Genomic DNA, 57,671 nt, shown 5'->3' with positions numbered 1-57,671 from the left:
GCGGCCCTATCCGCGCGTGTGCTGCTGCGCTTATCATGCAGCGGTTGTACACGTCGATTCCGTATCAGAAAGCGTTTCCTGCCCAACCGCTCTGAGACAAACGCTCGCCATGCAAAATATTCTCCACTACCCGGCCCGCCTGTTCATCATCTCCCTGGTGCTGATGTGGCTGTCGGCGCGTCTCGGCGCCACACTCCTGCGGCGCTTCAGAAAAATCGAGGACGAAGCCCGCGAGGACTTCAGCGTGATTCAGGCCGCTACGCTGACACTGCTTGCGCTGATCATCGGTTTCACGTTTTCGATGGCGGTGGGACGCTACGACCAGCGCAAGAACTATGAGGAAGAGGAGGCGAACGCGATCGGCACCGAATACATTCGCGCCGAACTGCTGCCCGCCGCCGATGCGGCCATGGTGCGCGGCCTGCTGAAAGCCTATATCGAGGAGCGCGTGCTGTTCTACACCACGCGCGACGAGCAGGAGTTGGCGAAGGTCAACGCGGAAACCGAGCGTCTGCAGGACGCCATGTGGTCTACTGTAAAACAGGCGGCCACCGAGCAGCCCACGCCGATCGTCGCACTGGCTGTTTCGGGAATGAACGATGTGCTCAATGCGCAAGGTTATACCCAGGCCGCGTGGTGGAATCGCATTCCTGCCGCAGCGTGGGTGCTCATGATGCTAATAGCGATGGGGGCCAATCTGCTGGTCGGCTACGGCGCGCGCGGATTGAAAGCGGGGGCGGGATTGCTGCTGATCGTGCCACTGTTGGTGTCGCTATCGTTCACGTTGATCGCGGATATCGACAGTCCGCGCGGCGGCATGATACGCGTGAAGCCACTCAATCTGCATGCGCTTGCGGATTCCATGCGCCCGCATTGAACGACGGCCGGGCGGCGCTGAGTCGCTCATTCAAAGGAAACTCATGCTCGATATCGCAAAGACCATCGCCAGCTTTAACACAGGTCGTGATCCCGAGCGGCTTGCGATGAAATACAAGGCGATGCGCACTTCACCGTTCGTGTTTTTGCGCGGCACGTGCCACCTCTTTTACGAACGCCTGCCGCGCGACAAGGCGCTCGACGACGCACCGCCGGTGTGGATCTGCGGCGACATGCATCTGGAAAATTTCGGCAGCTACAAGGCCGACAATCGTCTGATCTACTTCGACAACAACGATTTCGATGAAGCGTGTCTCGCGCCGAATCTCTACGAGCTGGTGCGGTTGCTGACGAGCGTGCTGGTCGGCGCGAGCGATCTGAAACTGAGCCGCGCGCAGGCGCTGGCGCTGTGCCACACCGCCGTGGAAGCGTACGGCGCGGCGCTCGCGGACGGCAAATCGCGCTGGATCGAAGAGGAAACCGCGACGGGGATGGTGCGCGATCTGTTCGTCGCGCTCGCCAGCCGTACGCGGGTTGCGCATCTGGACCGGCGCACCACGCTCAAAGGCAAAACCCGCGCGCTGAAAGTGGACGGCAAGAAAGCGCTGGCGGTGAGCGATACCCAGCGGGTCGCGGTTACGCAGTTCATGCAAAAATTCGCCGCGACCGAGCCCAATCCCAACTTCTTCCGCATTCTCGACGTCGCGCGGCGCATTGCCGGCACGGGGAGTCTCGGTGTGGATCGTTACGTGATCCTCGTCGAAGGAAAAGGCTCGCCGGACGGCAGTTATCTGATCGATCTGAAAGAGGCGCTGCCTTCTTCGGTCACGCCACACATCAAGACGCCGCAACCGGCCTGGCAGACGGAAGCGCAGCGGGTGGTGGAAATTCAACGGCGCAATCAGGCGGTCTCGCAGGCATTCCTGCATGCGGTTGAATTCAATCAGCGATCCTATGTGTTGCGTAGTCTTCAGCCTTCGGAAGACCGCGTGGCGTTGAGCGATTGGGACGGCAAGCTGCCGCGTCTCGAAGAGGTGGTGAAGAACATGGCCCAATTGAGCGCGTGGGCACATCTGCGCAGCGGCGGGCGTCAAAAGTCGTCGATCGCCGACGAGTTGATCGCGTTCGGCAATCGGCAGGATTGGCAGGTGCCGTTGGTGAACGTCGCGATGCAGTGCGAAGCGCAGGTGGCTGCGGATTGGAAAGCGTATTGCGACGCTTACGATAGTGGCGCGTTCAACCTGACTGCCGGGCACTGAGCTTCGATACGTTGGGCGCGTTATATCGCGCCTTGTGCGCTTCCGGCGTGGTCGGTGCGCCGCTTGCAAGCGTCTCTCAATGCGCGGCGCATCATGCCGTCGCGCGTGCCAGAACCGCTCCAGACAAACCCTGATTGCTGCGTTGAATCGGCCGCTGATATCGTTCGCTGGTCGTGTGGAAGCGCTTCCACTTTGGGCTTCTGAGTGGATGAGCGTGGACGTTCGCTGTGCCGCCGTTTCATGGCCTCAGCGCGGTAATTGCTATGTATGGAGACCCCGTGGCAAACGACGCTTCTGCTGTATCCGACGCTCTCTCCCCCCATTCCCAATCGCCAGCCGATCCTTTCACCCCGCCAGCGGACTCGTCGCTATGGCGCAAGAATTTTCTGCTGGGCGCGGCCACGGCTTCCTATCAGATCGAAGGCGCGGTGAACGAAGACGGCCGCCTGCCATCCATCTGGGACACGTTCTCGGCGACGCCCGGTAAGGTTCTCGCCGGCGACACCGGCGCCGTGGCCTGCGATCACTATCATCGCTGGGAAGCGGACGTGGACATGCTGGCCGGGCTCGGCCTCGAAGGCTACCGGCTCTCCATCGCCTGGCCGCGCGTGATGGACGCGGCCGGCGCGCCGAACCGCAAAGGCATCGAGTTCTATAAACGGCTCCTCGCGCGGCTCAAGGAGAAGGGCGTCACGACCTTCGTCACGCTGTATCACTGGGACTTGCCGCAGCATCTGGAAGATCGCGGCGGCTGGCTCAATCGCGATACCGCGTACCGTTTCGCCGACTACGCCGACCTGATGAGCCGCGAGCTGGCCGGTAGCGTGGACGGCTGGATGACGCTGAACGAACCCTGGTGCTCCGCGTACCTCGGCTACGGCAACGGCCACCACGCGCCGGGGCTCGCAGACGGACGCTATGCCACGCAGGCCATGCATCATCTGCTGCTCGCGCACGGTCTCGCGGTGCCGGTCTTGAGCGCCAACGATCCGGCTTCGCAAAAGGGCATCGTCGCCAATGTCGGACGCGGCACGGCCAACAGCGGGAGCGCGGCCGATCAGCGCGCGGCGCATCTGTTCGAGGTGCAGCACAACGCGTGGATTCTCGATCCGCTATTGGAGGGCCGCTACCCGCGGGATCTGTTCGAACTGTGGCCGGGCACCGAGCCGCTGGTGCTCGACGGCGATATGCAAACCATCGCCGCGCCGCTGGACTTCCTCGGCATCAACTATTATTTCCGCACCAATGTCGCGAGCGACGGCGCGCACGGTTTCAGGGAAGTGCCGCTCCAAGGCGTGGAGCGCACGCAGATGGGCTGGGAAGTGTATCCGGACGGCTTGCGCGATCTGCTGACCGGCTTCAAGGCCACATATGCGAACCTGCCGCCGATCTACATCACCGAAAACGGCATGGCTTCGGACGACAAGGTGATCGACGGCCACGTGGAGGATACCCAGCGCATCTCGTTCCTCAAGCGCCATCTCGCCGCGGTCGATCAGGCCATCAAGGCCGGCGTGGAGATTCGCGGCTATTTTCTCTGGTCGCTGATGGACAACTTCGAGTGGGCGTTCGGGTACGAGCGTCGCTTTGGTGTCGTGCATGTCGATTACGCTACCCAGCAACGCACGATCAAACGCAGTGCCGAACTGGTGTCGAAATTCCTGAAGGAGCGCAAAGCACGCAGCGAATAGCGGGCGGGTGCTGGTTTGTATGTCGACCTGAAACACCGACAAAGGAGACGGAATGGACAGCAGAAAATGGGTCTTGCGAGGCGTGGTTGGGGCACTGACGTTATATGGCGTCGTCGCGCATGCGGAGCCTTTGAAGGCCAACGTGATTCACTGGTGGACCTCCGGCGGCGAGTCAGCCGCGATTCGCCAGTTTGCCGACGCGTATAACAAGGCCGGCGGCCAATGGGTCGACAACGCGGTGGCGGGCGCGGATCAGGCGCGCTCCACGGCGATCAACCGGATCGTCGGCGGCGATCCACCCACCGCCGCGCAGTTCAATACGTCCAGGCAGTTTCACGACCTGATCGATCAGGGCCTGCTGAACAATGTCGACGACGTCGCCGCGAAAGAGAACTGGAACGGCGTATTTCCGCAGTCGATTCTCGACAGCATCAAGGTGAAGGGACACTACTACGCCGCGCCTGTCGATATCCACATGCCCGCCTGGTTCTTCTATTCGAAGCCGGTGTTCCAGAAAGCGGGCATTACCGCCGAGCCGAAGAGCTACGACGAGTTCGTCGCCGATCTCGGCAAGCTGAAAGCCGCGGGCGTGATTCCGCTTGCGCTCGGCGGTCAGCCCTGGCAGGAGAAAATCACCTTCGACGCAGTGTTGGCTGACGTGGGCGGTGCCGATCTGTATCTGAAGGTGTACCGCGACCGCGACATGAATGCCGTGAAGTCGGATGCCTTCAAGAAGGTGCTGGCGTCGTTCAAGCGTCTGCACGATTTCGTCGATGCCGGTTCGCCCGGCCGCAACTGGAACGACGCCACCGCGCTGGTGATCTCCGGCAAAGCGGGCGTGCAGATCATGGGCGACTGGGCCAAGGGCGAATTCTCGGCGGCGAATCAGAGCGCGGGTAAAGACTTCGGCTGCTTCCCCGGTTTCGGGCCGCACTCGCCGTATCTGGTCGCGGGCGACGTGTTCGTGTTCCCGAAAACGGACAATCCCACTGCGATCAAGGCGCAAAATCTGCTTGCCACGGTGATGACCTCGCCGTCCGCGCAAGTCGCATTCAGCGCGAAAAAAGGCTCGATTCCGATTCGTCCCGACGTGGACGCCAGCAGTCTCGACATCTGCGCGAAGGAGGGCATTGCGATCATGAAGGACAAGTCGCGTCAGTTGCCGAATCCGGAAATGCTGCTCTCGCCTGACACGCAGGGCGCGTTGATCGACGTCGTCACCAACTTCTGGAACAAGAACCAGTCGGTTGACGACGCGCAGAAGGCATTTGCCAGTGCGCTGAAGAGCTAGGTGCGCGGCATGCACGCGCTCAAGTTGCCGGCAGCCGGGTCGAAGGCGCAAAAAGCGCGGCTGAAGAAGCCGCTCAAAAAGCGTTTTCCGTTCGCGGTGTGGCTCGCATTGCTGCCAATGGTTCTGACCGTGGTGTTCGCGTATCTCGGCACGATGGTCTGGACCGCGCGCGTGTCGCTCAGCAATTCGCGCACGTTTCCTTCCGGCGACTTCGCGGGCTTCACGCAATACGCGCGGCTGTTCAATAACGACCGCTGGCTGCTGTCGCTGCAAAACATCCTGATTTACGGCGCGTGCTTTATCGTGGCGTGCATGGTGATCGGCTTGCTGCTGGCGATTTTCATCGATCAGCGCGTGGTCGCTGAAGGCGCGTTGCGCACGGTGTTTCTCTATCCGTATGCAATGTCGTTCGTGGCGACGGGGCTCGTGTGGCAATGGATCCTGAACCCGGAACTCGGCGCGCAGGCCGTGCTGCACAAACTCGGTTTCGCGCACGCGCGCTTCGACTGGATCGTCGATCAGGACCGAGTGATCTACACCATCGTGATCGCCACGGTGTGGCAGGCCTCGGGTCTCGTGATGGCGTTGTTGCTCGCGGGCCTGCGCGGCATCGACGACGAATTGTGGAAGGCGGCGCGCATCGACGGCATTCCGCGCTGGCGGGTGTATGCGAGCATTGTCGTGCCGATGCTCGGACCGTCGTTCTCCACCGCTTTCGTGCTGCTGTTCGTGATGGTGGTGAAGCTCTACGACGCTGTGGTCGCGATGACGCAAGGCGGCCCCGGCACGGCGAGCGAAGTGCCGGCGAAGTTCATCATGGACTATCTATTCGGCCGCGCCAATATCGGGCTTGCTTCGGCGGCGTCGATCGTTTTGCTGGCGACGGTGCTGGCGATCCTCGCGCCGTTCTTCTATGCGCGCAGCCGCGCCGCCAGGCACGAGGAGAGGTGATGAACACGCTCAGTCCGCCGCTCAAAGACGGTACGCCGCGCCGCGCTCCGCAGCGCCGCCGCCGCGCGATATTCACCCCCGCGCGTCTGGGCGTCTACGCGTTTTTACTGACGGCGGCGCTATTCTTCCTGCTGCCCTTGTACGTAATGCTCGTCACCTCGGTCAAACCGATGAGCGAGATTCGTCTGGGCAATCTGCTGGCGTTCCCCGCACATTTCACGCTCAACGCGTGGGGCGCTGCGTGGCAGTCCGCGTGTACCGGGCTCGATTGCAACGGCATTCAGGTCGGTTTCTGGAACTCGGTGCGCATTGTCGTGCCGAGCACGGTTCTGTCGATCGCGATCGGCGCGGTGAACGGCTATGCACTGTCGTTCTGGCGTCCGCGCGGCGCGGGCCTGCTGTTCGGCGTACTGCTGATGGGCGCTTTCATCCCCGTGCAGGTGATGGTCTATCCGCTCGTGCGGGTGCTGGCGAGCGTGCACCTGTTCAGTTCACTGCCGGGTATCGTGGTGATTCATACCATCTTCGGCATGCCGGTGATGACCTTGCTTTTCCGTAACTACTACGTGTCGATTCCGCAGGAACTGTTCAAGGCGGCGCGCATCGACGGCGGCGGTTTCTGGCGTATCTTCGTGCAACTGATGATGCCCATGTCCGTGCCGATCATCGTGGTGGCGGTCATCATGCAGGTCACGGGCATCTGGAACGACTTCATTCTCGGCCTCGTGTTCGCCGGCACCAGGAATCTGCCGATGACGGTGCAACTGAACAACATCATCAATACGACGACCGGCGAGCGCCTCTATAACGTCAATATGGCGGCGACCATTCTGACCTCCATGGTGCCGCTCGCGGTGTACTTCGTTTCGGGCCGCTGGTTCGTGCGCGGGATCGCCTCCGGCGCCGTCAAGGGATAGGGCAATGACAAACGTGGCTAATCCGGCAAACGCGCTGGTCAATCCGGTCGCAAGCGAGGCCGACGTGGCGGGCGTGGCGACCCGTCCCGAGGCGGCGGACGCGGCGGGTCTCGCGACACCGGCCAACGTGGCCGTGCGCAATCTGACCATCCGGCTGGGCGCGAACACGGTGATCGAGAACCTCGATCTCGACGTGCGGGCCGGCGAATTCGTCGTACTGCTCGGGCCGTCGGGCTGCGGCAAATCTACCTTGCTGCACAGCATCGCCGGATTGATCGACGTGAGTGACGGCAGCATCGAGATTGCCGGCGAAGACATGACCTGGGCCGACCCGAAAGACCGGCGCATTGCACTGGTGTTCCAGTCGTACGCGCTCTATCCGACCATGAGCGTGGAGCGCAATCTGTCGTTTGCCTTGCGCATCAACGGCACGCCGAAGGCGGAGATTGCGCGGCGCGTGGCGCGGGCCTCCGAGATGTTGCAACTCGGGCCGCTGCTCAAGCGCAAACCGGCGCAGCTTTCAGGTGGCCAACGGCAGCGGGTGGCGATTGGCCGGGCGATCGTGCGCGAAGCCGACGTATTCCTGTTCGACGAACCGCTCTCGAACCTCGACGCCAAATTGCGCACCGAACTGCGCCGCGAACTCAAGCAACTGCATCAACGTCTGGGCGCGACGATGATCTACGTCACGCACGATCAGGTCGAGGCGATGACGCTCGCGACCCGCATGGCGGTGATGCGCGGCGGCGTGATCCAGCAGTTCGGCACGCCCGCCGAAGTCTACGCGCGCCCCGACAACCTGTTCGTCGCCACGTTTCTCGGCACGCCCGCGATGAACCTGCTCAAGGGCACGCTCGAAACACACGACGGCAGCGTCCACTTCTCTTCTGAGCATGGGCGGCTCGACGTCTCTGCGTACCCGTTCAAGTCCACGCCGGCGAATGCATTGCCGTGCGTGCTTGGCGTGCGGGCCGAAGACGTGAGCGTGGGCGAGGGCGCGAGCGAACGCGCAAAAGTTTCGCTGGTGGAGCCGATGGGCAACCACCGCGTCATCTGGCTCGACTATCATGGAGTTCAGGTCGCGTCGATCGACCAGACGAAGACGCCGGTCGCGGTGGGGGACACCGTGGCGTTCTCGTTCTGCGGCACACATGTCTCTCTGTTCGACGAAGCGGGCGGCGCGCGTTTGTAGCGCCGGCACGCGGCGTCGCTCCAAATACAACATGCTTGACGGAGAACCGCGTGGCAACACTCAAAGATGTCGCGGCACTGGCCGGCGTGGGCATGTCGACTGCCTCGCGCGCCATTTCCGGTAAAGGGCCGATTTCGGCGGATGCCGCCGCTCGCGTGAAAGCGGCCATCGAGCAGCTGAACTTTCGGCCGTCCTCCATCGGCCGCGCCATGGCTACGCAGTCGCTCGGCATGGTCGGCCTTTTCGTGCCGACTTTCTTCGGCTCCTACTACGGCACGATCCTCAAGCAGACCGACACCGAACTGCGCGCGGTACGCCGTCACGTGGTGGTGGCGACCGGCTGCGGAGAAGTGTCGCCGCGTGAACAGGCCATCGAGGCGGTGCGTTTTCTGATCGGCCGGGATTGCGACGGCGTGGTGGTGATCAGTCACGATCTGCACGACGAGGATCTGATCATGCTGCACCGCATGCATCCGAAAATGGTGTTCCTGAACCGCGCGTTCGATCAGTTGCCGGAGGCGTCGTTTTGCGCCGACCACCACCGTGGCGGCGAGCTGGCGGCGAGCACGCTGCTCGATCATGGGCACCGTGACATCGCGGTGATTTCGGGGCCTTTTACCGCGTCCGACAACCTGACCCGTCTGGAAGGCTTCTTTGCCGAACTGGCGCGCGAGGGCATTGCGCGCGACGACGTCACGCTGATCGAATCGGATTTCTCACCGGAAGGCGGCTACGCGGCCGCGCAAAAATTGCTCGACGCGAAACGCCGCTTCACGGGCGTGTTCTGCGCGAACGATACGATGGCCGTGAGCGCGTTGGCGCGTTTTCACCAGGCGGGCATTGCCGTTCCCGACGAGGTCTCGGTGATCGGCTACGACGACGATTACTCGGCTGCGTACGCCGCGCCCGGGCTGACCTCGGTGCATATTCCAACGGCCGAGCTGACGCAGAACGCCGTGCGCTGGTTGGTCAACCAGTGCTACCGGACCACGTGGGAGATTTTCCGCGAGTTTCCGGTGACGGTGACGATGCGCGAATCGGTGGGGCCGGCGCCGGGTGTAGCGGCCGGTGCCATCGACGCTGCACATTTGGGCCGTACGCGGTAGCCGGGTACGGCAGCGGCGAACTGCTGCGCGCCGGTGCTGCTAAGCGCTACTGCCGCTACGTGCCGCTCCATGCCGCTGCCGTTGGCGGCACACACTCAGGTGCCGCTGCGCAGCGACTGCTCGTAGCGCAGGCGCGCTTCTTCGTCGAGCCGCGTATCTTCGAGTTCCTGGAGCACGGCTTCGAGATCGATCGGCGTGGTGTCCGCTTCGACGCGGCCGGTCAATGCGGCGTCGACATGCAACGCGCCCGCTTCATAGAGCGCCCAGATTTCCTTGCCGTAGCGCGTCTCGAGCAGCCCCGGCGCGAAGCGGCCGAAATACGTGGCGAGGTTGTTGACGTCGCGCTCGAGCATGGCGGGCGCTTCCAGATTACCGGCGGCGTCCACCGCTTGCGGCAGGTCGATGATGACCGGGCCGTCGGCGGCAAGCAGAATGTTGTACTCGGACAGGTCGCCGTGAATCATGCCGGCGCACAGCATGCGCACCACCTGGTTCAACAGCAGCGCGTGCAATTCGAGCGCGCGTTCCTCGCTCATCTCGACGTCGTTCAGTCGCGGTGCAACATTGCCGTCGGCGTCGGTCACCAGCTCCATCAGCAGCACGCCGTCGGTGCAGATAAAAGGCTGCGGCACACGTACGCCCGCATTGGCGAGTTGGAACAGGGCGTCGACCTCGGCGTTCTGCCAGGCCTGTTCCTGCACTTCGCGGCCATAGCGGCTGCCTTTTTCCATGGCGCGCTGCTGGCGGCTGTTCTTGACCTTGCGGCCTTCGCGATAGGAGGCGGCCTGGCGGAAGCTGCGCTGTTTGGCGTCCTTGTAGACCTTCGCGCAGCGCGTGGCGTCGCCGCTGCGCACCACGTAGACGGTGGCTTCCTTACCGCTCATCAGCTGGGAGATGACTTCGTCGATCAGGCCTTCTTCGACCAGCGGGAGCAGACGTTTCGGAGTTTTCATGCGACCGCCGAAGGGTGGCGGGCAGCGCGGCGGCGAGCAGCGGCCGGTTGCGAGGGCGGATGGTGCGGGATTCGGTTCATGCCGGATTATACGGGGAGACCGCAAAAAGCATGGGCGCGGTACCGACCTGGGCGCGAACCCGATCGCATCACTCCCGAAAGTCTCCAACGCGTGTTCGCCGTAATAGCTTGTAGAAGCGTCCGTCTAATTGCGAGGTGTCGCCACGGAAAAGCGGATCTGACAGTGTCGAACGGGGAGAAATGCGCAAGCGTTTGCGTATCGAAACGTCTCGTGCAACATACGGTTTCCCGCGCTTTATGCCGCATTTTCTGCCGATATTTTCGCCGCGCGCGAAAGCGGACACTCAAGAGATTGTTGTAATTGCCGATACACTGATTTGCCGTTTTCCCTCATTCAATTCGCAGGCCAATCACGTAGACTTGCCGGTAACATTTTGTTACGGGGTGTGAGATGTTGGCCGTGTTCTTCATTGCCTGCCCGATCGGCATCGCCGCGTTAATTGGTTTCGCGCGGCACGTCGATCCGGTGACGGGACAATTCAAGCGTTGAATCCGCTGGTCGGATGTTTCCTGCGGCACCGCTGAGCAGCGTGCTGGGGAGTGCGGTTTTGTTGAGCCGATCTCGCGACAAGTCTTGCCTTTGAGTGCCGAGTCGCGGCACGATGCGCGATAACCCAAGATTAGGGCAGTATCGCGTATGCGAGATTTTCTGGCGAATGTCACGGCGCGCGTTAGCGTGCTGAAGGGCGTCCTTCCCCTGAACCGTGCTGCGGCGGCGCGCGATGCGCTCGCCGGTGTGCAGCTTGCGTCGATGGATATTCCGCAAGTGCTGGGCTACGCGCGCATTGCCGGCATGCCGGCCGTGACGGGCCTCTACACGGTCTTTCTGCCACTCATCGCCTTTGCCTTCTTCGGCGCCTCGCGGCACCTCGTCGTGGCCGCCGACTCCGCCACCGCCACCATTTTCGCGAGCCGGCTTTCCACCATGGCGCCGCCCTCCAGCGCCGACTATGCCGCGCTTGCCGCGATGGTTGCCTTGCTGACCGCGGCTTTGCTGTTCGTCGCGCGCATTTTCAAACTGGGCTTTCTGGCTGACTTCCTGTCGCGCACCGTGCTGGTGGGGTTTCTCGCCGGAGTGGGTGTGCAGGTCGGTATCAGCATGCTGGGCGACATGTCCGGCGTGCCTGGCCGCGCCTCGCGCAGCGTCGATCAGTTGATGCTGGTGGTGCACGGAGCAGCGCAAATCCATCCACCGACACTCGCCATTTCGCTGCTGGTGGTCGGCGCCATTCTGACGTTCAAGCGCATTCAGCCACGCGTGCCGGTGCCGTTGATCGCGGTGGTGGCGGGTATCGCCGCAAGCAATCTCTACGGTTTTTCGGCTCACGGTATCGCCGTACTCGGCCCGGTGGCGGGTGGGCTGCCGGCGCTGCGCATGCCGTCGGTGACATGGCAGCAGGCGCTCGATCTTCTGCCCGTCGCGGCGTCCTGCTTCGTGATGATCGTCGCGCAAAGCGCTGCCGCGAGTCGCGTGTTCGCCGAGCGCTACCACGAATCGGTCGATACGAATGCCGATCTGCTGGGCATCGCCGCGGCCAACGCGGCGGCGGCGTTTTCAGGCGCGTTCGTGGTGAACGGCAGCCCCACGCAAACCGCCATGGCGGATCTCGCCGGCACGCGCAGCCAGTTCGCGCAGCTCGTGTTCGCGGCGGTGGTGGTCGCGGTGCTGCTGTTTTTCAGCCGATTCCTGCAGTATCTGCCGCACTGCATTCTCGCCAGCATCGTGTTTACGATCGCCATCGGTCTGATCAATCTGAAGACCTTGTTCGCCATTCGCCGCGAAAGCCCGGGCGAATTCGCGCTGGCCGTGTTCACCGCGGCGGCGGTGGTGCTGATCGGCGTCGAGCACGGTATCCTGGTCGCGGTGGCGCTCTCGCTGCTTCGTCACGTGCGGCACAGCTACCGTCCGCATACGATGATTCTCGTTCCCGGCGACAACGGCGTCTGGGTTCCGGAGCCTGCCGTGCCCGGCATGCAGACCGCGACGGGCCTGATCGTCTATCGCTTCGGCGCCGATCTGTTTTACGCGAACGACCACTTTTTCGTCGACGACGCCCGCCGCCTGATCGACGAGGCGCCCAGCAAAGTGCGTTGTTTCGTGATCGACGCGAGCGCGATCACCGACCTCGACTATTCGGCGGCGCGCTCGGTCGGCGAGTTGTGCGCGACGTTGAAGCGCCAGGGCATCGAGGTTTTCTTCGCGCGCGTGAACCAATATTTGCGCTCGGATATGGACCGGCACGGCATTACGCCGATTATCGATGCAAGCTGTATTTTCAACACCTTGCACGAGGCGCTGCGCGCGGCCGGCGTAGTGAGCCCGGCCGGCAGGTAGACGAGGTCACGCAAGCGCATGCTCGCGTCGAGCTGTGATGGCTTTAGCGTGGCGGTTCTTCGTCAGCGAAAAAATGGCCGATAAAGAAACACATGCCCGCGATGGCGATGCCTAGCACGGCCACCGTATAAGCGAGCGCCGTGCCGTGCCAAAGCCCGTCGAACCATTGATGAAATTGCGCCATCAGCACCGCCGCATTGCCGCCGATGCGCTGCAATTCGATCTGATAGCGTGGATCGGCCATGCTGTACATGGAGACGGCGCTGTCCGGCGGTGGTGCTGTCGCGTAGATGATCGCCGCCGCGATCACGCCGGCCACGAGCGCGACCATGCCCGCGAGATAGAACCGCTTCTGCCGCGGCGAGCGCTGCGTTGCCGGGTTCACTTCATTACCGCCGCTCATCGTGTTCGCTTATCCGCTTCAGTCGTCACGGCGACAGTATCGCAGAGCGGTGGACGTCTCGAAGCGCGCTCAGCTTTTCGAAGTCAGCATCTTGATGCCGGCGATTCCGAACATGATCGCGAGCGAGCCGTCGAGCCAGCGCCGGATCGCCACATAGATGCGCCGCGCGGAAACGGTTGAAAACAGCACCGCATAACTGCTGAACACCGATACGCCGATGCACATGCAACCGAGCACGACCGGCGCGGTGTGCGACGTACCGCTCGCGGGCGACATGGCCAGCGAAACGATCGACAGCCAGACGAGAATCGCTTTCGGATTGGTGAGATGGAGCAGCAGCCCGCGCAGATACAGGCGCTTGAGCGTTGCGTCCTGCCGTGTCGTGGCGCTGGGCAATGCCTCGGCGCGCAAGGCCGAGCGTGCGGATTTGAAACCGAGCCACAGCAGATACAGTCCGCCAGCGACCTTGATCGCCACCAGACATTCCGAGTAAGTGGCGAGCACCGCGGACAAACCCAGCGACGCCAGCAGCGCCCAGAAGAACGAACCCGACACCACGCCGAGCGCGAAGGTCAACGCGGATCGGCGGCCCGCGCTCATGGCGAGCGACATGATGGCAAGATTGCTCGGCCCGGGACTTGCCGTACCGACGAAGTACGCACTGTAGGCAATCAGGACATCGGCGGTCAGGAAGGGGCTGGCGGTCATGGGCTGAACCTCGGCGGCGGGCAAACCGTGCGGCGCGCACACGGGCGGAAAGCGGTAAGCGTCACGCGAATGAGGATTCTGCATGCGGCCGCACGAGTCTCACAGATACAGTTGACCGCTCCCGCAACGGCACAATCATGCGCACGCGCAGCGCTTCACCCTTTTGCCGTCATGCCGATGCAATCGGCGAGCGCGCCTGCCACCGCCTGCCGGCTATGCCGTGGACGCTGCACGAGTCCGATCTCACGGTGAAACGTCGCCTCGCCGAGTTCGAGCGCGGCGACGTTGGCGGGCCACTTGCCGAGTCCCGCGCTATCCGGAATCAGCGCCACGCCAATGCCGCGCGCGACCAGCTGCACGATCCCCTGCAATTCATCCAGTTCGATCACATCGTGTACGTTCAGCCGCGAGCGCCGCAGGAACCGGTCGACCAGTCTGCCGCCGAACGACGTGCGGTCGTAGCGGATAAACGGCTCGCTGCGCAACAGCTCGCGCCACGATCGGGCGTGGCCCTTGCCGCGCACGAGCGTCTTGGGCACGAGCAGCACGAACGGTTCGGTGACGAGCGTGCGCCATTCGAGTTCGGACGGCAGCGCGAAGGGCGGTTTGATAATGACGGCCAGATCCAGTTCGCCGGAATCCACTTGCCCCAGCAAGCCCAGTGACACGCCCGGCACGACGCGAATTCGCCAACCGGGCCGGTCTTCGCGAAAACGCGCCAGCGCATCGGCGAGAAACGACACTTGCGCGGAAGCAATGGCGCCCACCCGCAGCATGCCGCTTTCCGCCGCGCCTGCGCCGCGTTCGGAGAGCCGGGCGTATAGCGTCATCATTTCCTCGGCGAGCGCGAGCGTTTCGCGGCCGGCGTCGTTGAGCGTGGCGGAGCGGCCGGTACGGTCGAATAGCGCAAAGCCGAGTTCCTGTTCGAGCCGCTGCATCTGCGCGCTCACGGCGGATTGCGTCAGGCCGATCCGCGCGCCGGCGCCGGAAAACGTGCCGTACTGACTCACGGCGATAAAGGTCTTGAGTTCGCTCAGCATGATCGATTAATCGATTTTGGTGTGGGTCAGGTCAAATATATATCGTTTTTAACCATTTTTAGTCATGGTTAAACTTGGCCTTACGCGTGTGGCGTGGAGCGCCGGCACGTTCAACCCAATTCCAATCAGCGAGTTTCCCCATCATGAGCGTTGCCGACACCGCCTTGCCGCCGTTCCATCTGGCGTTCCCTGTTCATAGCCTTGCCGCCGCGCGCGAGTTTTACGGCGACCTGTTGGGCTGTCCGGAAGGGCGCAGCTCGGACGCATGGGTCGATTTCAATTTCTACGGCCATCAGATCGTCGCTCATCTCGCGCCTGAAGAAGTCGGCCACCGTCAGACCAGCAAGGTTGATGGCGACGCCGTGCCGGTCCGTCACTTCGGCGCGGTGCTCTCGATGGCGCAGTGGCAGGCTGCGGCGGACAAACTGCAGAAAGCGGGCATCGACTTCATCATCGAGCCGCACGTGCGTTTCAAGGGCGAAGTAGGCGAGCAGGCCACCATGTTCTTCCTCGATCCGTCGGGCAATGCGCTGGAGTTCAAGGCGTTCGCGGATATGTCGTCGTTGTTCGCCAAGTAATGCAGGCCATTCACGCTGAAGCCGAACCGAACGCCAGAACCGGCACTGCTGAAAGTGCCGGCGAAATGGCAAGTGGACAGTGATCGACTAAGCTTTCGACAAGCGTGAAGTATTTGCTTTGCGCAAATCAATCTTTGCGATGTTCCGCGATGCCGGCGCGGAGCATCGCGTCAAGGCGCGCATCAATCTCGCCTATCTTTGGGTATCAAACGTTTGCTTGTCAGCAAACTGCGTCCCGTCTCAAGCGCCCCGTTTTCTTACATTAGCCTTCCTGACAATTCCGCCATTTTCGCGCCATGCAGGCGTTGGTGCTATCGATCTAGCATAGGCGCAGATTCACCCATCCCTTACCTGCATTCTCTCGGGCACGTTTCAATGTGGATCGTCAACGTTGCGCTTAAACGGCCATACACGTTCATCGTGATGGCCATTCTGATCTTGCTGGCGACGCCATTCGTGCTGTTGACCACGCCGGTCGACGTGCTGCCGGAAATCAATATTCCGGTGGTCAGTATCATCTGGACCTACACGGGCTTGTCGGCCGAAGACATGGCCAACCGCATTACGTCGGTGAACGAGCGCAGTCTGACTACCACGGTCAACGACATCGAACACATCGAATCGCAATCGCTCGCGGGCATTACGATTCTGAAGGTTTTCCTGCAGCCGACGGCGAACATCCAGACCGCGATCGCGCAGACGGTGGCCGTCGAACAGGCGCAGCTCAAGCAGATGCCGCCCGGCGCCACGCCGCCATTGGTTATCAGCTACTCGGCCTCCAGTATTCCGGTGATCCAGCTTGGCCTGTCGAGCCCAAAGCTCTCGGAGCAGGCGCTCAACGATACGGCGCTGAACTTTCTGCGCCCGCAACTCGTGACGATTCCGGGCGCGGCCGTGCCGTACCCCTACGGCGGCAAATCGCGGCTGATCTCGGTCGATCTGAACACGCGCGCATTGCTTGCCAAAGGCCTGACGCCATCCGACGTGGTCAGCGCGTTCAACGCGCAAAACCTGATTCTGCCGACCGGTACGGCGAAGATCGGACCGAAGGAATACACGATCAACATGAACGGTTCGCCCGCCACGGTGGAAGGGCTCAACGATATTCCGGTGCGTACGCTCAACGGCGCCACGACGTATCTGAGGGAAGTCGCGCACGTGCGCGACGGCTTCTCGCCGCAGACCAATATCGTGCGGCAGGACGGCCATCGCGGCGTGCTGATGTCGGTGCTCAAGAACGGCAGTGCGTCGACGCTCTCGATCGTCAACACGCTGCGTGGCCTGCTGCCGGGCGCTGAGGCGGCACTGCCGCCGGACCTGAAGATCACGCCGCTATTCGATCAATCGGTGTTCGTTAAAGCGGCCGTGCAGGGCGTGGTGCGCGAGGCGCTGGTTGCCGCCGCGCTGACCGCGGCGATGATCCTGCTGTTTCTCGGCAACTGGCGCAGCACCTGCATCATCGCGATCTCGATTCCGCTGTCGATCCTGTCCTCGCTGATCGCGCTGCATGCGCTCGGGCAGACGATCAACATCATGACGCTCGGCGGTTTGGCATTGGCGGTCGGGATTCTGGTGGACGATGCCACGGTGACGATCGAGAACATCGAACGGCACTTGCATATGGGCACGAATCTGCACGATGCGATTCTGGATGGCGCGGGAGAAATCGCGATTCCGGCGCTGGTGTCGACATTGTGTATCTGTATCGTGTTCGTGCCGATGTTCTTCCTGACCGGCGTGGCGCGGTATCTCTTCGTGCCGCTCGCCGAGGCCGTGGTGTTCGCCATGCTGGCGTCGTACGTTCTGTCGCGTACGCTGGTGCCGACCCTGGCGATGCTGTTGATGGGGCACGCGCACAAACCGAAAGAGGGCGCGAAGCCGAATCCGTTCATGCGCATCTATCACCGTTTCGATCGCGGATTCGAGCGCATGCGCGCCGGCTACATCATGATACTCAGCAGTGTGCTGGTGCGCCGTGGTGTGTTCGGCAGCGTGTTTCTCGGTTTTTGCGTCGTGTCGATGGGCCTGATTTTCGTGCTCGGCGAAGACTTTTTCCCGAGTGTGGATGCTGGCGACATTCGCCTGCACATGCGTGCGCCGACGGGCACCCGCATCGAGGAAACCGCGCGTCTGGCCGACCAGGTCGAAAATGTGATCCGCGAGGTAGTGCCCGCTAAAGAACTCGGCACGATTCTCGACAACCTCGGTTTGCCCTATAGCGGCATCAACCTCTCCTATAGCAATGCGGGCACGATCGGCACGCTCGACGGCGAGATCCAGGTGGCGCTCAATGAAGACCACGAGCCGTCGCAAATCTACATGGACAAACTGCGCGCGATCCTGCCGCAGCGATTTCCGGGCGTCGAGTTCTTCTTTCAACCGGCCGACATCGTCACGCAGATTCTCAACTTCGGCTTGCCCGCCGCCGTGGACGTGCAGATTTCCGGCGCGAATCAGGAGGGCAACTTCGACGTCGCGCGCAAGCTGCTGAAACAGGTGCGCCTGATTCCCGGCACGGTGGATACCCACATTCAGCAGAAGCTGGATGAACCGGCGATCAACCTTCAGATGGATCGCACGCGTTTGCAGCAGCTCAATCTGAGCGCGAGCAACGTGGCGCAGAACGTGCTCATTTCCTTGTCGGGCAGTTCGCAGACCTCGCCGGGTTTCTGGTTCAACAACAAGAACGGCGTTGAATACAACGTGGCCGTGCAGACGCCGCAGTATCAGGTCTCGTCGATCGATGAACTGTTGCGCACGCCGGTGTCGGGTTCGGCCAACGGGCCGACGCAGTTGCTCGGCAACCTGGTGCGAGTCTCGCCGCAAAATCAGTTCGCGGAAGTCACGCACTACAACATCAAGCCGGTGATCGATCTGTACGTGAGCGTCGAGAAGCGCGACCTGGGCAGCGTGGCGAATCAGGTCGACCAGCTCGTGAACAACATGCGCGCGTCGCTGCCGCGCGGCAGTCAGATTACCGTGCGCGGCCAGGTGCAGACCATGCGCAGTTCGTTCTTCGGGCTGGGACTCGGCGTGGCGATGGCGATCGTGCTGGTGTACCTGTTGATCGTGGTGAATTTCCAGTCGTGGGTCGATCCGCTGATTATCGTCAGCGCGTTGCCCGCGGCGCTCGCGGGCATTGTTTGGATGCTGTTCCTGACGGGCACGCATCTAAGCGTGCCGGCCCTGACCGGCGCGATCATGACGATGGGCGTGGCTACCGCCAACAGTATTCTGATGGTGTCGTTCGCGCGCCAACGGCTCTCCGCCGGCGCACCGCCGTTGACCGCCGCGCTCGAAGCCGGTGCGAGCCGGATCAGGCCGGTGCTGATGACCGCGTTTGCGATGATCATCGGCATGATTCCGATGGCGCTCGGTCTCGGCGAAGGCGCCGAGCAGAATGCGCCGCTCGGCCGCGCGGTGATCGGCGGATTGCTATTCGCCACGGTGTCCACGCTGTTTTTCGTGCCGCTCGTGTTCGCGGCCATTCACACGCGGCTCGCACGCCGCCACCGTGACGATGGCGACGACGGCGGCGCGAACCACGCAGACTCCCACGGCGATGGCCACGATGGCCCGACGCCGGACCACGGCGGCGCCGGCAAGCCCGCGTAAAGTTAATTGACGGCTGACTGAGATGGCTGACTGAGATGACCGAAAAAACTCATGCATCGCTAGCGATTCCCTCGCGAGAGACCGAAGGCGGCCACGCCTTGCCGCCGCGCCATCGCGAATGGAAACGCGCCAAAATCGCTGTCTGGATCGTGCTGGCGCTGCTCGCCGTCGGGGCGTTGCGCACCGTGATCGCGAACGTGATGCAAAACCGTTCGGTGGCGGAGACCACGAAGCAGAACGCCACGCAGTACGTGAACGTGGTGAGCCCGACTCAGACCGAAGGCGGCGGCAATACGCTGCTACCGGGTACGCTGCGCGGCTATGTCGAATCGCCGATCTATGCGCGCTCCACGGGTTATCTGCTGCACTGGTACGCCGATATCGGCACGCGCGTGAAGCAGGGCCAACTGCTCGCCGATCTGGATACGCCGGAAATCGATCAGGAACTCGCGCAGGCTTTGGCGCAGCGTCAGCAAACCAGTTCGAGCCTCGGCCTCGCCAAAAGCTCGCTGGACCGTTGGCAGCAATTGCGCCAGCGCGACGCGGTCTCGCAACAGGAGCTCGACGAACGGCAGAGCACGTATGCGCAGGACGTCGCCAACCTGGCCGCTGCCGACGCCAACGTCAAGCGCCTGCAGCAGCTCGAATCGTTCAAGCGCATCGTTGCGCCGTTCGCGGGCGTGGTCACGCAGCGCAATGTGGATGTCGGCGACCTGATCGACGCGGGCAGCGGCACGAGCCGCGCGCTCTTCGCGCTTGCGCAGTCGGACCCGCTGCGTGTCTATGTGCAATTGCCGCAGGCATACGCGCAAAACGTGTCGGTGGGACAGAAGGTGGTGGTGACGCAGGCCGAACTGCCGGGCCAGCAATTCCACGGCACCATCACGCACATGTCCGGCGCGATCGACGTGCCCACCCGTTCGTTGCAGGTCGAAGTGACGCTGCCGAATCCCGACGACAAGCTGCGCCCGGGCGCCTACGTGCAGGTCGCGGTGCCTTCCGTCGCCCACGCACAATTGATGGTGCCGGGCAACGCGCTGCTGTTCCGCGCCGAAGGCCCGCGCGTCGCGGTGGTCGACGCGAACGGCAACGTGCAGTTGCATAAGATCGTGATTGCGCAAGACCTCGGACAGTCGCTCGAAATAGAAAGCGGGATCGAGGCCAACGACAAGATCATCATCAACCCGAGCGATTCGATCGCGGACGGCGATCACGTGCAGATCCAGCCGCCGCGGGCCAACGGCAAGGGGGCGTCGTGAAGCGCGTGGCCACAGGGCGTGCGATAACGACGCTCGCGGGCACGGCGTTGCTGGCCGCGTGCACGGTCGGGCCCAACTATCAGCGGCCGCAGGCCGAGGTGCCGCCTACCTGGCAAACCGATTCGTACTGGCGCGTGGCCGTGCCGTCGCATGCGCCGATTTCGCCGGACTGGTGGAGTGCGTTCAACGATCCGACGCTTGCCACGCTGGAAACCCAGGCGCTCGCGCAGAATCAGACGCTGGTGGCGGCGAGCGCGCACTATGAGCAAGCCAGGGCGACGCTGGCGAACACCCGCGCGCAGCAGATTCCTGAAGTCGATCTGGCGGCACAGGCATCGCGTTTCCGGATTTCGCAGGATCGCCCGCGGACCAATTACGGTACGCCCACCACGTCGACCGTGCAGAACAACGTGCAGCTCGGCCCCGCCATCAACTACGACACCGATCTATTCGGCAGGATACGGCGTGAAGTGGAAGGCTCGGTGGCATCCGCACAGCAATCGGCGGACGACCTCGCCAATGCGCGCCTCGTTCTCACCACGGATCTCGCCACCGACTATTTCTCGCTGCGCGAACTCGACGCCGAGATCGACGTGCTGAATCAATCGGTGAAACTGCAACAGAAGGCGCTCGACTACGTCACGACGGAACACGATCTCGGTTCGGTGTCGGGACTCGACGTGCTGCAACAGAAGTCGCTGCTCGACTCGACACGCGTGCAGGCGCAACTGCTCCTGAATCAGCGCGCGCAGTTCGAACATGCGATTGCCGCGCTGGTCGGCGTGCCCGCGCCCCAGTTCTCGATCGCACCCAAAGTGGTCGATGTCCAGGTGCCGTCGATTCCGCTCGGCGTGCCGAGCGACGTGCTGCAACGGCGGCCGGATATCGCCTCGGCGGAGCGCGCGATGGCCGCGGCGAATGCGCAGATCGGCGTCGCCAAGGCGGCGTTCTTCCCGAGTCTGACGCTGACCCCGAGCATTGGCTGGGAAAGCACGCAGTTCGCCAGCTTGCTGAGCGCGCCCACGCTGATGTGGACGCTCGGCGCGGCGGTCGGCCAGGTGCTGTTCGACGGCGGCCGCCGCGCGGCCAACGTGCAGTTCGCGAGCGAAGGCTACAAGGCCACCGAGGCGAACTACCGCCAGACCGTGCTCACTGCGTTCCAGCAGGTGCAGGACGGCATCACCGGACTCTCCGTGCTGGACGGCGCGGCCAGGCAGTCGAGCGAGGCCGTGACCGACGCGCAGCATCTGCTGGCGCTCGCCAACGACCGCTATTCGGGCGGCCTCGTCGCTTACCTCGACGTCATTACGGCGCAGCAGTCGCTCTTGACCAGCGAGCGCCAGGACGTGCAGATTCACGGCCAGCAGATGACGCTGTCGGTATCGCTCGTGAAGGCGCTCGGCGGTGGCTGGGACGTCGGCGCGGATATGGCGGACACGCCGAAGAACACGCAGCCCGGCGACACGAAGGAGGCAATGGCTCCCGCGCGGTGAGCCGATGGATCATGAGTGGCGCGGACGCAGGGGAGCGGCGAGGCGTTTCGTATAATGCACAGACAAGGGGACGCGCATGAAATTGCTGATTGTTGAAGACGAGCACAAGGTGGTGGACTACCTGCGCTCCGGTTTGACAGAGCAGGGCTGGGTCGTCGACGTCGCACTCGACGGCGAGGAAGGCATGCATCTGGCCACCGAATTCGATTACGACGTGATCGTCCTCGACGTGATGCTGCCCAAACGCGACGGCTTCAGCGTGCTGAAGGCACTGCGCATGCGCAAATCGACGCCGGTCATCATGCTCACCGCACGCGACCATGTGAACGACCGCGTGCGCGGCTTGCGCGAAGGCGCGGACGACTACCTCACCAAACCCTTTTCGTTTCTCGAACTGGTCGAACGGTTGCACGCGCTGGCGCGGCGCACCCGTTCGCAGGAATCCACGCTGATTTCCGTGGGCGATCTGTTCGTTGATCTGATCGGCCGGCGCGCGACCCGCGACGGCGTGCGCCTCGACCTGACCGCCAAGGAATTCCAGTTACTCAGCGTGCTGGCGCGCCGGCAAGGCGACATACTCTCGAAGACCGCGATTACCGAACTCGTCTGGGACGTCAATTTCGACAGCCATACGAACGTGGTCGAAACCGCGATCAAACGATTACGCGCCAAACTCGACGGCCCGTTTTCCTCCAAGCTGCTGCACACCGTGCGCGGCATGGGGTACGTGCTCGAAGTGCGCGAGGAGGCGGAGCAGTCATGAACCGTTCGATCGCCCGGCGCCTCGCCATGATGTTCGCGTTCGTCGCACTGTTCGTGTTCACGCTTGTCGGCACGGGGCTCTTTCTGGTGCTGCGCACGCAGCTCGAACATCATCTGCGCGAGTCGCTCGACGATCGCACGCAGATTGCGCGCATCATTGTCTATCACGCGGTCACGCCGGAAAAATGGCGCATGGCGCGCGAAAAACTCACTGACATGACGCCGCACGACGGCAGCACCGTCTATGCGGTGTCGAGCACCGACCCATACTTTCATTACGGCAAGCTGGTGGACGGTCCGGTGGTGACGAGCTGGCCGGGCGGCTATACACGCGTGACGCCGGCCGGCGGCGGTCAGGACATGCTCACCTCCACGGTGACGATCCCGGCCTACGGCGCGCGTCCGCCGGTTCAATTGCAGGTGGCCGCGAGCTACTCGCCCAACGTGCGCACCATGCGCGTGTTCGGCTCGGCACTCGCCGCGCTGTCGGCGCTTGGCAGTCTTGCTGTCCTGTTGCTCAGCTACTCCGTCACCCGGCTCGGTCTCGCGCCGCTCACGCGCCTCACGCGCGACGCGTCCGCCGTCAGCCCGAACAATCGCTCGCAGCGTCTGAACACGGCCGCGCTGCCGCTCGAATTGAGCGACCTGGCGAATTCCTTCAACGGCGCGCTCGAGCGGCTGGACGGCGCCTACGGCCGCCTCGAATCGTTCAATGCGGACGTGGCTCACGAACTGCGCACGCCGGTGACGATTCTGATCGGCCAGACGGAAGTGGCGCTGACACGCAATCGTTCCGTCGACGATCTGCGCCATACGTTGCAATCGAACCTCGAAGAATTCGAGCGCATGCGCGCGATCATCAACGACATGCTGTTCCTCGCCCGCGCCGATCAGGGCGAGCGGGCAACCGGTCTGGTCGAAGTGTCGCTGGCCGCGGAAGCCGCGCACACGCTGGAGTTTCTGGAGATTCCGCTCGAAGAAGCGCGAGTGCATGCGCAATTGCGCGGTGACGCCGTGGCGCGCGTGAACCGCTCGCTGTTCGGCCGTGCCTGCACGAATCTGTTGATGAACGCCATCCAGCATTGCGAGCCCGGCGCGGAGATCAACGTGACGATCGTGAATGAAGAGGATCAGGTGCGCGTCGCGGTGGCCAACCCCGGTGCACCGATTTCGCCGGACGTGCTCGAACATCTGTTCGACCGCTTTTATCGCGCGGAGGTCTCGCGCACCAATAGCCGCGAAAACCACGGGCTGGGTCTCGCGATCGTGAAAGCGATTGCGGAGATGCATCGCGGTACGGTGTCGGCGCAGAGCGCGCACGGCATCAACACCTTTGCGTTCTCGGTCGCGGCGCTGGCGGTCGAAGCCGGTATGCGGCCGGTGCGGGCGAACGCAAGCGCTGCGGCCGGGTCGGCGGATTATTCGTCGCTGGTAAAGGGCAAGTCGGCCTGAACCGGCAGCCGCCTTTGCGGCGGCAGCGCGTTGGCCGGGCTCAAGGCGCTTACGCGCACACCGAGCAGCCGCAGCTTGCGGTTCAATTCCACTCTGCGCAGGCATTCGGTTGCGGCGCGGCGGATCTCGGCGGCGTCGGCGGTCGGCGCATCCAGCGTCAGATCGCGCGTGACGGTGCGGAAATCGTCGTAACGCAGCTTGATGCCCACCGTGCGACCCACGTAGCCTTTGCGCACCAGATCTTCCGCCACCCGCACGCACAAGCCGGTAAACGAGCTCGACAACGCCGGGCGGTCGTGACGAGGATGCAGATCGCGCTCGAAGGTCGTTTCGCGGCTCATCGACTTGGGCTCCGATTCGACCACCACCGGCCGCTCGTCCTGGCCCTGCGCAACCTGCATGAGCCACGCCGAGTAGCTGCGCCCAAAGTGGTCCTGCAACAGTCCCGCATCTGCCGCGGCCAGGTCGCCGACCGTGGCGAGACCGAGCGCGGTCAGCTTTTCCGCGGCCTTCGGCCCGATGCCGTTGACCTTGCGCACCGGCAGCGGCCACACGCGCAGCGGCACATCGGCCGGCGTGAGGATCGTGAGTCCGTTGGGTTTATCGAGTTCGGAACCGATCTTCGCCAGCAGCTTGTTCGGCGCCACGCAAATGGAGCAGGTGAGTCCGGTGGCCTGATTGACCGCCTGTTTGATGCGCGCGGCGGTCTCGCGCGGCTCGCCCGGCACGTCGGTCAGATCGATATAGATTTCGTCGATGCCGCGGTCTTCGATACGGTCCGTGAAGGTGGCGACCGCCGCCTTGAAGAGGCGCGAGTAGTGGCGATACGAGTCGAAGTCGGTGGGCAGCAGGATGGCGTCCGGCGCGAGCATGGCCGCCTTCATCATGCCCATGGCCGAGAACACGCCGAGTGCGCGGGCTTCGTAAGTGGAGGTGGTTACCACGCCACGGCCCGCGTAGTCGCGCAGCCTGGCGAAACGGCGGGTGCCGTCTTGGAGCGTTTGCGGCACGCCGCTGCGGCCGCCGCCGATCACCACCGCCTGGCCCCGCAATTCCGGATAGCGCAAGAGCTCGACGGACGCGTAGAACGCGTCCATGTCGAGGTGCGCGATGTGGCGGCCTGCAGAACTCATAGGATGGAGAAAACGGATGACAACAAAAGCCAAACCGTAATACTACCTTGCTCCGCCGCCGCAAGGACCGCTCAGAAGCGGTAGCTCACGCCGATCTGCAGCACCGGATAAACCTTGTAGCGCTCCACCTTGTCGCTGATCTTGCGTTCCTGCTCGTCGATATTTGCCTGCGTGGTGAACATCGAATAGATCGCCGGCACGTTATAGCTCGTGCGCGGACGGCCGTAGGCGACGCCGAGATCGAGCGTCAGCCCGAAACCCTTCGAAACCGGCTTATGGCCGTAACCAATGCCGAGATAGGGCATGACGCGCGGCAGCGTGACCGTGGCCGATGGCGCGGCGGCCACGGCCGGCACGTAGTCGTCGCCGATCTTGTAGTTGCCCTGCGCGTTCGGCACGGCGTGGGCGCTCAGTTCGTCGTCGTTGATCAGCGCGCCGGCCGTGACGCGAAAACCGCTGGAGCTGAACGGGAACAGGTCGAGATACAGGCCGCCCTGCAAGAGCTTGAGGTGACCGTCGTATTCGTTGTCGTTGGCGTGGACCGAATGCGACAGGCCAAAGCCTTCGACTTCCGCATGCACGCCCGCCCATGAGGTCAGCGGCAGCGCCGCGCCCACACCGGCGCCGAGCGAGCCGCCGTGAACATAAATCTCCTGCGCCTGTGCTGCTCCCACCATCGTCGCCGCCAACGCCGCGACCACAGCCGCATTTTTTACCAATTTCACCGCACAGTCTCCCGACAAAGGATTATTTCCGTGCTGGCGACTTTACGGTTTAACCGAGCGGTTCAAATGAATGAATAGCGGGTACTTATGGCAGCTCTTCGCGCTCAAGTTTTGGGTTGCGGAGAAAAAGGAATTTATGACGCGTAAAACATGCCGAACACTCGATTTAATCGCACGCGATATGAAAAATAGCCCTGTTTTCAAGGGCTATTCGGTGAATCGAACCGTTACGTCCGCTTCGATAATCACTTCCGCAGAAGACCCGTTCGCCACGCACGCGGCACTCGAAAAAGGATACGTTCCGCGCGCTCGTGAGCGGCTGGTCGGCTGAGCGACGGAACCGGCCGGTGTACTCAGGCAGGGGCGGGTTGCGGCGACATGCCGGTACAGAGACCGGTTGCCGCAACCGCCTGACGCCGGCCTGAAAGGCAGCGGTTTACTGCTTGATGCCTTCGGCCTGGATGTGCAGCGTGGTCTGCATCTTGAAGCCGTAGGCCTTGCCGAAGTCGACGCCGAAGTCGTCGCGATTGAACGTCGCGGTCGATTCCGTGCCGCACACTTCACGCTTGAGCATCGGGTTGACAAAGCACTTGAACGATTCGATCTTCAGATTGACCGGCTTGGTGATGCCGTGCATCGTCAGCGTGCCGATCACTTCCACCGGCTTGTCGCCGTCGAAGCGGATCTGCGTGCCCTTGTAGGACGCGGTCGGATACTTGGCGGCGTCGAAGAACTTGTCCGTGACCAGTTCCGCGTCGAGCTTGTCGTTGCCGATATCCACCGAGCTCATGTCGATCGTCACGTCCACCGTGCCGGTCTTCGCCGCGCGATCCAGCACCACGGTGCCGCTGCTCTTCTTGAACTTGCCGCGCCAGACCGAAATACCGCCGAAGTGGTCGGTCTCGAAGCTCGGGTAGGTGTGCGTCGGGTCGAGTTGGTACGTGTCGGCTGCCATGGCGTTAAAGGACAATGCGGCGGCCAGCGCGCCTGCGGCGAGCAAAAGTTGTTTCTTCAAGGTGTTCTCCAGGTTTCAGAAAGTGTGGCGACGCTTCGGTGTCGGGTTATTTCTTCGAAGCGACGAGGTGAAATTTAATGACGACTTCGTCGGCGACCACGGAGGTGTCTTTCCATTCGCCGGTGCCGACATCGAATTGCGAGCGCTTGATCGGCAACGCGCCGTCGAAGGTTTGCGTGGCGCCCTGGCTTGCAATGGTGACGGGCACCACCACGGTTTGCGACTTGCCCTTGATGGTGAGCTTGCCGGTGATCTTGTACTGATTGCCGCCCGCCGGCGCGATCGCGCTGGAGACGAAGGTCGCGGCCGGGTAGGCGGCGCTGTCGAACCATTCCTTGCCTTGGGCCTGCTTGTTGTAGTCGTCGGCGCCGAGGTCGTAGCTGCCCGTGTCGATCGAGACATTGGCGCTGCCGGCGGTCGGTTTGGCCGGATCGAAAGTCAGTTGCGCCGAGAACTTCCTGAACTTGCCGTCGACGGGCACGTTCATCTGCTTCGTGGTGGCAATGACGGTGCTCTTGCTCGTGTCGACATCGGCGTGCGCGAAGCTCGCGCCGAACAGCGAGATGGCCGTTATGCCGGCGAGCGTGACACGGTGAGCGGAGAGATAAAAGTTTGATTTCATAGTGGTACGCATCCTATCGAACCCGCGTGCGTTGATTGCGCACCGCTGGGAATTAGATTGCCAACAAACCGTTGCCAATGACCTGCGGTCCGTCTGATATGAGTTGCCTGCCGGTCAGTTACTTGAGGAACGGAACCATCCGCGCGAGCAATCCATCGCGGTCGAGGAACTGATGCTTGAGCGCCGCCGCCACATGCATTGCAACGAGGGCGAGCAACGTGTAGTTGAGCAGCACGTGGACGGTGCGCAGGCTCGCCTTGAGCGCCTGATCCGGGCCGATCAAGGTGGGCAGCGGCACGATGCCCAGATACACCACCTGAATGCCGGCAGCGGAGCTATAGAAGTAGCCGGACAGCGGAATGGCCAGCATCAACACGTACAGCACGGCGTGCACGAGATGCGCGGCGGCCTTCTGCCAGGCGGGCGTGGCGCTGTCGAGCGCCGGCGCGCGGTGGGTGGCGCGCCACAGCACGCGGGCCACGGCGAGCACGAACACGGTCACGCCGATCCACTTGTGCCAGGAGAAATATTTGAGCTTGGTGGGCGTGAAGCCGGGGATATCGGTCATGATCCAGCCGATATAGAAGCCGCAGATCATCAACGCCGCGATCAGCCAGTGCAAGGCAATGGCGGCGCCGTGGTAGCGGTCTGGTTGGGCAGGGCTGGATTTCATTGTGTCGCGCTCGTGGGGCGTCGGCGATAACCGACGAATGCAGATAAATGCAGATGAAGTGCGGATGGTAGGGATGCCAATGAAAACTGAATAGGCATGCAGAAGAGAACACATTGTTGTAACCGTGACGCTAATGTCGCCGGAATGACGCGCGGCGGCGGCCTTAACGGGCCGCGCGACAGGGCGCTGTGGTAATTTGCCGGCTGAACCGCGAGGAGAGTTGAGGCCAATGAACAGAATCGATAACAACGCTGTCGCGCTCGGCGCGGATTTTCTGCGGCACGACACGGCGGCTGCCGCAGCCGGGGTGGAAGGCTACCTGGAGCACGACGCGGCGGTCTACCGCACGTTGCTCGAATCGACCAGGGCGATTCCCTGGAAGATCGATTGGGCGACCATGGAGTTCGCCTATATCGGCCCGCAGATCGAAGCCCTGCTCGGCTGGGCGCCCGCTAGCTGGAAAACCGTGCAGGACTGGGCGGCGCGCATGCATCCGGACGACCGCGACAAGGTGGTCGAATTCTGCGTGGCGCAATCGAAGGCCGGCACCGATCACGAAGCCGACTATCGCGCATTGACGAGTCGGGGCGAATACGTGTGGCTGCGCGACGTGGTGCACGTGGTGCGCGACGCGCAGGGCGAGGTGGAATCGCTGGTCGGCTTCATGTTCGATATCAGCGAGCGCAAGAAGACCGAGGAGAAACTGGCCGCGCTGCAACGCGAACTCGAGGCGCTGTCGTTCAGGGACGGCCTGACGGGCGTCGGCAATCGGCGCGCGTTCGACGCCAACCTGCAACGGGAATGGAGCGCGGCCTTGCGCCATGCGGCGCCGCTCTCGTTGGTCATGGTCGATATCGACTTCTTCAAGTCCTACAACGATTACTACGGGCACGTGCAGGGCGACGAGTGCCTGAGGCGGCTGGCCGGCGTGCTGAGCGGCGCGGTGCGGCCGGGTGACTTCGTCGGCCGCTTCGGCGGGGAAGAGTTCGTGCTGATCCTGCCCAACACCGGCGCCGAGGCCGCGCGCCAGGTGGCCGAGCGTTGCCGCGAGCGGATTTCCGCCGAGCAGATCGCGCATGAGCGCTCGCCGTTCCGGCAGACGGTGACGGCCAGCTTCGGCGTCGGCACGACGATTCCGGCAGAGGCGGGCGACCCGGTGGCCTTCGTCAACCTGGTGGATACGCAGTTGTACAGCGCGAAGGACAACGGGCGCGACTGCATCGCCGCGGTGAGCCGGGTGGGATGAAGCGCGGCCAACGGCTTCGCCGCAGGCGCGCAACTTGCTAAAGTGAGCGCCTGCGGCCGCCGGCTCATGGTGCGGCTGCGAAGCGAGGGCGAAATCCCGTGCTCGCACTTATCAAGAATCCAGGGCTTACGTTGTGAATTCCATTTTTCTGTCTTGGGGCATCGCCGCGGTCGCCACGGCGGGTGTCATCACCCGGCCGTTCAAATGGCCGGAGGCTGTCTGGGCCGTGGCCGGCGCGTTGCTGCTGGTGTCGCTCGGGCTATTGCCCGTGCATCTGGCGATCGAGGCGATCGGCAAGGGCACCGACGTCTATCTCTTCCTTTTCGGCATGATGCTGCTGTCGGAAGTGGGCCGCCGTGAAGGGTTGTTCGACTGGGTGGCCGTGCTCGCGGTCAATCACGCCCAAGGCTCGCCGCGCAGGCTTTTCCTGCTCGTCTATCTGGTCGGCGTGGTGATCACCGCTTTTCTATCGAACGACGCCACCGCCGTCGTCCTCACCCCGGCCGTGTTCGCCGCCGCCAAAAAAGCGAAGACGGATCCGTTGCCGCTGCTGTTCGTCTGCGCGTTCATTGCCAATGCGGCGAGCTTCGTGCTGCCGATCTCGAATCCGGCCAACATCGTGCTGTACGGCAATCACACGCCGGCGCTCGGCGCCTGGCTGCTGCGCTTCACGCTGCCCTCGCTCCTGTCGATCATCGCGACCTACGCGATGCTGCGCTGGACCCAGCGTGAGGCGCTCGCCGGCACCTGCGAGGCCAATCTCGAACCGCTCGAACTGTCGTCGAGCGGGCGCGTGGCGCTGGCGGGCATCGCGGTGACGGCTGCCGTGCTGCTGACGGTCTCGGCATTCGATGTCGCGCTCGGCTTGCCCACCGCGATACTCGGCGCGCTGACCGCGTTGATCGTGCTGATCCAGGAGCGCAAATCGCCGCTGCCGATGATCCGCGAGATCTCGTGGAGCGTGCTGCCGCTCGTCGCCGCACTGTTCGTGCTCGTCGAGATGCTCGATCACACCGGCGTCATTACGGCGCTCGCCCAACTGGCGCAGCGCGCCGCGCAACACGACGAACTGGCCGCGGCGGGCTGGGCCGGCAGCATCATCGCGATCGGCAGCAATCTGATGAACAACCTGCCGGCCGGGTTGATCGCCAGTTCGACCGTGATGCAGGCCCACAGCCCGGAGCGCGTGATCGACGCGCTGCTGATCGGCGTGGATTTGGGGCCGAACCTGTCCATCACCGGTTCACTGGCAACGATCCTCTGGCTCAGCGCGATCCGCCGCGAGGGCGAAGACGTGAGCTTCATGAAATTTCTGAAGGTAGGGGCGCTGGTGATGCTGCCGGCGCTCGTGCTGGCTCTCGGCGCGCGAATACTGACCGGTTGAAGACGCGTGCGCGAGATCTGAATGCGGCGCCGCTGGTTCGAGGGCGCGGCGTCACGACCGGGTGCCGGTGCGATGTAGCGGAGGTTTGGCGCGCAAAACTTCCTCCGCTTCTTCTAGCAGGCGCAGCATTTCCACGAGGCGCGCGACGCGTTCTCGTTGTGACGGCATTAAACATGGCTTCACCAAACCATGCAGGCGCTGCTGCCAATAGGACAGCGGAATGTGGTCGTTGGTGGAGATGACCACGAATACGCGTTCGAGGTGGGCGATTTCCCTGTCGATTTCCAGATGGTTCATCTGATGTTTTCCCCCAAGGGTTACCTGGTGGCGCCGGTTCGGGTCTGTCCGAGCCGGTTTCATGCATGCGCTCGCGAATGCGATAGTTGGACAGATATGTCCAACGAATGGACATGGCTCGCATGATGAATAACGTCCAGCAAGGCCCATTCCGCATTCGTCGGAATGAAATCGCACGCGCTTCTCTCTTTCGTTTGTCTCCTTCAGTAACCGGTGTGCCGACCGCTTTATTCCCGGCGACTCCAAATTCCTCACAACAACGGGAATTCACCAGGCTTTCCTCGCGACGGCATGTCCTATGCTGCTTTCACAGCCGTTTCGGGGTCATCAACCCGGCATCAATCCCGTGAATACATGCACGTCCGGCGCCCATGGCGCAGTGTCTTCATCATCGGCTGCGGGTGGGTGAAACGCGTGACATAAGTCGACATGATTGTGGCGTTGCCTTCCGGCGGCGCTTCCTCAAGAATTCGGTCTGTCATCGAAACGGATCGCGGCAAAAGGCAGGCGACGGCCGGTGGCTCAAACGAAGGAGTCAGTCATGAAAAAGTTGATCGCTATCGTGTTGCTGTGCAGCGCATCCACCGTCACGTTCGCCCAGACCGCCGCGCCTCAAGCCGGCAATCCGCAGCGCATGGAGCGCATGGTGCAGCAGTTGCAAACGCGCTTTGCGAATGCCAATACCACGCACGACGGCAAGCTCACCAAAGATCAGGCCGCCTCCGGCATGCCGATGCTGGCGAAGCACTTTGATGAAATCGATACGCAGAAGGCGGGCTACATCACCCTGCCGCAGATCGAGGCATTCATGCAGGAACGCGGGGCAGCGCACTGAGCCGCGAAGCGATGGGCGGGACCGTAGAGTCGCGGCGCGCGGCGCGGCGCTCACCGGACACGCAAGCATCGGCCCGTCATACTCCGATCGTGCCTGATGCCCGACCAACCGCCAGCTGAACCAAGGAGCTTTCGCATGGATCGCCCCGCGAAAATCATCGTGCTCGACGACGAAGTCGAATTGCGCAACATGCTGCAGCGTTTCCTGCGCGGCCACGGCTTCGACGTGAGAGTCGCCGAAGACGGCAAGCGTCTCGACCGCTATCTGGAGCGCGAACCGTTCGATCTGCTGGTGCTCGATCTGATGATCGGCGAAGAGGACGGCCTCGCCATCTGCGCCCGCCTGCGCGAGCAGGGCCAAACCTTGCCGATCCTGATGCTGACCGCGAAGGGCGACCCGCTCGACCGGGTGCTCGGCCTCGAAACCGGCGCCGACGACTATCTCGCCAAACCGTTCCTGCCGCGTGAACTGGTAGCGCGCATCAATGCGCTGCTGCGTCGCCAGAAGATCGCATCGGGCGAGGTCACCGTGACCTCGCAAAGCGTGCGCTTCGGCGATTTCTCTCTCGATGTCGCCAAGCAGCAACTGTCGCGCGCGGGCGAGTTGCTGGACATTCATTCGGCGCAGATGTTGTTGCTGGTCGCGCTCGCCTCGTCGCCGAACCGGCCGGTGAGCCGCGACAATCTGCTGGCGCGCGCGCGGGGCCGCGACCACGATGCGCTCGATCGCAGCATCGACGTGCAGGTGCTGCGGCTCCGGCAGATCGTGGAGGCCGATCCGTCCAAGCCGCGCTTCATCAAGACCGTGTGGGGCGTGGGTTACATGCTGGCAGCGGACGTCGACTCATGACGCGCTCGCTGCTGCAAAGAGCGCTGCCCAGAACGCTGCTGGCGCGCAATATCGCGCTGCTGATCGCGCTCGTGATGTTGAGCCAGGTGTGCGCGCTCGGCGTGCTGCTGCACTACGTGCAGCGGCCTCGCGTCGAGCGCGCCGCGGCTGTGTTCGCCACGTATGTGACCACGCTCGACAATCTGCTCGCGGCAACGCCACCCAAGGCGCGCGTCGAATTGACGGCGCGCCTCGACGCTCGCGCGCAATTGCCGGCCGAAGCCTTTGAGACGCCGCCGCGGAATTGGATGCGCGCCTATCGCATCTATCAGCGCGACCTGTTTCTCGATAGCTTGCGCGCGCACTTGCCCGCCGATATGCCGGCGCGCTGGCAGTCCGTGGGTGGCCAGCGCCTGTGGATCCGGATGCACGGCCCGGCCGATGCGCCACAGGCGCCGTACTGGATCGCGCTGCCGGTTCCCGAGGACGCGCAGGGTAATGGACTCGACGCCGCCATCCTGCTGTCGCTCGGCCTGGGCGCGCTGGCCGCGTTGACCGGTTACGTGATCCAGCGCCACCTGAACCGGCCGCTCCAGGAGTTGACGCGTGCGGCGCGCCGCGTGAGCGCCGGTGAAATGCCCGCGCCGCTGCCGACCGACGGCCCCACCGAAATCGCCGCCGTGAGCGGCGCCTTCAATCAGATGACGCAAGCGTTGCAGCAAGCCGAGGCGACGCGCGCGCTGATGCTGGCCGGCATCTCGCACGACATCCGCACGCCGCTCACCAAGCTGCGACTTTCAATGGCCATGGCGATGCCCGACGGCAGCGACAGCAGCTTCGCGGTCGCCGCCGAATCCTATCTGGATCAGATCGAAACGATCCTGCAGCAGTTCATGGATTACGCGGGCAGCGGCGAGCGCGAGCAGCCGGAGCCGGGTGATCTGAATGCATTGATCGAACGGCTCGCGGGCGATTTCGCGGGGCTCGGGCACGAGTTCGATCTCTCTCTCGCGAATCTGCCGCCTGTGCCTTATCGTCCGATCAGCATGATGCGGCTTTTGATGAACCTGATGCAGAACGCGATCGTCTACGCCGGAACCGGACTCGCGGTACGAAGCTGGGCGACGCGCGAGGCGGTGTATGTGGCGGTCGGCGATCGTGGCAAGGGCCTTTCAGCGACCGAGCTGGAGCAGCTCAAGGCGCCGTTCCAGCGCGGCCGCAATGCGCGTTCGCATAGCGGCGGTACGGGATTGGGGCTGGCGATCGTCGAGCGGATTGCGCGGCTGCATGGCGGCAATCTGCAGTTTCATGCGCGCGAGGGTGGCGGGCTGGAGGTGTGGGTCGTGTTGCCTTTCAGTGGCTCGCCACGCTAGCGATCGCGACTTCCCGCGTACGGTTCGGGCCATGCCATCTTCCGCGCGCCTGGCCGTCACCTGGCTTACACGTCGCGGGTCCGGCGAGCGGTCGCCTTGCTGCCGGGCGTCCTTTCTTCATTTTCTGTCAAGCCACGCATCGAGCCCGACCCGGAACGCCACGCCCGCGATAACCGGCACCGTCAGCATGAGGATGATGCCGAAGTTCGGAATCTCGTCGCCGTATGTGATCGGACCATAGAGCACGACGGTCGCCACGATCGCGAAGACCGCGACGCCGACGGCCACCATCAGAAGATTGCGCGCCGCAATGGGCATGGTTCGGCGCCTGGCTTGGCCCGGCGTGGCGCTGTCAGCGGGGACTTTGTCGTGTTGGGCGGGCATGATGGATCTCGTGACGATAGGAAAAGCAGCGCGGGGAGCATTGGTGAACCGGACTCCGCAAAAGAAGCGCGATGGGCATCATACCAGGGTGTGTGCGTGGCGCGCATTTCATGCCGCGCCAACCACCCACTCCAAGGCCCCGATCGCCAGTACGAGCGCGGCGATTGCGCTGAACCGGCAGTCCCGTTGATGCAGGAACACGCTCAACATCAATATAAGCTGCATTTCCCGCAGCAGGCTAAAAAGCGCGATGCCACGCAAACCTTACGATGTCACGGCCGAAGGAATCTGCTCGGCGGCCGGAACGGCCAGCCGGAAAACGGCCCTGCGGACCACGCAGATCACAACAGCGCCGGCGACCAGTCCTGACAGAACGTCGGCCAGGTAGTGGCCGCCCTGCGTGAGCGTCGAGATGATCATTAAGGCGTTCAGCGCAATCGCCATGGGAAAGACATACCGAACGTGACGCAATGCATACGCGTAGCAGAGCGCCAGAATCGTATGCAGCGACGGGAAGGAAACCAGTCCCTGCGCTAATGACAGATTCAGTTCTCGCGTGTGGCCGCTTCTGAAAACGGCAAAGTCCGACACGGTCGAGGCCGTATTGGGATCGTGAATGCCGAAATGCACGAAGGCGCTTTCAGCCGGAAAGGGCAGAGCGATCAATATCACCAGCGTAGCCGACACCATGAACTGCACGACGAACTCTGCATAGTCCTGCGTGTTGCGGGTCACCGCGAGAATGGCCGGAATGACGAGGAGCTGACAGGCGCCGGACTTATAGGCGCAGGCAAGCGCCGTGTGCAGCCACGGGTGCGCCTGAACCCATCGATAGAGATCGGGCCAGTGGAATCCGAGCGCGGCGTCGGCGGCAATGAATGCATGGGTCGCGAGCGGGAAATTCGTCGTCACGCACAGATACTGGAATACGACGCCGACCTTGCTGAACGTGGCCATAACGGTGATCCACAAGAACGCGTCGAGCACGTTCCGATAAAACATCGATCTGTCGACGTTTTTGAAAGGCACGCGCGAAACGATCCACAGCACTGCGTCAATCACAACGAGGCCGCAAGTCAGCGCGATGGTCAGCGCGACGCCGCTGCGCTCGAGCCGAAAGCCGATACGGGCCGCCCATATGCAGTCGATCAGCAACATCAGGAAAGTGAACTGCCAGGCCGCCCCGTAAAGCGCGCGCATTTGTTTTGGCATAGGTCTCTCGGATTTTTTTTTGCATTATGCCTGCGATATTAATTCAAAGATGCACGGTGCTCAGCCGCAAAATCCGAGGCGGGAGTGAAATCAGATTATCAAAGCGGACTTACCGCATTCCATATCGATTACGCATCATTTCCCAGAATGTTCATCAAGGTGCGCGCATTGCGCTGCCCCTGGTCTTCAAAGCAGTTATTAAAAATGACATGCGTGCGACCCGCCCGCCTCGCGATCGCGCGGATCGGCGCGGCCAGTTCAGTCAATTCCGCTTCGTCATAGTCGTAATCGAAGCGCTCCGCGGCGCTCGCCGCGCCCGTCGCGCTCCATGTCTGCGTGTTGCGCCCATGCAGGCGCACCATCGCGAGCGCGGGTTGGGTCACCTCCCACAGCGTATGCACGCGGTTGGTCACGTCCGGCGGCGCGTCCACGATCACATGCACGATGCCGCGCTCGCGCAGGAATTCGAGCGACCCCGCCGCATGCTGGTCGTCGAACCAGGACTGATTGCGGAATTCAGCCGCCATCACGTAGCCCGCCATGCGCGCCCGGCATTCCTCCACGAGTGCCAGGCCGTCCGGCGCGCGCGTGATCCACGGCGCGAACTGGAACAGCACGGCGCCGAGGCGCCCGGTGAGGCGCAGCGGTTCTAGCGCTTCCTGATAGCGCCGCCACAGTTCATCGCGGATGTCGGCCGGCATGTCGCGGTAATAGACGTTTTTCTTGCGCGGGCCGGTGATGCCGGCCGGCAGCGCCATCGCAATGTCTTTCGGCAGCGCGTCGGGCGAGGTCTGATGGCCGGTGAAAAGACGAAACGCCTTGAAGTTGAAGGTGAAGCCCTCGGGCGTGCGTTCGGACCACAACTGCGCATTGCTTGCCGAAGGCATTGCGTAATAAGCCGAGTCGACTTCGACCAGCGGAAACTGTGACGCATAAAACCGCAGTCGTGCTTCAGCGCTGTTGCTGCCGCGCGGATAAAAACGCTTGCAAGCAATCAGCGTCTTGTCGGTCCAGCCTGCGGTGCCGCATCGAATATCCATCGGCGAACTCGTGTCAAAGGGCGTCGTGTGGGCGGGCTAGGAGGCCGCTTCGGTGTGGTCGATCCATTCCGCGAGTTCGCGCCGCAACTCGGCGATGTCGAGCGGCTTGCCGAGCAGGCGCGCGCCGGGAATGGCGTCGCCGATCTGCGCGCTCTTGCCGTAGCCCGACACCAGCAGCACGCGAATCTCCGGCTGCTGGCACAGCACGGCGCGCGCGAGGCAGTCGCCGGACATGCCGGGCAGCGTCAGGTCCGTGAAGAGGATGTCGAAGCGTTGCGCGAGCACGAGCGGCAGTGCTTCTTCCGCGCTTTCGACTGCGGTGCAAGCGAAGCCGAGGACGCTCAGCAGATCGCTGAAGGCTGCGCGCGAATCCGCGTCGTCTTCGACTAGCAGCACGCGAGCCGGGCTGCCGGAAGGCCGTGCCGAAGTATCGGGCTCGGGATGCCCGCTTTGCTGGCCGAGGTCCGCGGGAGGGTCGTAGACGGCGGGCGGCACGCAAGCGGCGATCTGTCCAGCGGGCAGGAAAACCGGTGTGGCGCCGGGCACGGACCCACTCCGCGCCACGGCCTGACCGGCGCGCAGTACGCTGCGCAACATGCGGGCGAGATCGTCGCGCCGGTACGGTTTCGAGAGCAGCGTAATGCCGGCGTCGAGTTTGCCGTGATGGACGATTTCGTCGCGCGTATAGCCGGAGGTGAAGAGTGTCGGCACGGCGGGCGAGCGCGCTGCGGCACGCCGCGCCAATTCCACGCTCTTCACCTTGCCCGGCATCACCACGTCGGTGAACAGCAGATCGATCGGCACGTCGCTGTCGATGAACTCGAGCGCCGCGTCGCCGCTCGACGCGGTCAGCACTTTGTAGCCGAGTTGCGCGAGCATCTCGACGGCGGTGAGCCGCACGTCGGCATCGTCTTCCACGACCAGAATCGTTTCGCCGCCGCCGCTCGGCGCAGCGGTATCGTCGACGGTTTCCGCGGTTTCCGGCTCGCAGCAGCGCGGAAAAAACAGCGAGACGGTGGTGCCGCGTCCCACCTCGCTCTCGATCACGGTGTGACCGCCGCTTTGTCTGACGAAGCCGAACACCATGCTCAGGCCGAGACCGGTGCCGTGGCCGTCGGGCTTGGTCGTGAAGAACGGTTCGAACACGCGTTGCAAGATCTCGGGCGGCATGCCGCCGCCGGTATCCGCGACGGAGAACACCACGTATTCACCCGGCGACAGCTCCGGCTTATCCTGGCAAAACGCGGCGTCCAGCACGCGGTTGGCGGCGCGCACGGTGAGCGTGCCGTCTGCCTGCATCGCGTCGCGCGCGTTGATCGCCAGATTGAGCAGCGCGTTTTCCAGTTGATTGCGGTCGGCCTGCACGTGCCACAGATCCTCGCTCAGGACCGTGTCCACCTTGACGGTTTCGCCGAGCGCGCGATGCAGCATCTCGGTCATGCCGTTCAAGAGGCGGCGCGGGTTCAGCACCGTGGGCGAGAGCGGCTGGCGCCGTGCGAACGCCAACAGATGCGCGGCCAGCTTCGCCCCGCGTTTGACAGCGTCGGTCGCGGCGGACAGGCGGCGCAGCGTGGCCGGATTGCCGCCGGCGTCGGCGGCGAGCATTTGCAGGTTGCCGTTAATGACCTGCAGCACGTTGTTGAAGTCGTGCGCGACGCCGCCCGTGAGGCTGCCGATCGCTTCCATTTTCTGCGCCTGGCGCAGTTGTTCCTCGGCCAGCGCGCGCGCCGCGACCGCGTCGGTGACGCGCTGTTCGAGCGTTTCGGTCAATTGACGCAGCGACTGTTCGGCGATCTTGCGCTCGTGAATGTCGATCAGCACGCCGGGAAAGCGGGTCGGCTCGCCATGCTCGTCGAATTCGCAGCGGCCGTTCGCCTGCACCCACAGATAGTCACCATCGGGGCGGCGGATTCGGTACTCGGCGCGAAACGGCGCGCCGGTGCGCATGGCCTCGACGGTCATCTGATCGTTGAGCGGCTGATCGTCCGGATGAAGCATCTGCGTGGCCGCATGACGATCGATGCCTTTCGCGGCTTCTTCGCGCGGAAACGAAAAGGTGCGCGCGAAACGTTCGTCGCCGCTGACCTTTCCCGTGCGCACGTCCAGTACCCATGTGCCGAGCACCGCGCCGGTGTTGAGGGCGAGTTGTAGCCGCTCGTTGGTTTCGTGCAGTTCGGTTTCGGCGCGTTGCCGCCAGCGTTCGGTAAGCACACGCGTGGTGGTTTCGACGACCATTGCCAGCACGCCGGCCGGCGCACCGCTGTCGCCGGCGACCGGGCTGTAGTAGAGATCCATCCACACGTCTTCGGGCCGGCCGTCGCGCAGCAGCACCAGTTCCTTGTCGCGATACGACAGCGTGCCGCCCGCGAGACAGGTGTGCATGACGTGGCGGTTGAAGTCGGCGACTTCAGGCCAGCCGATTTCGACAGGGCTGCCGAGCAGATAGGGATGCCGTCCGCCCGCGAAGACCGCGTAGGCGTCGTTGTAGATCATGTAGCCGGGCTTGTCCCACAGCAGCACGAGCGGCACGGGGGAGGCAAGCACCAGCTGGACCGTGGCGGTCAGGCTGCGCGGCCAGTCTTCAATTGCGCCGATGCCGGTGGCGGCCCAGTCGAAGGCGCTGATGCGCTGCGCCATCTCCCCGCTCCAGCCTGGGCAGCCATGGTCTTGTGCCGGAAATGGCATGCTGCGCTCTCCAAAGGTCACGTCGATCAATGTGTTCCCACTCTGCCGGCGCGTGTGACGCGCTTCTATGCCTGGCAGCAGGCGGGATGAACCTTTGCCGTCCCCATCTGCCGGCAGGATAGCTGCAGGCAGGCTGCGACAATTGTAGGTCACAACCCCCAACGGGTGACAGGTCGCCCCGGCGACCGGCGGATCGGCTGGATCACATCCGCAAGACGCGTTCGCGGACTTTGCGTGGAAGGTCTACCCCAGGCGCGAATCCTGCTGATCCCACTTGTTCGCGTGCGCCGCCTGGCGCATCGTAGGGCGGGGCACCACGCAGAATTCGAACCTGAAGCAACGCGGACCACACAATGGCGAAGAAAATCAGCACACGAAACAAGCTGCCCAAACCGGATGCGCGTCAGGCGCTTCTCGTTACGCGCCGCAATGCCAGAATGGCGCGCTCGGCGCACGCTTATGTACGCGGCAATACCAGCAAGTTCTACGAATGGCTCGAAGGCATCGACGGCCATGCATTGCCGGAGGGACCCGCCATCTGGATTTGCGGCGACTGCCATACCGGCAATCTCGGGCCGGTGGCCGATGCGCAAGGGCGCGTCGAGATTCAGATTCGCGACCTCGATCAGACCGTGATCGGCAATCCGGCCCACGACCTGATTCGCCTCGGCCTCTCGTTGGCGACCGCCGCGCGTGGTTCGGACCTGCCGGGCGTGACGACCGTCAGCATGATGGAAGCGCTGGCGGACGGCTACGAGCGCGCCTTCGACGAAGCGGCCAGCGACGCCGACATCCGCGCCGAAAAGCCCGAGGCGGTGCGGGTTGTGATGAAGGAAGCGGTGCGCCGCTCGTGGCGGCATCTGGCGGAGGAGCGCATCGAGGATCTCGAGCCGAGCATTCCGCTCGGCCCGCGCTTCTGGCCGCTTGCGAAGAGCGAGCGGCGCGAGATCGAAGCGCTGTTCGAGAAGGGCTCGCTGGCCCGGTTCGCCACGGTGCTGCGCGCCGTCGGCGACGAGACCGACGTGGAAGTGCTCGACGCTGCTTACTGGGTGAAAGGATGCAGTTCGCTCGGCAGGTTGCGGTATGCGGTGCTGCTCGACATCGACGGGGCCGCGATGGAGGGCGACGACCTGTGCCTTATCGATATCAAGGAGGCCGCGCAGGCCGCCGCGCCGCGCTATCCCGGCGTGCGGATGCCGCGCGACAACGCGGAGCGGGTGGTGGAGGGTGCGCGGCATCTGTCGCCGTCGCTCGGCGAGCGGATGCGGGCGGCGCGGTTCGCGGATCGCGCCGTCGTGATTCGCGAACTGCTGCCTCAGGACATGAAGCTGACCATCGAGCAACTGACCCGCGACGAAGCGACGAAGGCGGCGCGCTTTCTGGCAATGGTGGTCGGCCGGGCGCATGCGCGGCAAATGGATCGCGCTGAGCGCAAGGCCTGGCTCACCGAACTGCGCAGAAATCGTTCAAAGACCCTCGACGCGCCCGGGTGGCTGTGGAAAGGCATCGTGGAACTGGTGAGCAGCCATGCAGCCGGCTATCTCGAACATTGCCGGCGCTACGCGACCGAGCGCCGGGACGGTTGACGCAGGGTTGTCCACTGGCGGCGGCAACCTGATTGGAGCCGCCGCCGGAAAACCGCTAACGAGGTCAAGCCAACCTCAGTTCGACAACGACACATACGGCGAGACGAGCGGCGTCGGCGGGAACGGCTGCAAGCCCGTCTGCTTGCTGAAGCTGTACCTCACATAAACCGCCGCGAGCCACTCGCGATATTCATAAGCATTGCCGAGCGAAGCGGTCGCTCCGAACGCCAGTTGCGGAGCCAGTTGATATTCGCCCACGGCGCTGAGCGAATACGACACGCCGGTCTTGCTTTGGCCCGGATACTGCGCGCCGCTCTGCACACTGGTGCCGATCGAGTCCGCGTTGTTCGCTGCCGTACTCTGGCGGTTGGAACCGTCGTTGAGCGGGAAGTAATTCGACGCATCCTCACGGTAATGCTGCACGCCGATCGAACCCTTCACGTCGTACGTGAACGCGCCGTTGCGCCCGGTCCATTCGATCGGCAAGTTCAGGATCACGTATTGTTGCGGGCTGAAGTAGCCGCCCTGGCCGTACGTGAAGTACGACAGATTCTTGTTGTAGCCCATCAGCGTCGTATTCACGCCGATCGTGAGCGTCTGATCGGCGTCTTTCAGCAGACGCGTGTAGACGCCGCCGCCGCCTTTGATGGCGGTATTGCTCGGCACGTTGTTGCCATCGTAGTACTGAAAGGAACCGTTTACGTACAGGCCGTTCGTGCCGTCGTCCCAGGCGAGGCTGGCGAGTCCGCCATTCGAGGTGACGCCGCCCCATTCGAGCCCGGAGCCGGAGTCGCGCGCGCCGGCGTAGGACAAGAGGCTGTCGGTCACCGCGCGGCGCGCGACGGCGAGCGAATACGACACCTTGTCGGTGATGCCGCCGTTGTATTGGGCGCCGCCCACGATGTTCGTCTCGCGGAAACCGATCGGCGTCACGCCGATATCGCCGCTGATGCTGCGGCCTTCGTAGCCGACCGACAGGCCCACGCCATTCGCCGTCTGGCTGCCGTACGTGTTGTTGCCCGCCTGGGCGGCTGTTTTGGATGCATCGCTCGATAGCCCCGAGCCGAAGCGCGCGAGCGTCGACACATTGGCGGCTGCGCTGCCAGCGTCGAGCGTGACAGGCGTTGCCGTGACGACGATATGGCCGTTGCCCGCCTTGATGCGCCCCTGAACGGGCGCTTCGATGTCGGTGAGGTTGGACAGGCCGTCCTCGCCGGTGCGGTTACGGAACACGATGCCGCCCGATATCGTGCTCGACTGCTCGCGGTTGACCTGCGCGAGCTCTTCCGCGACGCCGAGCGTTTGCGCGTTCGCCACGTTCGACGGCGCATAAGCGTTGCCATTGCCCGCGCCGTTCGCGCCGGGTTGCGCTGGGTAGTACGGCTGCGCATAACCGGTGGGCGGCTGCGGAATGTATGGTTGCTGTTGCTGCTGCGCGTAATAGCCCTGATTCGTGTAAGCCTGCTGCTGCGGCGGATACGGCTGATAAGGTTGCTGCGCGTAGGCCTGCTGTTGCTGCTGCTGCTGGGGATAGGCCGGCTGGCCGTAGTAGGGCTGCTGTGGCTGCGGATAGCCTTGCTGTTGTCCATACGGCGCCTGCGCGTAGGCGGGCGCGTTGCGGGTATTTTTCGACGCACTTTGCTTCTTGCTGGCCGCGCGTTTCGTGCTTGTACCCGTGCCCGGCGCGCCATAAGGTTGCGCCTGCATTGAACCGGCGTTGGCCTGCGCTTCGCGCGCGGCCGGCGACATCGGCCACGGCGTGGCTGCATAACCATCCGGCGCGCCGTATTGCGGCTGCTGCGCGTAAGGGCCCTGCTGCGCATAAGGCGCCTGCTGCGGATAACCCGGGTTGTACTGCTGCGGTGTCTGCTGCATCTGCGGCGCTTGCGCCTGCATCGGCTGCTGGCCTTGACCCGGATAAGGCTGCAACGGCGCGCCCGACTGGCTCGACCCGTAGGCTTCCTGACCATAGCCGCCCGAGTTGCCACCCGACCCGCCGGCCGGACGCGGCGCGTTATACGGAAGGGTAGCGGGCGCCGAGCCAGGCGCATAAGGCTGCGCGGGCGACGTATAAGGCGCGACGTAAGGCGCGGGTTGCGTAGGCGGCGGATAGTTCGGCACGGTCTGTGTCGGCAAGGAAGACTGCGAATACGGGAGCGCTGCGCGCGCGGCGTTGTAGCTGCCGCCGGCAAGCGCGGCGTTGTCGGCGTCGGTCGGCGTGACGGTGGCGGTCTTGCCCTCGAAGGGATTGGTGCCCGGCAGCGGCGTCGCGCCGATCCGCCGCATTGCCACTTCCCAGCCGCGCGGCACGTTGCTCGCCGGGTTGCGCGGGGCGTTCGCCATCAGCGGCGTGTTGGCGGCCACGAGCGAACGTTGCAGATAAGTCGACGCGAGCGACAGCTTGCCTTCTGCGCGATACATGCGGCCGACGGTGGCCAGCACGGCAGGATCGCCTGGTGCCGCGTTCAGGGCCTGCTTCGCGAGCGACTCGGCGTAGCTGAACTGCTTTGCGCCGGCCGCGGCGGAAATAGTCGCTTGCAGCAGATTCAGATCGTCGGGCTTGCGTTGCAGCGCGACGCGATAGCTCGCGACCGCGTTGCGGTCGTCGCCGGCACTCGAATAAAGGCGGCCGAGCGCGGCTTGCAGATCGGGATTGTCGGGCATGGCCGCGAGCCACGGCGCGATCACGTCGTAGGCGCTGGCCAGGTCGCCGCGCTGACGCACCGCGTCGCACTGCTTGATGACGATGCCGAGATTCAGATTGCCGAAGTCGGTGCGTTGCTGCGGCGTCAACTGCATCGCTGCGAGCCGGCGCATCACCATGCCGAGTTCGGCTTCCTGCTGCGTGGCCGACAGAATACCCGCGTATTGCAGCAGCAAATCGGTGTTGCCGGGCGCGCGTTCATGGCGGCGCGCACGAGTCCGAGCGCGCGGTTCGGGTCGCCGGCCTGGCTGTAGGCGGCGGCGATCACGCCGATCAGTTCGGCACTGTTGCCCGCGACCGGCTCCGCGGCCCGCAACGTGGCGAGCGCCTGTTGCGTCTGGCCGCTGCGCGCCATGCGCGTGGCGAGATCGGCCTGTTGATGCACCCACAAGCGGTGCTGCAAGGTCGTCATCGCGTCGGTGCGCTGCGCGGCCGGAATGCGCTCGAGTTGCGCGAGACCCGCCGACCAGTCCTGCGTTTCCGCTGACAGCAACGCGCTCGCGTACAGCGCATCGGTCATGTTGGGATGCGCGGCGAGCAGGCCGTCCATCATGCTGCGCGCGTTGGCGACCGCGCCCTGGCGCACGTAGATGCGCGCGAGGTCGAGCCGCAGCCACGGGTCGTCGGGCGTATTCAGCAGCGCGTCTTCGAACAGGCTGCGCGCGTTGCCGAGATCGCCGCGCGCTTCGGCGGCACGCGCTTGCGCAGCCTGCGCTTCGCCACGTAGACGGTTGATGCCGCCGGCCTTCGACTGCTGTTCGGCGTTCAGCTGATTGGCGAACTGCAGCGCCTCGTCGCCGCGGCCTTGCGCGGCGAGCGCGCCGACGAGGCCGCGCACCGCGTCCGGGTTGTCGGCCTGACGGCGCAGCGCCATCCGGTAGGCCTGCTCCGCGCCGACTGGGTCGCCGTTGGCGAGCAGCATTTCGCCGAGCAGAACCTGCGCGGTGACATCCGACGGATTCAGCTCGATCGCGCGCTCGAACAGCGACTTCGCCTTCGCGAACTCGCCGTTGCTGCGCGCGCCGATCGCGTCGCTCGTATAGGTCCAGTAGCTCGCGCTGTCGAGCGCGGTTTTCCAGCGTGCCGGATTGCCGTTGCGCGACGCACGCTCCAGATAGTTGCGGGCTTCGGCGAAACGCTCCTGCTTCAACGCGGCGATGCCCATGCCACCGAGCGCGTCGGTATCGTTCGGGCTCGTGGCCAGCACCGAGGAAAACTTCGTGCGCGCTGTGGTCACGTCGTTGCGATCGAGCGCCGCGAAACCGTCGGCGATCGTGCGGCCGCGCGCGTCGACGGCGGCGTTTTCCTGCGAGCGCGCACGGGCCGCGCTGTCCTGCTGAACCATCGAATCGAAGCGCGCCTTGACGGCGGCGTCGTCGGTCGCGGTTTGCAGATAGGCTTGATAGAGGGGGGCGTCGGAGGGCCGCGCGTCGAGCCACAACAGCGCCTGGCGCCAGCTCTTTTTCGCCGACGCGCCGACCGTGCTGTCGCCCGCCAGCTTTTGCAGCCGCGCGATACCGTCGCGGCGCGTCACGTCGCGATAGGTCAGATGCTGCGCGTAGGCGAGGGCGTAACGCGGATCGTCGGGGTTGTCGCGCGCGAGCTGTTCGAGACCGCGGCGCGCCTGATCCCAGCCTTGCGGCGTGGCCGAGAGCGCCTGGTAATACTCGAGTTGCAATTCGGGCGTGGCCGGTTTGCCGGTCAGCGCGCGCTGATATTCCTGCACGGCGCTCGCGCTCTGACCGCTTTGCGCGAGCCGCCGCGCGTCGTTCACGGTCTGGTCGCGCAGGCTCGATTCACCCAGGCGCCGGCCGAGTTCATCCAGATTCGGATAGTTCGGCGCGGCCGCCTTCAGGCGCGCGAGATATTGCTGCGCGCCGGCGCCGTCCTTGCGGTCGGCGAGCACCATGCCCATGCCGAACAGCGCATCGGGCTGCTTGGGGTCGATGCGCAGCACCTTTTGCCATGCCTGCTCGGCGAGGTCGCCACGCTGATGCGATTGCCAGTACTTGCCCTGATCGATCAGCACGTTCAACGGATCTTTCGACGCCTGCGCGAGAGCGTCGGGCGAAACCGTCGCCACGCAGCAGACGGCGGTGAGGCTGAGCGCGAAGCGCAATGACAACGCGAGGGCGCTCAATCGCATGCGTTTCTCCAACTCGGCACGAGACGTCCGGCTTCGTCGAAACGATAGCGGCCGTCGATGAAACCCGTGCCGAACAAGCCCAGCACACGATCGTAGTAAACCGGTTCGCGGCCCGGCACGGCGGCGTCGAGCGCGGCGAGATGCGTGCGCGCGAGGCCGAGCCCGTGCTCGTCGCCGAGCGCCTTGAAATACGGCGCTAGCGCACCCCAGTAGCTGAGCGGTCCTTCGCCGCTCGCCGCGCCGGTGGTCGATGAGACCTTCTCGGGCGGAATGCCGGTTTGCGCGACGCGCGCGCGCATGCCGCCGAGCGCCGCGAGCCACGGTTTGGCGAGCGGATCGGCCGGCGAGGCGAGACCGGCCCACAGATAGACGCGGATCGCGTCGTAACTGCCGGTGTCGCCGTTTTTCGGATCGACCACGAACTGGCCGTTCTGCCAGGCCGCCCAGTCGGGCGCGAAGCCTTGCGGCGCGGTGGTCTTGACGAGCTTGTACGCGCTCTCGGCGAGCTTGCCCCACGGGCCGTTCGGCATCTCGTGCGCGAGCGCGCGCAGCACCGGCAGCGGCAGATAGCTCGGATTCAGGCGCGTCACGCCGCCATTTTTGAAGCCTTGCGGCCCGGGCAGCAGCATTGGCCCGACGCCCGGCAGCGTGGTTATTTCCTGACGCGCGATCTGCGCGGCGAGCGCCTCGCCCAATTGCGTATAACCCGCTTCGTGCCACAGCCGGCCCGCTTGCAGCAGATCGTAGGCGATCCACAAGTCGGAGTCCGAGGCGGAATTCGGATCGAGCACGCCGTACGAGCCGTCCGTTTTTCTGCCCCATAGCCACGACGGCAGCCGCATGTTTTGCGCGTCGAACTGATTGCCCGCGAGATTGCTGCGGGTCCAGCCGAGCAGGCGGTCGAAAGTGGCGCGGTCGTTGGCGACCAGCGCGAAGAAGAGCGCGTACGACTGGCCTTCGGAGGTGGTTTGCTGGGTCGGCGTGGAGTAGTCGATCACGCGGCCGTCGGCCTGCACGAAGCGTTCGACGAACGCGCGATAACCGCTCCAGTCGCCGCACACGCCGGGTGCGGCGGTGCTCTGCGCCACTTTCACGATATTGCCGAAACTCGCCGACGCCGCCAGCCCGAGCGTCAGCGCGAGGCCGATTGTCTTGTTGATTCGAACCCGCATATCAATCCTATTAGTCCTTCAGGCGGCGCGCGGCGATCGAGCGCAGCGTCCGGTAGAACAGGCCCGCGATGATCAGCGCGGCGAGCACGCCGCCCAGCATCAACAGCAACGGATGCGACGACAGCGCCCAGCGCAGATACTCCTGCGGCGACAGGTGGCCGACGTAATACGCTTCGCCGTTCGAGGTGATAGTGACGGTGCGGCCGTGGATCACGGCCATCGCGCCTTGAATCTGCGGCAGCACGTCGGCGTCGAGCAGCGCCGCGGACAGGTCCGCGTCCGACTGCCCGGCCGCGCTCACCAGTGCGACGGCGCTGCGGTTCTTCTGCAGCGGCGATTCGAAACCGGTCAGCAGCGCGTCGCCGTTCGAACTCACCAGCGTCAGATCGGCGCGCGCGGGTGTGCGCTCGACGCCGCGTTCGCCATGCCACCAGTCCTCGAGTTTGAAGGCGATGTCGGAGAGCTGGAAGGTGCGCGAGTCGCCGTCGCTGGAGAACGGCATCGACTTCGCCCAGCGCTGCAGCAGCGGTTGCTTGCCCGGCGCGCCGAAAATCAGCAGGTCCTTGTTGGCGAACTTGTCGGCGTCGTCGGCGGTGCCTACCGTCACGCCCATGACCGGATAGCCGGTGGAGGTGCCCATCCGGCCCATGGTCAGCAGGTACAGGCTGTAGTCGCTCGAATCGGCGTCGTTCGGCAGGATCACCGCGGTCTCGGAGAGGTCCGCCATGCGCGTGAAAGGGAAACCGCTATTGGCGAACGCGGCCAGATCGGGCAGCGCCATGTAGTGCGGGAACGACGAGAGGTCGATCGTCGAGTTCGGGTCGATCGCGCCCACCACGTTGTCGAGCAGACGCCCGTGACATTCGCCGGTATTCGGAATGTCGTAATAGAAGTGCAGGCGCACCTGCGCGCGCGGCGTCAGAAGCAGCGGCGGAATATGCACGGTACGGCGCGCTTCGGCAGTCTTGTCCGGCAACACGCGGCCGAAGTAATGGCTCAGCTCGAACACCGAGGCGGATTCGGCCGGAATCGGCAGCGCCTGCACGAAGCCGTTGTTCACGCTCACGTTCAGCGAAGAACGATCGCGCAACGGACGTACCGTGTAGCGATAGCGCAGATCGATCGGCACGCCCTTGGTGTGCCACATGAACAGATCGGGCGGCACGCGCAGATTCACGTGCACGGCGTCGGCGTCGTAGCCGGACACGGTCAGATCGCGCGGATCGGCAAGTTCGCCGAAATGCACCGGACGGTTGGTAGGCAGCCAGTTCGGCGCGTCGTACGGCGCGCGTGGCGTGAGTTCGTTCAACTGCGTGATCGTCGCGCTCTGGCCGGTCAAGGTGTTCTGGCCGATGCCGAGCGACTTCGCGGCGGTTTTCAGTTCGGCCTCGGTGCGCCCGAGCACGAGCAGCAGCTTGCCGCGCGCCGGCGCTTCGCGATCGACCACGGCGATGGTCGGGCCGGAAATCGCCGGAATCGTGATACCGGCCGGACGTTGATCCGAGGTGGCGAACACCACGGCGTTGCCCGACAGCGGCGCGTTGTCCAGTTGCGCCGGAAACACCGCGCCGCGATAACCGGCGAGCGCGCCGAACCACGACGCCACAATGCCGCCCGCTTCGAGCGTGGCGTTACCCGGCTTTTGCGGGAACACGAACGGTAACTCGAGACGGCGCACGTCGCGGCGGTCGAAGAACGGCTGCGGCAACGCCGCCAGATCCGGCTTGCTGGCGAGCGACGCATACGTCAGATCGAGTGAACTCGCATTGCTGACGGTCGCCCACAGCGAGGAGTTGGCGGGGTCTTCGCAACTCGTCGTGTAATGGCCGATCAACTGCACGTTCAGGTGGTTGAATTCGGTGATGAAGCGCGGATCGATCGAGACGTCGCGCGCCACCAGCATACCGGCCTGCTCGTGCGGCACGGGCAGGGTGGCGGCGACTTCGCCGTTCACCAGCACCTTGAGCTGCGAGATATTCGCGAGCAGCGCGGGCGAGTAGCTGTAGACCAGATGCAGGACCGCGCCCGTCACCACTTCGTCGCCGCGCACGGAGAACGCCACGCCGTTCTGGCCGTCGGTGCCGCGCAGTTGCAGCGGGTCGAGCGCGCCGAGGTCGGCGAAGGTCAGCGTTTGACGGCGGCCGCCCGGCACCAGCGTGCCCGGCTCTGCGGTGGTCGGCGTTTTGATGCCCAACGCTTTCACCGACGACGCGGCGAGCGCCGGCGTCGGCGTGGCCAGTTGAGCCTGCGCGATCGTGTTCGGATCGTAGGGCACCGCGGCACTCGGCGCGGGCACGCTACCGACACCGGTCGCGACCGGAGCAGCGGACGTGGCCGGCGCGCCATGCACGGTGCCCGCCGCGCTCTGAATCGCGCCGGCCGAACTGGCGCCCGCAGCCGCCACGACTTCCGCCGCTGACGCGAGCGGCGCGGCCAATGCCGTCTGCAACGCGAGCCAGCATGCGAGGCCGCGCATCAGCCGATGCGAGCCGGGGCGTCCGATGCGGCGCGTCTGCAATCCAGTCCCACTGCGCTCGTGAATCGAGCGTTCGATGTTGCCCTTCGCCATCCTGTTGCGCATAGATCAGTCTTTCGTTTTTAGCTTCTTGACGTCCACTGGACGGCTTTTCATCGAACTGCGGAGGTCGGCATAGAGATGCTCGAACAGACCCGCGATGCCGCGGGCGCCGACCGTCAGCACATGCGACAGGCCGCGCAGGGGCGTGTCCTGCTGCCGTCCTTCCGCCCAGCCGGTCCAGGCGTCGGCGCGTGCAAAGGTGGTCTTGACGAACTCGTATTCCTGCTCGCGCGTCATCGCCGAGAAGCGCAGACCCACGCGGCCTGGTGCGGTGAAGCCGACCGTGGCGGGGAATGCATATTCCTCGTCGCCGCGAAACAGCGACACGGTCACGCGCTCGTGCATCGGCACCTGGATCGCGGCGGGCAGCGCCACGCCGACGCCGCCTTCCGAGTAGTCGATGGTTTCGCAGGCAAGCGTGCGGCCGGTCGAGAATTTGAGCATCACGGGCATCTGCATCGCCACGCGGTGCACCGCGCGAATCTGCTTGCGCTCGCTCGCGGCGGCCACGCTCGCGCCGAGAATCAGCATGTTGTAGGTGGTCCAGCCGAGATTGAGGATCGTGGTCTGCACCACGCTGCGAATGTGCCAGTTGTAATAGATATGCACGATGCCCACGCAGAAGCCGATCAGGTTCAGCAGCAGCAGGAACAGATACGGGCGCGAGATGGCCCAGTCGAAGTAGTTCTTCTCGATCTGGCCGCCCTTGGCCGTCACGTTGAACTTGCCGAGCTTCGGGTTGATCAGCGCAAGCAGGGTCGGCGCGGTGATGTAGGAGGCCAGCACCGATTCGTACACTTCGGCCCAGAACGAATGGCGAAACGAGCGCTGCATGCGCGAGTTGGTGATGCTCGCGTGCATCATGTGCGGCAGCGCGTAGATCGCGATCGTGCCGGCCGCGGCTTCGATCACGTGCGCGTTGAAGAACAGATACGACAGCGGAGCGGTCAGGAACACCAGACGCGGGATGCCGTAGAAGAAGTGCATCATCGCGTTCAGATAGCACAGCCGCTGGCCGAACTTGAGGCCCTTGCCGGTGAGCGGATTGTCGATCCGGAAAATCTGCGTCATGCCGCGGGCCCAGCGAATCCGCTGGCCGATGTGGCCGGAAAGACTTTCCGTGGCGAGCCCCGCGGCTTGCGGAATCGCCAGATACGCGGTGGTGTAGCCGAGGCGGTGCAGCTTGAGGGCGGTGTGCGCGTCTTCGGTCACGGTTTCGACCGCGATGCCGCCGATCTCCTCGACCATGGTCCGGCGCAGCAGCGCGCACGAGCCGCAGAAGAACGTGGCGTTCCACAGATCGTTGCCGTCCTGCACGAGGCCGTAGAACAGCTCGCCTTCGTTCGGCACCTTGCGGAAGGTGCCGAGATTGCGCTCGAACGGGTCTGCTGAGAAGAAATGGTGCGGCGTTTGCAGCATTGACAGCAGCTTGTCGCGCAGGAACCAGCCGAGGCCGATCTGCAGGAACGAGCGGGTCGGAATGTGATCGCAATCGAAGATCGCGAGGTATTCGCCGCTGGTGATCTTCAATGCTTCGTTAATGTTGCCGGCCTTGGCGTGGCGATTGTGCGTGCGAATGGTCCAGTTGACGCCGACCTCTTCGCAGAACGCCTTGAACTCGGGGCGGCGGCCGTCGTCGAGCACGTGGATCGAGATCTTCTCGGCCGGATAGTCGAGTGCGAGCGCGGCGTAGATGGTCGGCTTTACCACCGAGAGCGGCTCGTTATAGGTCGGAATGAACACGTCGACGGTCGGCCATTCGGCGCGCGAGGCGGGCAGCGGCATCGGCGTGCGCTTGAGCGGCCAGGCGGTCTGAAAGTAGCCGAGTAGCAGCACGATGGTCGAATAGACTTCGGCCGACACCAGCAGCAGACCCCAGGCGGCGTCGAGCGGATGCTCCCAGTAGGTGGTCGCGGTCAGCCGCCAGTACATATAGCGGCCTGAAGTCACCACCGACAGCATGATCATCACCATCGTCGCGTAGCGGCCTTGCAGACGGCGGAACATGAGGGCGGTGACGAAGCAGCAGGTCGCGAACGTCAACTGTTCGTAGAACGCGAGCGGCACGGTGAACACGAAGTACAGCATGACCAGCGCGAACAGCGTGACGAGTCCCGTGACGATGCGGCTGTTCCAGAAGCGCGCGTCGACGAAACGCTCGAGCCGCGACGGTTCCGCGGGCTCGAGACCCTGCGACGGTGTCGTGCTCATGCGACGTTCCTCGGCGAGACGGCGATCGCGTCGATGGCCGCCATGAGCCACGTGCCGCACGCGCGGAAATCGGCGGCCGCCTGGCTGAGCGGATCGTAGTGAATCAACGTGGTGTCGCACGCGAGCGCTTCGCTCACGCCTTCGTCCAGATGGATCACGCCCGGGAACAGCTTGGCGCCGAGCATCTGGCGCAGCACTTTGAGGACGTCTTTGGTCAGCTGGCGCGACTGGTCGATCTGGTTGATCACGTAGCCGTCGCCGCCGAACTCGGCGCGCGGCGCCGCGTAGGTTGCGATCAGCCGCTCCATCTGCGGAATCGCGGCGTACGAGGCGGCGTCGGCGAGCACCACGTTCAGCGCGAAGGTGGCCGCGCACAAGGCCGTGCGCACATACGCCGACGAACCCGGCGGCGTGTCGATGATCACGATGTCGGACGCTTCGAGGTGCAGGTTCTGCAACGACTGCGCGAGCCAGCGCGGCTCCTGGTCGATATACGCTTCGAAGCGGCGGCGGTCGTCTTCGAGCACCGCGCCGTATGGCAGCACCGTCACGCCGTCCACGCCGTCGAACATCACGCTCTGCCACGGGTCGCCCGTCAGCGTGGCGCGCGACAAACCGTCGATGCTGTCGAGCGGCACGCCGAAGTGCAGGCGCAGCGCGTTCTGCGGGTCGAGGTCGAGCGCGATCACACGCCGGCCGCTCGCGGCCAGCACGGAAGCGAGGTTGGCGGCGAGGGTGGTCTTGCCGACCCCGCCTTTGGCGGACACCACCGCGATGACTTTCATGAGCGACGAGGGCCGTTGACCAGCCACGAGTTGGAGGTGCGGGGCGCAGCGGCAGACGTAGCGCTGGCGGGAGCGGCGGCCGTTTGAGCGGGGGCGCCGCGCAGACGGTCGAAGATGCCTTGCAGGGGCGCGGACTCGCCGCTGGCCGCGTCGGGTTGCGGCGGCGTGGGTTCGGGTTCCGGCGCGAAAAGCTTGCCGAGGATCGAAGCAGCTTGTTGCGTCGGCGCGGCGGGTGCGGTTGCTGCCGGCAGCGTCGATGGTGCTGATGGTGCTAACGGCGCGCTCGTGTAAGCGCGCACCGGTGCCGGCGCGTGTGCCCAACTGGGGGCGACGGACGGAATCGTTTGCGCGATCGGTGTGCGCAAGGCGATGACGGGAGGCACGGAAGCGGGGAATGCGGAAGCAGGTGCAGCAGAAACCGGATCTGCAGAAATCGGAGCTACAGAAACCGGAGCCACAGCAACCGGAGCCACGAACGCGGCCGGCGATGCTTGCGCAGCCACCGTGCCCACTCGCGCAGCGCCGGCCACCGCCAGCGGCGCCGCATCAACTTTCGATTCGAGTTCGCCAAAGCGTGACGCGCCTCTCTGCGTGCTAGCCGGAGCGGCGACAGCTACCGGCGGAATATCCCGCCGATGCGAACGCGTGAATAACGGCGCTTTGGCGCGCGTCACGGACGCTGCATCTTTTGGCGTGGTGTCCTGACGATCGACAGCCACCGGTGACGCGGCCACCGGTGACTGAGGCTTGGCCTCGCGACGCTGCCCGATTGCGGGAATCGTCGGTTGGGTCAGATCGAGCGTGACTAATAGTGGCCAACGGGTGCGCGCCGAGCGCGCCTCGTTTTCGCGGCCGATTTCCTGGTACGCGTTGGCGTCGCCGCCAAAATGATCGAAAAGTTTCTCGATGTCGCTCGATGAACTCATAGTGCCGCCGTCTTGTTCATGACTAGCCTTGCCCCGATCCCAACTTGTGTTCGCGGCGCTATAACACGGGACTGCCTGTCCCGCCACTTCACGCGCACCGGTCTGGCGCGTTTCTCTACTGCCTGGTGTTGCCTGCTGTTGCCTGGTGTTGCTCGGTCTTGCCTGTGCTGCTTCGCCTGTTCGCTACGCGCTCGCAGCAACCACATCACGGTGCGCCGCCCATCCCGTTCAAACAGGATGACGGCCAAGACGAAATTCGATCGCGGTGTCCTCGCTATACCCACTCGTTTGCGCCACCGACAAACCTTGCGCGCCCAACGCACTCAACCAAGTCTGATAGACGCCTTCGAGAAACGCCGGCGTCCATGCGAGCGCGTTGCCACCGAACGCCGGCAACGGCGCGCAATAGTGAACGATGCGCAGCGACTCGGGTTCGTCCGCCAATTCGACGTAGCCCCAGTCCATCTCATGCCAGTACAGGTTCAAGGTGCGCGCGAGTTCGGCGGTCGAGTCGCAGGCGGGCAGCGGATGCGCCGCCGCGAACCGGGTGCCGACGCGATGCATCAGTTGGCGCAGTTCGTCGCGACCGATCTGCGCTTCGAACTCGCTTGCCAACGCGGTGAGCATGCCGCGCCACTGTGGCGAGATTTGGCGTTCCAGCAGGTAATCGAGAATTGGAACCATGTTTTCCGGGAAATGGCCGTTGCTTCGAGCCGCTTGAAATCGGCCGCTCACGGCCGAGCGCAAAGAAAAAGTGTTATCGGGAAATCGCGTATTGCATCCGGCCTAGGTTACTTTTCTCGGGCTGTCTAGTCCGTTCACCACACTCCGAAGCAGTCTACTTAAGACATTAAGATTTAACCACTCTCCATTCGTCTGCGTATACGCGGATCCGCTTGCGATGGATGCGGATCAACGGGTAAATCTTGCTGCTTGAATTGGCTGTTCGCCGCGCGGCCAACGATGCCCGGTAAAATTGCGTCCCTGATGTCTGCATTAACGGCTTGATTCGTCGCCTGATTGAGCCGTTTCGTTTCGTGGTAAATGCAACGTTTCGCGCCTCGTGCAGCTTCGCCGAATCGATCTCGCCGGCAATCTTCCCGAATCTTTCCATTTGCTTTCATACTTCAGGTTTTGCCCGCGCCCGTTAAGCTTGCGGACTTGTATCTCGCTGCGTGCACCTAGCTCGTGGGTGGCACCTCAGTGACACCTCAGTGGCACGTCGTCACGATGCCGTTCGATTCATTCGCTGCAAATGTTCAATCCACTTAGCATTCTTCTCGTTACCGTTCTGTCGGGCGTCATGGCAATCGCCGTGCTCGGATCGTTATGGCGCGCGGCAATTCCCGGCGTCGGCTACTGGCTGTCGGCCAACGCCGCAGCGATCGTCGCGCTGCTCGCTTTCGCCTTGCAAGGGCATGCGCATGCGTCGCAGTGGCTGACCCTGGTGGCGTCCAACGTCCTGATGGCGGCTTCGCTGCTGCTGGTGCTGGAAGGTTGCCTGCGCTTTCTGGGGCGGCGCACGCGCCCCTGGCCGGCCTACCTCGGCCTCGTCGCGGTGCTGTTCGGCATTTCGTACTGGACCTTCGCCGCGCCGAACTTCAACGCGCGTGTCGCGGTGGTGTCGGCGTATCACGCGAGCCTTTGCGTCGCGCTCGCCGTCCTCATGCTGCGTGGGCGTCCTTCTAACCGGCCGCGCTACAGCTATTTCTTCGTCGCCGGGGCGGCGCTACTCCTGTTTGCCGCGCATACTGCGCGCGGGTTCATGTACGGCCTCGGCTGGATGACGCAGACCAGCCTGCTGCAGGTCTCGCCGTCCAACGTCCTGTTTCTCGCGCTCGGGATTCTGGCGTCGCCGTGCCTTTCGATCGGCGTCGTGATGCTCGCGCACGACCGTCTCGCGGAACGGCTCGAACGGCTTGCCAATATCGATGACCTGACCGGCGCGCTGTCGCGCCGTGCGTTTCTGGCGGCCGGCGACGCGCTGCTGGACGCGTCGCGGCGAAGCCGCTCGCCGTTGGCAATGGCGATCATCGACATCGACTCCTTCAAGGCCGTCAACGACCAACACGGCCACGCGGCCGGCGATCAGGTGCTGAGCCACTTCGCGACGTTCGTCGCGCGCAACCTGCGGGCGGGCGACGTGTTCGGCCGGCTGGGCGGCGAGGAATTCGGCGTGCTGTGCCCGGCCACCAGCGCCGCCGAGGCGGTGAGCCTGCTGGACCGGCTGCGGACCCGCCTTGCCGCCATCGCGCCGCACGAGCGGCCGCGCGGGCTGCGCTACACGTTCAGTGTCGGCGTGGACAGGCTTCGGGGTGACGAGTCGCTCGCCCAGTTGATGGCGCGGGCCGATGGCGCGCTGTACGCCGCCAAGGCGTCGGGCCGCGATCGGGTGATGACCGCGTAGGGCGTGACGGGCCGGAGCCGGGATGGAGAATTTGCGGCGCTATTTGTGCGCAAGGCATAAATATTTGTCAGATGTAAGCCGATAACCAATGGCAGAGTGATCGGAACCAGGCTGATGCCCATCAATACGCTTTCCACGTCGACGCACCACCCGTCCGATGCCGGTCTACGCGATCGCTTCCACCGGCGCTCGCTCGAGCACCAGCGTCCGCTTTCCACCGTGATCATGGCGTTCACGGTGGTCGCGTTCCTGTGCTTCATCGGAGCGCGCAATCTGGTCGATGGCCCGGCTGCGCCGCTCGCGTACCGGCTCGCGTGCGCGCTGCCGCTCGCGTTGCTGGTGTTGGCGATTCCGCGTGCGAACTCGACCTGGGTATTCGGCCTGATCGGCGTCGCTTACTCGCAGGTATTGGTGGCGGGCCTCGCCATGAACATCGCCGGTGTCGCGCAACCGCTGTTGTGGGCGCTGCCGGCGATGGTCGTGATACCGGTCTGCGCCGCGCCGTTGTGGCTCACGCCCACGCATTACATCGCCGGCACCGCGCTTTTCTATGCGACGGCGGTCACGCTATTGTTCGGCGAGCCGCTTGCGCATGATGTCGGCGTCGTGGTGTGGATGTGGATGGCGGCGCTCGCCGCGCCGGCTTCCGCTGTGTTTCACTTCGGCTTCTACCGGTTTCGCCGCAACCACTTTCTGCTCGAAAGCCAGCTCGCCCAACTCGCGGCGACCGACCCGCTGACCGGCCTGCAAAACCGCCGTGCCTTCGTCACGCAGGCTGAACGCCGTCTCGACACCCTCGCGCCGGGCACGCGGATCAGCGCGATCTTTCTCGACATCGACAACTTCAAGTCCCTGAACGACCGCTTCGGCCATGCGGTCGGCGACCACGCGCTTTATCAGGTTGCCCAGGCGCTGATGGAAGAGGCCTCCGCGGACGACAGCGTGAGCCGGATCGGCGGCGAGGAATTCGCGCTGCTGCTGCGCGACGGGCTGACCGGCGCGCTGCATCTGGCCGAACGGCTGCGTCTGGCGATTGCCGCGATCGAGCGGCCGGACGGCCGTCTGACCGCGAGCTTTGGCGTAGCCGAGCATCGCGGCGGCGAAACCATCATGATGCTGCTCGATCGCGCCGACGAAGCCCTGCTGCGCGCCAAGCACTCCGGCAGAAACCGCGTGTGCGCCGAGCGCGCGCTGCCGCGCGACGCGCTGCACCGGCTTGGCGAGGACGCAGTGGGCGAGGGTGGCGCGGCGCTGCGGCGGCATCGCTGGGAGGATTACTACCTCACCTCGCATTTCCAGCCGCTCTACAGCCTGTCGCATCAGAAGCAGGTGGGCTTCGAGGCCTTGCTGCGCGGCGAGCAGGGCGACGGCACGCTGGTGCCGCCCGCGGTGCTGTTCGCGCCGAGGCCTTCCAGCGACGAAGGCGCGCTCGACCGTGCGAGTCACACCGTGCATCTGGCCAATGCGCGCGGATCGCTGCCCGAGGACGCGTGGCTCTTCCTCAACATTCTGCCGGCCACGTTCATTGCCGAAGGTTATGCGGATCAACTGGCGAAGATCGTGCGGGGCGCGGGGCTTGAACCTGAACGGGTGATTCTGGAGATTCTCGAATCGCACGGCGGCAGCGTCGACGACATGTCGCGGGCGGCGGCGTTGTACCGCGAATACGGCTTTCTGATCGCCGTCGACGATTTCGGCGCGGGTCAGTCGAATCTCGACCGGCTGTTCAGAATCCGCCCGGAC

At 64.1% G+C, this 57,671-nt stretch carries 44 protein-coding genes and 1 pseudogene (1 of these 45 cut by a window edge); 24 read left to right on the top strand and 21 right to left on the bottom strand.

Features of this window, described 5'->3' with window-relative positions; translation table 11 throughout:
* The first annotated feature begins 109 nt into the window (after positions 1-109).
* The 8 genes from BLW71_RS24095 to BLW71_RS24060 all read left to right on the top strand — a co-directional run bounded on the left by BLW71_RS24095 (position 110) and on the right by BLW71_RS24060 (position 9,283).
* On the top strand, positions 110-877 hold the full coding sequence (locus BLW71_RS24095) for a bestrophin-like domain (protein ID WP_091802577.1): 768 nt from the start codon (positions 110-112) through the stop codon (positions 875-877).
* A gap of 43 nt (positions 878-920) precedes the next feature.
* On the top strand, positions 921-2,135 hold the full coding sequence (locus tag BLW71_RS24090; protein WP_091802573.1) for a DUF2252 domain-containing protein: 1,215 nt from the start codon (positions 921-923) through the stop codon (positions 2,133-2,135).
* Positions 2,136-2,413: 278 nt separating this feature from the next.
* Positions 2,414-3,826 (top strand): GH1 family beta-glucosidase, encoded by a 1,413-nt coding sequence (locus BLW71_RS24085; protein WP_091802570.1) that lies wholly within the window; start codon positions 2,414-2,416, stop codon positions 3,824-3,826.
* A 52-nt stretch (positions 3,827-3,878) separates the two neighbouring features.
* Complete coding sequence (locus tag BLW71_RS24080; RefSeq protein WP_091802567.1) at positions 3,879-5,117, top strand: ABC transporter substrate-binding protein; 1,239 nt, start codon at positions 3,879-3,881, stop codon at positions 5,115-5,117.
* 9 nt (positions 5,118-5,126) lie between these two features.
* Positions 5,127-6,068, top strand: coding sequence for a carbohydrate ABC transporter permease (locus BLW71_RS24075; protein ID WP_091808775.1), 942 nt, complete (start codon positions 5,127-5,129; stop codon positions 6,066-6,068).
* A complete protein-coding gene (locus BLW71_RS24070; protein ID WP_091802563.1) occupies positions 6,068-6,985 on the top strand; it encodes a carbohydrate ABC transporter permease in 918 nt (305 codons plus the stop codon). The genes BLW71_RS24075 and BLW71_RS24070 overlap by 1 nt, the downstream gene beginning before the upstream one ends.
* 4 nt (positions 6,986-6,989) lie before the next feature.
* Positions 6,990-8,177, top strand: a complete 1,188-nt coding sequence (locus BLW71_RS24065) for an ABC transporter ATP-binding protein (protein WP_091802560.1) — start codon at positions 6,990-6,992, stop codon at positions 8,175-8,177.
* Between the two features lie 50 nt (positions 8,178-8,227).
* The gene (locus BLW71_RS24060) at positions 8,228-9,283 is read left to right on the top strand and encodes a LacI family DNA-binding transcriptional regulator (RefSeq protein ID WP_091802557.1); all 1,056 of its coding nucleotides are present in this window, start codon (positions 8,228-8,230) and stop codon (positions 9,281-9,283) included.
* A gap of 95 nt (positions 9,284-9,378) precedes the next feature.
* On the opposite strand, the gene BLW71_RS24055 is transcribed toward BLW71_RS24060, so the two are convergent.
* Positions 9,379-10,236, bottom strand: coding sequence for a PA4780 family RIO1-like protein kinase (locus tag BLW71_RS24055; RefSeq protein ID WP_091802554.1), 858 nt, complete (start codon positions 10,234-10,236; stop codon positions 9,379-9,381).
* 717 nt (positions 10,237-10,953) lie between these two features.
* On the opposite strand from BLW71_RS24055, the gene BLW71_RS24045 reads away from it, so the two are divergent.
* The gene (locus tag BLW71_RS24045) at positions 10,954-12,651 is read left to right on the top strand and encodes a SulP family inorganic anion transporter (RefSeq protein WP_091802547.1); all 1,698 of its coding nucleotides are present in this window, start codon (positions 10,954-10,956) and stop codon (positions 12,649-12,651) included.
* Positions 12,652-12,694: 43 nt separating this feature from the next.
* Here the strand turns inward: BLW71_RS24045 and BLW71_RS24040 are convergent, their stop codons facing one another.
* From BLW71_RS24040 to BLW71_RS24030, 3 genes are all read right to left on the bottom strand, one after another.
* Positions 12,695-13,054, bottom strand: a complete 360-nt coding sequence (locus BLW71_RS24040) for a hypothetical protein (RefSeq protein ID WP_091802544.1) — start codon at positions 13,052-13,054, stop codon at positions 12,695-12,697.
* Positions 13,055-13,123: 69 nt separating this feature from the next.
* Complete coding sequence (locus BLW71_RS24035) at positions 13,124-13,762, bottom strand: LysE family translocator (RefSeq protein ID WP_091808772.1); 639 nt, start codon at positions 13,760-13,762, stop codon at positions 13,124-13,126.
* Between the two features lie 155 nt (positions 13,763-13,917).
* On the bottom strand, positions 13,918-14,802 hold the full coding sequence (locus BLW71_RS24030; protein WP_091802541.1) for a LysR family transcriptional regulator: 885 nt from the start codon (positions 14,800-14,802) through the stop codon (positions 13,918-13,920).
* A 143-nt stretch (positions 14,803-14,945) separates the two neighbouring features.
* Between BLW71_RS24030 and BLW71_RS24025 the strand changes: the two genes are divergently transcribed.
* From BLW71_RS24025 to BLW71_RS24000, 6 genes are all read left to right on the top strand, one after another.
* Positions 14,946-15,380 (top strand): VOC family protein, encoded by a 435-nt coding sequence (locus BLW71_RS24025; RefSeq protein WP_091802538.1) that lies wholly within the window; start codon positions 14,946-14,948, stop codon positions 15,378-15,380.
* Positions 15,381-15,755: 375 nt separating this feature from the next.
* Entirely contained in the window at positions 15,756-18,995 is a 3,240-nt protein-coding gene (locus BLW71_RS24020) for an efflux RND transporter permease subunit (protein ID WP_091802535.1), read from the top strand.
* A 35-nt stretch (positions 18,996-19,030) separates the two neighbouring features.
* Entirely contained in the window at positions 19,031-20,254 is a 1,224-nt protein-coding gene (locus BLW71_RS24015) for an efflux RND transporter periplasmic adaptor subunit (RefSeq protein ID WP_091802532.1), read from the top strand.
* Positions 20,251-21,747, top strand: a complete 1,497-nt coding sequence (locus BLW71_RS24010; RefSeq protein WP_091802529.1) for an efflux transporter outer membrane subunit — start codon at positions 20,251-20,253, stop codon at positions 21,745-21,747. Before BLW71_RS24015 ends, BLW71_RS24010 begins: the two co-directional genes overlap by 4 nt.
* Positions 21,748-21,823: 76 nt before the next feature.
* Positions 21,824-22,510 (top strand): heavy metal response regulator transcription factor, encoded by a 687-nt coding sequence (locus BLW71_RS24005; protein ID WP_091802526.1) that lies wholly within the window; start codon positions 21,824-21,826, stop codon positions 22,508-22,510.
* Positions 22,507-23,961 carry a heavy metal sensor histidine kinase gene (locus BLW71_RS24000; protein ID WP_091802523.1) on the top strand — a complete coding sequence of 485 codons (1,455 nt, stop codon included), beginning with the start codon at positions 22,507-22,509 and terminating at the stop codon, positions 23,959-23,961. Before BLW71_RS24005 ends, BLW71_RS24000 begins: the two co-directional genes overlap by 4 nt.
* Here the strand turns inward: BLW71_RS24000 and dinB are convergent.
* The gene (gene dinB, locus BLW71_RS23995) at positions 23,928-25,094 is read right to left on the bottom strand and encodes a DNA polymerase IV (protein WP_091802520.1); all 1,167 of its coding nucleotides are present in this window, start codon (positions 25,092-25,094) and stop codon (positions 23,928-23,930) included. The two genes, BLW71_RS24000 and dinB, sit on opposite strands and share 34 nt — an antisense overlap.
* A 71-nt stretch (positions 25,095-25,165) precedes the next feature.
* Complete coding sequence (locus BLW71_RS23990) at positions 25,166-25,771, bottom strand: hypothetical protein (RefSeq protein ID WP_286162211.1); 606 nt, start codon at positions 25,769-25,771, stop codon at positions 25,166-25,168.
* Between the two features lie 118 nt (positions 25,772-25,889).
* On the opposite strand from BLW71_RS23990, the gene BLW71_RS23985 reads away from it, so the two are divergent.
* On the top strand, positions 25,890-26,150 hold the full coding sequence (locus BLW71_RS23985; protein WP_091802514.1) for a hypothetical protein: 261 nt from the start codon (positions 25,890-25,892) through the stop codon (positions 26,148-26,150).
* 105 nt (positions 26,151-26,255) lie between these two features.
* Here BLW71_RS23985 and BLW71_RS23980 read toward each other — a convergent pair whose 3' ends face one another.
* The 3 genes from BLW71_RS23980 to BLW71_RS23970 form a co-directional block, all read right to left on the bottom strand.
* A complete protein-coding gene (locus BLW71_RS23980; RefSeq protein ID WP_091802511.1) occupies positions 26,256-26,834 on the bottom strand; it encodes a YceI family protein in 579 nt (192 codons plus the stop codon).
* A 46-nt stretch (positions 26,835-26,880) separates the two neighbouring features.
* Positions 26,881-27,456, bottom strand: coding sequence for a YceI family protein (locus BLW71_RS23975; RefSeq protein ID WP_091802508.1), 576 nt, complete (start codon positions 27,454-27,456; stop codon positions 26,881-26,883).
* Between the two features lie 118 nt (positions 27,457-27,574).
* Positions 27,575-28,129, bottom strand: a complete 555-nt coding sequence (locus tag BLW71_RS23970) for a cytochrome b (protein WP_091802505.1) — start codon at positions 28,127-28,129, stop codon at positions 27,575-27,577.
* A gap of 229 nt (positions 28,130-28,358) precedes the next feature.
* Between BLW71_RS23970 and BLW71_RS23965 the strand changes: the two genes are divergently transcribed.
* Together BLW71_RS23965 and BLW71_RS23960 are read left to right on the top strand one after the other, a co-directional pair.
* Positions 28,359-29,375: a GGDEF domain-containing protein gene (locus tag BLW71_RS23965; RefSeq protein ID WP_091802502.1), complete on the top strand. Its 1,017-nt coding sequence runs from the start codon at positions 28,359-28,361 to the stop codon at positions 29,373-29,375.
* A 133-nt stretch (positions 29,376-29,508) separates the two neighbouring features.
* Positions 29,509-30,759 carry an arsenic transporter gene (locus BLW71_RS23960; protein ID WP_091802499.1) on the top strand — a complete coding sequence of 417 codons (1,251 nt, stop codon included), beginning with the start codon at positions 29,509-29,511 and terminating at the stop codon, positions 30,757-30,759.
* A gap of 51 nt (positions 30,760-30,810) precedes the next feature.
* Here BLW71_RS23960 and BLW71_RS23955 read toward each other — a convergent pair whose 3' ends face one another.
* Positions 30,811-31,056, bottom strand: a complete 246-nt coding sequence (locus BLW71_RS23955; RefSeq protein ID WP_091802496.1) for a hypothetical protein — start codon at positions 31,054-31,056, stop codon at positions 30,811-30,813.
* A 541-nt stretch (positions 31,057-31,597) separates the two neighbouring features.
* On the opposite strand from BLW71_RS23955, the gene BLW71_RS23950 reads away from it, so the two are divergent.
* The 3 genes from BLW71_RS23950 (at position 31,598) to BLW71_RS23940 (ending at position 34,092) form a co-directional block, all read left to right on the top strand.
* Complete coding sequence (locus BLW71_RS23950; protein WP_091802493.1) at positions 31,598-31,891, top strand: EF-hand domain-containing protein; 294 nt, start codon at positions 31,598-31,600, stop codon at positions 31,889-31,891.
* Between the two features lie 135 nt (positions 31,892-32,026).
* Entirely contained in the window at positions 32,027-32,740 is a 714-nt protein-coding gene (locus BLW71_RS23945) for a response regulator (RefSeq protein WP_091802491.1), read from the top strand.
* Positions 32,737-34,092 (top strand): ATP-binding protein, encoded by a 1,356-nt coding sequence (locus BLW71_RS23940; RefSeq protein WP_091802488.1) that lies wholly within the window; start codon positions 32,737-32,739, stop codon positions 34,090-34,092. The genes BLW71_RS23945 and BLW71_RS23940 overlap by 4 nt, the downstream gene beginning before the upstream one ends.
* Before the next feature lie 117 nt (positions 34,093-34,209).
* Here BLW71_RS23940 and BLW71_RS23935 read toward each other — a convergent pair whose 3' ends face one another.
* From BLW71_RS23935 to BLW71_RS23920, 4 genes are all read right to left on the bottom strand, one after another.
* Positions 34,210-34,476: a hypothetical protein gene (locus BLW71_RS23935; protein WP_091802485.1), complete on the bottom strand. Its 267-nt coding sequence runs from the start codon at positions 34,474-34,476 to the stop codon at positions 34,210-34,212.
* A gap of 264 nt (positions 34,477-34,740) precedes the next feature.
* Positions 34,741-35,688, bottom strand: a complete 948-nt coding sequence (locus BLW71_RS23930; RefSeq protein ID WP_091802482.1) for a phosphatase PAP2 family protein — start codon at positions 35,686-35,688, stop codon at positions 34,741-34,743.
* Positions 35,689-35,816: 128 nt separating this feature from the next.
* Positions 35,817-36,728 carry a DUF72 domain-containing protein gene (locus BLW71_RS23925; protein WP_091802479.1) on the bottom strand — a complete coding sequence of 304 codons (912 nt, stop codon included), beginning with the start codon at positions 36,726-36,728 and terminating at the stop codon, positions 35,817-35,819.
* Between the two features lie 36 nt (positions 36,729-36,764).
* Positions 36,765-39,413 (bottom strand): response regulator, encoded by a 2,649-nt coding sequence (locus tag BLW71_RS23920; protein WP_091802476.1) that lies wholly within the window; start codon positions 39,411-39,413, stop codon positions 36,765-36,767.
* Positions 39,414-39,766: 353 nt separating this feature from the next.
* Here BLW71_RS23920 and BLW71_RS23915 point away from each other — a divergent pair, with 353 nt between their 5' ends.
* Positions 39,767-40,999, top strand: coding sequence for a DUF2252 domain-containing protein (locus BLW71_RS23915; RefSeq protein WP_091802473.1), 1,233 nt, complete (start codon positions 39,767-39,769; stop codon positions 40,997-40,999).
* Positions 41,000-41,074: 75 nt separating this feature from the next.
* Here BLW71_RS23915 and BLW71_RS23910 read toward each other — a convergent pair.
* From BLW71_RS23910 to bcsD, 7 genes and pseudogenes are all read right to left on the bottom strand, one after another.
* Positions 41,075-45,849: pseudogene (locus BLW71_RS23910) on the bottom strand (cellulose synthase subunit BcsC-related outer membrane protein).
* A complete protein-coding gene (gene bcsZ, locus BLW71_RS23905) occupies positions 45,840-47,021 on the bottom strand; it encodes a cellulose synthase complex periplasmic endoglucanase BcsZ (protein WP_091802470.1) in 1,182 nt (393 codons plus the stop codon). The pseudogene BLW71_RS23910 and the gene bcsZ overlap by 10 nt, the downstream one beginning before the upstream one ends.
* 10 nt (positions 47,022-47,031) lie before the next feature.
* Positions 47,032-49,602: a cellulose biosynthesis cyclic di-GMP-binding regulatory protein BcsB gene (gene bcsB / locus BLW71_RS23900; RefSeq protein ID WP_091802465.1), complete on the bottom strand. Its 2,571-nt coding sequence runs from the start codon at positions 49,600-49,602 to the stop codon at positions 47,032-47,034.
* A 3-nt stretch (positions 49,603-49,605) separates the two neighbouring features.
* On the bottom strand, positions 49,606-51,810 hold the full coding sequence (bcsA, locus tag BLW71_RS23895) for a UDP-forming cellulose synthase catalytic subunit (protein WP_091802463.1): 2,205 nt from the start codon (positions 51,808-51,810) through the stop codon (positions 49,606-49,608).
* Entirely contained in the window at positions 51,807-52,595 is a 789-nt protein-coding gene (gene bcsQ / locus BLW71_RS23890; protein ID WP_091802461.1) for a cellulose biosynthesis protein BcsQ, read from the bottom strand. Before bcsQ ends, bcsA begins: the two co-directional genes overlap by 4 nt.
* Positions 52,592-53,521, bottom strand: coding sequence for a cellulose biosynthesis protein BcsP (bcsP, locus tag BLW71_RS23885; RefSeq protein ID WP_091802458.1), 930 nt, complete (start codon positions 53,519-53,521; stop codon positions 52,592-52,594). The genes bcsQ and bcsP overlap by 4 nt, the downstream gene beginning before the upstream one ends.
* Positions 53,522-53,749: 228 nt before the next feature.
* Positions 53,750-54,205: a cellulose biosynthesis protein BcsD gene (gene bcsD / locus BLW71_RS23880; protein ID WP_091802456.1), complete on the bottom strand. Its 456-nt coding sequence runs from the start codon at positions 54,203-54,205 to the stop codon at positions 53,750-53,752.
* 571 nt (positions 54,206-54,776) lie between these two features.
* On the opposite strand from bcsD, the gene BLW71_RS23870 reads away from it, so the two are divergent.
* On the top strand, positions 54,777-55,928 hold the full coding sequence (locus BLW71_RS23870; RefSeq protein WP_091802451.1) for a GGDEF domain-containing protein: 1,152 nt from the start codon (positions 54,777-54,779) through the stop codon (positions 55,926-55,928).
* Between the two features lie 114 nt (positions 55,929-56,042).
* On the top strand, positions 56,043-57,671 hold the 5' portion of the coding sequence (locus tag BLW71_RS23865; RefSeq protein WP_091802448.1) for a bifunctional diguanylate cyclase/phosphodiesterase. It continues 717 nt past the right edge of the window; only the first 1,629 of its 2,346 coding nucleotides appear in the window; the start codon lies at positions 56,043-56,045; its stop codon lies off the right edge, out of view.

The organism is Burkholderia sp. WP9, from assembly GCF_900104795.1.
Taxonomy (GTDB): Bacteria; Pseudomonadota; Gammaproteobacteria; order Burkholderiales; family Burkholderiaceae; genus Paraburkholderia.
This window is presented reverse-complemented; position numbering and strand designations above follow the sequence as displayed.

Excerpts from the sequence above, each read along its gene's own strand:
- BLW71_RS24095 (WP_091802577.1), top strand. The coding sequence starts at position 110 with ATGCAAAATATTCTCCACTACCCGGCCCGCCTGTTCATCATCTCCCTG.
- BLW71_RS24090 (WP_091802573.1), top strand. The coding sequence starts at position 921 with ATGCTCGATATCGCAAAGACCATCGCCAGCTTTAACACAGGTCGTGAT.
- BLW71_RS24080 (WP_091802567.1), top strand. The coding sequence starts at position 3,879 with ATGGACAGCAGAAAATGGGTCTTGCGAGGCGTGGTTGGGGCACTGACG.
- BLW71_RS24075 (WP_091808775.1), top strand. The coding sequence starts at position 5,127 with ATGCACGCGCTCAAGTTGCCGGCAGCCGGGTCGAAGGCGCAAAAAGCG.
- BLW71_RS24070 (WP_091802563.1), top strand. The coding sequence starts at position 6,068 with ATGAACACGCTCAGTCCGCCGCTCAAAGACGGTACGCCGCGCCGCGCT.
- BLW71_RS24065 (WP_091802560.1), top strand. The coding sequence starts at position 6,990 with ATGACAAACGTGGCTAATCCGGCAAACGCGCTGGTCAATCCGGTCGCA.
- BLW71_RS24055 (WP_091802554.1), bottom strand. The coding sequence starts at position 10,236 with ATGAAAACTCCGAAACGTCTGCTCCCGCTGGTCGAAGAAGGCCTGATC.
- BLW71_RS24045 (WP_091802547.1), top strand. The coding sequence starts at position 10,954 with ATGCGAGATTTTCTGGCGAATGTCACGGCGCGCGTTAGCGTGCTGAAG.
- BLW71_RS24040 (WP_091802544.1), bottom strand. The coding sequence starts at position 13,054 with ATGAGCGGCGGTAATGAAGTGAACCCGGCAACGCAGCGCTCGCCGCGG.
- BLW71_RS24035 (WP_091808772.1), bottom strand. The coding sequence starts at position 13,762 with ATGACCGCCAGCCCCTTCCTGACCGCCGATGTCCTGATTGCCTACAGT.
- BLW71_RS24030 (WP_091802541.1), bottom strand. The coding sequence starts at position 14,802 with ATGCTGAGCGAACTCAAGACCTTTATCGCCGTGAGTCAGTACGGCACG.
- BLW71_RS24025 (WP_091802538.1), top strand. The coding sequence starts at position 14,946 with ATGAGCGTTGCCGACACCGCCTTGCCGCCGTTCCATCTGGCGTTCCCT.
- BLW71_RS24020 (WP_091802535.1), top strand. The coding sequence starts at position 15,756 with ATGTGGATCGTCAACGTTGCGCTTAAACGGCCATACACGTTCATCGTG.
- BLW71_RS24015 (WP_091802532.1), top strand. The coding sequence starts at position 19,031 with ATGACCGAAAAAACTCATGCATCGCTAGCGATTCCCTCGCGAGAGACC.
- BLW71_RS24005 (WP_091802526.1), top strand. The coding sequence starts at position 21,824 with ATGAAATTGCTGATTGTTGAAGACGAGCACAAGGTGGTGGACTACCTG.
- BLW71_RS24000 (WP_091802523.1), top strand. The coding sequence starts at position 22,507 with ATGAACCGTTCGATCGCCCGGCGCCTCGCCATGATGTTCGCGTTCGTC.
- dinB (WP_091802520.1), bottom strand. The coding sequence starts at position 25,094 with ATGAGTTCTGCAGGCCGCCACATCGCGCACCTCGACATGGACGCGTTC.
- BLW71_RS23990 (WP_286162211.1), bottom strand. The coding sequence starts at position 25,771 with ATGGTGGGAGCAGCACAGGCGCAGGAGATTTATGTTCACGGCGGCTCG.
- BLW71_RS23985 (WP_091802514.1), top strand. The coding sequence starts at position 25,890 with ATGAATAGCGGGTACTTATGGCAGCTCTTCGCGCTCAAGTTTTGGGTT.
- BLW71_RS23975 (WP_091802508.1), bottom strand. The coding sequence starts at position 27,456 with ATGAAATCAAACTTTTATCTCTCCGCTCACCGTGTCACGCTCGCCGGC.
- BLW71_RS23970 (WP_091802505.1), bottom strand. The coding sequence starts at position 28,129 with ATGAAATCCAGCCCTGCCCAACCAGACCGCTACCACGGCGCCGCCATT.
- BLW71_RS23965 (WP_091802502.1), top strand. The coding sequence starts at position 28,359 with ATGAACAGAATCGATAACAACGCTGTCGCGCTCGGCGCGGATTTTCTG.
- BLW71_RS23955 (WP_091802496.1), bottom strand. The coding sequence starts at position 31,056 with ATGAACCATCTGGAAATCGACAGGGAAATCGCCCACCTCGAACGCGTA.
- BLW71_RS23950 (WP_091802493.1), top strand. The coding sequence starts at position 31,598 with ATGAAAAAGTTGATCGCTATCGTGTTGCTGTGCAGCGCATCCACCGTC.
- BLW71_RS23945 (WP_091802491.1), top strand. The coding sequence starts at position 32,027 with ATGGATCGCCCCGCGAAAATCATCGTGCTCGACGACGAAGTCGAATTG.
- BLW71_RS23940 (WP_091802488.1), top strand. The coding sequence starts at position 32,737 with ATGACGCGCTCGCTGCTGCAAAGAGCGCTGCCCAGAACGCTGCTGGCG.
- BLW71_RS23935 (WP_091802485.1), bottom strand. The coding sequence starts at position 34,476 with ATGCCCGCCCAACACGACAAAGTCCCCGCTGACAGCGCCACGCCGGGC.
- BLW71_RS23930 (WP_091802482.1), bottom strand. The coding sequence starts at position 35,688 with ATGCCAAAACAAATGCGCGCGCTTTACGGGGCGGCCTGGCAGTTCACT.
- BLW71_RS23925 (WP_091802479.1), bottom strand. The coding sequence starts at position 36,728 with ATGGATATTCGATGCGGCACCGCAGGCTGGACCGACAAGACGCTGATT.
- BLW71_RS23920 (WP_091802476.1), bottom strand. The coding sequence starts at position 39,413 with ATGCCATTTCCGGCACAAGACCATGGCTGCCCAGGCTGGAGCGGGGAG.
- BLW71_RS23915 (WP_091802473.1), top strand. The coding sequence starts at position 39,767 with ATGGCGAAGAAAATCAGCACACGAAACAAGCTGCCCAAACCGGATGCG.
- bcsZ (WP_091802470.1), bottom strand. The coding sequence starts at position 47,021 with ATGCGGGTTCGAATCAACAAGACAATCGGCCTCGCGCTGACGCTCGGG.
- bcsB (WP_091802465.1), bottom strand. The coding sequence starts at position 49,602 with ATGCGCAACAGGATGGCGAAGGGCAACATCGAACGCTCGATTCACGAG.
- bcsA (WP_091802463.1), bottom strand. The coding sequence starts at position 51,810 with ATGAGCACGACACCGTCGCAGGGTCTCGAGCCCGCGGAACCGTCGCGG.
- bcsQ (WP_091802461.1), bottom strand. The coding sequence starts at position 52,595 with ATGAAAGTCATCGCGGTGGTGTCCGCCAAAGGCGGGGTCGGCAAGACC.
- bcsP (WP_091802458.1), bottom strand. The coding sequence starts at position 53,521 with ATGAGTTCATCGAGCGACATCGAGAAACTTTTCGATCATTTTGGCGGC.
- bcsD (WP_091802456.1), bottom strand. The coding sequence starts at position 54,205 with ATGGTTCCAATTCTCGATTACCTGCTGGAACGCCAAATCTCGCCACAG.
- BLW71_RS23870 (WP_091802451.1), top strand. The coding sequence starts at position 54,777 with ATGTTCAATCCACTTAGCATTCTTCTCGTTACCGTTCTGTCGGGCGTC.